The sequence below is a fragment of the Pseudomonas sp. 14P5.3.2 genome (genome assembly GCF_057799175.1).
In genome coordinates this window covers 1-57,671 of record NZ_JBYOKU010000021.1, presented here as the reverse complement: position 1 = coordinate 57,671, position 57,671 = coordinate 1, and the positions used below count along the sequence as shown (strand labels likewise).

At 60.4% G+C, this 57,671-nt stretch carries 51 protein-coding genes (1 of these 51 running past the window's edge); 8 read left to right on the top strand and 43 right to left on the bottom strand.

Translation table 11 applies throughout. From position 1 onward, the window contains the following. From fliH to AC27VU_RS17665, 39 genes are all read right to left on the bottom strand, one after another. Positions 1-688 carry the 5' portion of a flagellar assembly protein FliH gene (fliH, locus tag AC27VU_RS17855; RefSeq protein WP_473019097.1) on the bottom strand. 116 nt of this gene lie to the left of the window's left edge, so 688 of the gene's 804 nt are visible here — the first part of the coding sequence; its start codon is at positions 686-688; its stop codon lies beyond the left edge, outside the window. 4 nt (positions 689-692) lie between these two features. Further along, on the bottom strand, positions 693-1,712 hold the full coding sequence (gene fliG / locus AC27VU_RS17850; RefSeq protein ID WP_007920042.1) for a flagellar motor switch protein FliG: 1,020 nt from the start codon (positions 1,710-1,712) through the stop codon (positions 693-695). Continuing rightward, the gene (gene fliF, locus AC27VU_RS17845; protein WP_003222871.1) at positions 1,705-3,492 is read right to left on the bottom strand and encodes a flagellar basal-body MS-ring/collar protein FliF; all 1,788 of its coding nucleotides are present in this window, start codon (positions 3,490-3,492) and stop codon (positions 1,705-1,707) included. Before fliF ends, fliG begins: the two co-directional genes overlap by 8 nt. Before the next feature lie 15 nt (positions 3,493-3,507). Further along, on the bottom strand, positions 3,508-3,837 hold the full coding sequence (fliE, locus tag AC27VU_RS17840; protein ID WP_003222869.1) for a flagellar hook-basal body complex protein FliE: 330 nt from the start codon (positions 3,835-3,837) through the stop codon (positions 3,508-3,510). A gap of 251 nt (positions 3,838-4,088) precedes the next feature. After that, positions 4,089-5,480, bottom strand: a complete 1,392-nt coding sequence (locus tag AC27VU_RS17835; RefSeq protein WP_201138396.1) for a sigma-54-dependent transcriptional regulator — start codon at positions 5,478-5,480, stop codon at positions 4,089-4,091. Between the two features lie 5 nt (positions 5,481-5,485). After that, positions 5,486-6,679 carry a sensor histidine kinase gene (locus AC27VU_RS17830; RefSeq protein ID WP_400498158.1) on the bottom strand — a complete coding sequence of 398 codons (1,194 nt, stop codon included), beginning with the start codon at positions 6,677-6,679 and terminating at the stop codon, positions 5,486-5,488. Positions 6,680-6,804: 125 nt separating this feature from the next. Beyond that, positions 6,805-8,280, bottom strand: a complete 1,476-nt coding sequence (locus AC27VU_RS17825) for a sigma-54 dependent transcriptional regulator (RefSeq protein ID WP_003222863.1) — start codon at positions 8,278-8,280, stop codon at positions 6,805-6,807. Between the two features lie 172 nt (positions 8,281-8,452). Continuing rightward, a complete protein-coding gene (gene fliT / locus AC27VU_RS17820; protein ID WP_003222861.1) occupies positions 8,453-8,749 on the bottom strand; it encodes a flagellar protein FliT in 297 nt (98 codons plus the stop codon). Positions 8,750-8,759: 10 nt separating this feature from the next. Beyond that, positions 8,760-9,155 (bottom strand): flagellar export chaperone FliS, encoded by a 396-nt coding sequence (fliS, locus tag AC27VU_RS17815; protein WP_103483921.1) that lies wholly within the window; start codon positions 9,153-9,155, stop codon positions 8,760-8,762. A gap of 129 nt (positions 9,156-9,284) precedes the next feature. Continuing rightward, on the bottom strand, positions 9,285-10,736 hold the full coding sequence (gene fliD / locus AC27VU_RS17810; protein WP_488724567.1) for a flagellar filament capping protein FliD: 1,452 nt from the start codon (positions 10,734-10,736) through the stop codon (positions 9,285-9,287). An 82-nt stretch (positions 10,737-10,818) separates the two neighbouring features. Continuing rightward, the gene (locus tag AC27VU_RS17805) at positions 10,819-11,178 is read right to left on the bottom strand and encodes a flagellar protein FlaG (RefSeq protein WP_103521341.1); all 360 of its coding nucleotides are present in this window, start codon (positions 11,176-11,178) and stop codon (positions 10,819-10,821) included. A gap of 73 nt (positions 11,179-11,251) precedes the next feature. Then, positions 11,252-12,112, bottom strand: coding sequence for a flagellin domain-containing protein (locus tag AC27VU_RS17800; RefSeq protein WP_338801146.1), 861 nt, complete (start codon positions 12,110-12,112; stop codon positions 11,252-11,254). 237 nt (positions 12,113-12,349) lie between these two features. After that, positions 12,350-12,622, bottom strand: coding sequence for a hypothetical protein (locus AC27VU_RS17795; RefSeq protein WP_103483918.1), 273 nt, complete (start codon positions 12,620-12,622; stop codon positions 12,350-12,352). After that, positions 12,619-13,908, bottom strand: coding sequence for a motility associated factor glycosyltransferase family protein (locus AC27VU_RS17790; protein WP_488724566.1), 1,290 nt, complete (start codon positions 13,906-13,908; stop codon positions 12,619-12,621). Before AC27VU_RS17790 ends, AC27VU_RS17795 begins: the two co-directional genes overlap by 4 nt. Before the next feature lie 86 nt (positions 13,909-13,994). Next, a complete protein-coding gene (locus AC27VU_RS17785) occupies positions 13,995-14,921 on the bottom strand; it encodes a ketoacyl-ACP synthase III (RefSeq protein WP_488724565.1) in 927 nt (308 codons plus the stop codon). Positions 14,922-15,147: 226 nt separating this feature from the next. After that, positions 15,148-16,200 carry a pseudaminic acid synthase gene (gene pseI, locus AC27VU_RS17780; RefSeq protein WP_488724564.1) on the bottom strand — a complete coding sequence of 351 codons (1,053 nt, stop codon included), beginning with the start codon at positions 16,198-16,200 and terminating at the stop codon, positions 15,148-15,150. Then, entirely contained in the window at positions 16,193-17,698 is a 1,506-nt protein-coding gene (gene pseG / locus AC27VU_RS17775; protein WP_488724563.1) for a UDP-2,4-diacetamido-2,4,6-trideoxy-beta-L-altropyranose hydrolase, read from the bottom strand. Before pseG ends, pseI begins: the two co-directional genes overlap by 8 nt. Continuing rightward, the gene (gene pseF / locus AC27VU_RS17770) at positions 17,695-18,390 is read right to left on the bottom strand and encodes a pseudaminic acid cytidylyltransferase (RefSeq protein ID WP_488724562.1); all 696 of its coding nucleotides are present in this window, start codon (positions 18,388-18,390) and stop codon (positions 17,695-17,697) included. Before pseF ends, pseG begins: the two co-directional genes overlap by 4 nt. Beyond that, positions 18,387-19,007, bottom strand: coding sequence for a pseudaminic acid biosynthesis-associated methylase (locus AC27VU_RS17765; protein WP_488724561.1), 621 nt, complete (start codon positions 19,005-19,007; stop codon positions 18,387-18,389). Before AC27VU_RS17765 ends, pseF begins: the two co-directional genes overlap by 4 nt. A 31-nt stretch (positions 19,008-19,038) precedes the next feature. After that, positions 19,039-20,196, bottom strand: a complete 1,158-nt coding sequence (gene pseC, locus AC27VU_RS17760) for a UDP-4-amino-4,6-dideoxy-N-acetyl-beta-L-altrosamine transaminase (RefSeq protein WP_488724560.1) — start codon at positions 20,194-20,196, stop codon at positions 19,039-19,041. Further along, positions 20,193-21,194 (bottom strand): UDP-N-acetylglucosamine 4,6-dehydratase (inverting), encoded by a 1,002-nt coding sequence (pseB, locus tag AC27VU_RS17755; protein WP_488724559.1) that lies wholly within the window; start codon positions 21,192-21,194, stop codon positions 20,193-20,195. Before pseB ends, pseC begins: the two co-directional genes overlap by 4 nt. A gap of 22 nt (positions 21,195-21,216) precedes the next feature. Beyond that, positions 21,217-24,132, bottom strand: coding sequence for a TIGR00180 family glycosyltransferase (locus tag AC27VU_RS17750; protein ID WP_488724558.1), 2,916 nt, complete (start codon positions 24,130-24,132; stop codon positions 21,217-21,219). A 55-nt stretch (positions 24,133-24,187) separates the two neighbouring features. After that, complete coding sequence (locus tag AC27VU_RS17745; protein ID WP_400508660.1) at positions 24,188-24,925, bottom strand: cephalosporin hydroxylase family protein; 738 nt, start codon at positions 24,923-24,925, stop codon at positions 24,188-24,190. Positions 24,926-24,942: 17 nt separating this feature from the next. Continuing rightward, entirely contained in the window at positions 24,943-26,013 is a 1,071-nt protein-coding gene (locus AC27VU_RS17740) for a class I SAM-dependent methyltransferase (protein WP_400508662.1), read from the bottom strand. Further along, complete coding sequence (locus AC27VU_RS17735) at positions 26,010-26,861, bottom strand: NAD-dependent epimerase/dehydratase family protein (protein WP_488724557.1); 852 nt, start codon at positions 26,859-26,861, stop codon at positions 26,010-26,012. The genes AC27VU_RS17740 and AC27VU_RS17735 overlap by 4 nt, the downstream gene beginning before the upstream one ends. Beyond that, entirely contained in the window at positions 26,858-28,084 is a 1,227-nt protein-coding gene (locus tag AC27VU_RS17730) for a methyltransferase domain-containing protein (RefSeq protein WP_488724556.1), read from the bottom strand. Before AC27VU_RS17730 ends, AC27VU_RS17735 begins: the two co-directional genes overlap by 4 nt. Next, positions 28,081-28,641 carry a dTDP-4-dehydrorhamnose 3,5-epimerase gene (gene rfbC / locus AC27VU_RS17725; protein ID WP_488724555.1) on the bottom strand — a complete coding sequence of 187 codons (561 nt, stop codon included), beginning with the start codon at positions 28,639-28,641 and terminating at the stop codon, positions 28,081-28,083. Before rfbC ends, AC27VU_RS17730 begins: the two co-directional genes overlap by 4 nt. Beyond that, on the bottom strand, positions 28,638-29,720 hold the full coding sequence (gene rfbG / locus AC27VU_RS17720) for a CDP-glucose 4,6-dehydratase (protein ID WP_003222822.1): 1,083 nt from the start codon (positions 29,718-29,720) through the stop codon (positions 28,638-28,640). The genes rfbC and rfbG overlap by 4 nt, the downstream gene beginning before the upstream one ends. Then, positions 29,702-30,475, bottom strand: coding sequence for a glucose-1-phosphate cytidylyltransferase (gene rfbF / locus AC27VU_RS17715; protein ID WP_103483904.1), 774 nt, complete (start codon positions 30,473-30,475; stop codon positions 29,702-29,704). The genes rfbG and rfbF overlap by 19 nt, the downstream gene beginning before the upstream one ends. A 255-nt stretch (positions 30,476-30,730) precedes the next feature. Further along, positions 30,731-32,719, bottom strand: a complete 1,989-nt coding sequence (locus AC27VU_RS17710) for a calcium-binding protein (protein WP_488724554.1) — start codon at positions 32,717-32,719, stop codon at positions 30,731-30,733. A 235-nt stretch (positions 32,720-32,954) separates the two neighbouring features. Then, positions 32,955-36,548, bottom strand: a complete 3,594-nt coding sequence (locus AC27VU_RS17705; RefSeq protein ID WP_488724553.1) for a glycosyltransferase — start codon at positions 36,546-36,548, stop codon at positions 32,955-32,957. Positions 36,549-36,658: 110 nt separating this feature from the next. Then, the gene (locus AC27VU_RS17700) at positions 36,659-38,227 is read right to left on the bottom strand and encodes a flagellar hook-associated protein 3 (protein ID WP_262142303.1); all 1,569 of its coding nucleotides are present in this window, start codon (positions 38,225-38,227) and stop codon (positions 36,659-36,661) included. 13 nt (positions 38,228-38,240) lie between these two features. Beyond that, on the bottom strand, positions 38,241-40,286 hold the full coding sequence (gene flgK / locus AC27VU_RS17695) for a flagellar hook-associated protein FlgK (protein ID WP_400508669.1): 2,046 nt from the start codon (positions 40,284-40,286) through the stop codon (positions 38,241-38,243). Between the two features lie 24 nt (positions 40,287-40,310). Then, positions 40,311-41,594 carry a flagellar assembly peptidoglycan hydrolase FlgJ gene (gene flgJ / locus AC27VU_RS17690; RefSeq protein WP_488724552.1) on the bottom strand — a complete coding sequence of 428 codons (1,284 nt, stop codon included), beginning with the start codon at positions 41,592-41,594 and terminating at the stop codon, positions 40,311-40,313. Positions 41,595-41,605: 11 nt separating this feature from the next. Further along, positions 41,606-42,694, bottom strand: coding sequence for a flagellar basal body P-ring protein FlgI (locus AC27VU_RS17685; protein WP_080593281.1), 1,089 nt, complete (start codon positions 42,692-42,694; stop codon positions 41,606-41,608). Positions 42,695-42,721: 27 nt separating this feature from the next. After that, a complete protein-coding gene (flgH, locus tag AC27VU_RS17680; RefSeq protein ID WP_103521185.1) occupies positions 42,722-43,417 on the bottom strand; it encodes a flagellar basal body L-ring protein FlgH in 696 nt (231 codons plus the stop codon). Between the two features lie 52 nt (positions 43,418-43,469). Further along, the gene (gene flgG, locus AC27VU_RS17675) at positions 43,470-44,255 is read right to left on the bottom strand and encodes a flagellar basal-body rod protein FlgG (RefSeq protein WP_003222804.1); all 786 of its coding nucleotides are present in this window, start codon (positions 44,253-44,255) and stop codon (positions 43,470-43,472) included. 45 nt (positions 44,256-44,300) lie between these two features. Further along, entirely contained in the window at positions 44,301-45,041 is a 741-nt protein-coding gene (locus AC27VU_RS17670) for a flagellar basal body rod protein FlgF (protein WP_007965507.1), read from the bottom strand. A gap of 362 nt (positions 45,042-45,403) precedes the next feature. Next, positions 45,404-46,966, bottom strand: coding sequence for a sigma-54-dependent phenylalanine hydroxylase transcriptional regulator PhhR (locus AC27VU_RS17665; RefSeq protein WP_027613959.1), 1,563 nt, complete (start codon positions 46,964-46,966; stop codon positions 45,404-45,406). 395 nt (positions 46,967-47,361) lie between these two features. Between AC27VU_RS17665 and phhA the strand changes: the two genes are divergently transcribed. From phhA to AC27VU_RS17635, 6 genes are all read left to right on the top strand, one after another. Continuing rightward, on the top strand, positions 47,362-48,153 hold the full coding sequence (gene phhA / locus AC27VU_RS17660) for a phenylalanine 4-monooxygenase (RefSeq protein ID WP_488724551.1): 792 nt from the start codon (positions 47,362-47,364) through the stop codon (positions 48,151-48,153). A gap of 118 nt (positions 48,154-48,271) precedes the next feature. Next, positions 48,272-48,628, top strand: coding sequence for a 4a-hydroxytetrahydrobiopterin dehydratase (locus AC27VU_RS17655; RefSeq protein WP_003222798.1), 357 nt, complete (start codon positions 48,272-48,274; stop codon positions 48,626-48,628). Then, on the top strand, positions 48,628-49,821 hold the full coding sequence (locus AC27VU_RS17650) for an amino acid aminotransferase (RefSeq protein ID WP_262142306.1): 1,194 nt from the start codon (positions 48,628-48,630) through the stop codon (positions 49,819-49,821). The genes AC27VU_RS17655 and AC27VU_RS17650 overlap by 1 nt, the downstream gene beginning before the upstream one ends. 253 nt (positions 49,822-50,074) lie before the next feature. Next, complete coding sequence (locus AC27VU_RS17645; protein WP_256214475.1) at positions 50,075-50,206, top strand: hypothetical protein; 132 nt, start codon at positions 50,075-50,077, stop codon at positions 50,204-50,206. Between the two features lie 69 nt (positions 50,207-50,275). Further along, positions 50,276-50,458: a hypothetical protein gene (locus AC27VU_RS17640; RefSeq protein ID WP_003222790.1), complete on the top strand. Its 183-nt coding sequence runs from the start codon at positions 50,276-50,278 to the stop codon at positions 50,456-50,458. 116 nt (positions 50,459-50,574) lie between these two features. Further along, positions 50,575-51,762 carry an MFS transporter gene (locus AC27VU_RS17635; protein ID WP_198286795.1) on the top strand — a complete coding sequence of 396 codons (1,188 nt, stop codon included), beginning with the start codon at positions 50,575-50,577 and terminating at the stop codon, positions 51,760-51,762. Here AC27VU_RS17635 and arfB read toward each other — a convergent pair. Then, complete coding sequence (gene arfB, locus AC27VU_RS17630) at positions 51,759-52,172, bottom strand: alternative ribosome rescue aminoacyl-tRNA hydrolase ArfB (RefSeq protein WP_003222786.1); 414 nt, start codon at positions 52,170-52,172, stop codon at positions 51,759-51,761. The genes AC27VU_RS17635 and arfB overlap by 4 nt on opposite strands. 182 nt (positions 52,173-52,354) lie before the next feature. After that, entirely contained in the window at positions 52,355-53,773 is a 1,419-nt protein-coding gene (locus tag AC27VU_RS17625; RefSeq protein WP_103483896.1) for an amino acid permease, read from the bottom strand. Between the two features lie 893 nt (positions 53,774-54,666). On the opposite strand from AC27VU_RS17625, the gene AC27VU_RS17620 reads away from it, so the two are divergent. Next, complete coding sequence (locus tag AC27VU_RS17620; protein WP_003222780.1) at positions 54,667-54,804, top strand: hypothetical protein; 138 nt, start codon at positions 54,667-54,669, stop codon at positions 54,802-54,804. Positions 54,805-54,874: 70 nt separating this feature from the next. Further along, positions 54,875-55,840: a M29 family metallopeptidase gene (locus tag AC27VU_RS17615; protein WP_488724550.1), complete on the top strand. Its 966-nt coding sequence runs from the start codon at positions 54,875-54,877 to the stop codon at positions 55,838-55,840. Positions 55,841-56,039: 199 nt separating this feature from the next. On the opposite strand, the gene rluB is transcribed toward AC27VU_RS17615, so the two are convergent. Then, positions 56,040-57,260 (bottom strand): 23S rRNA pseudouridine(2605) synthase RluB, encoded by a 1,221-nt coding sequence (gene rluB / locus AC27VU_RS17610; protein WP_095139335.1) that lies wholly within the window; start codon positions 57,258-57,260, stop codon positions 56,040-56,042. Between the two features lie 142 nt (positions 57,261-57,402). Continuing rightward, positions 57,403-57,594: a DUF1289 domain-containing protein gene (locus AC27VU_RS17605; RefSeq protein WP_003222773.1), complete on the bottom strand. Its 192-nt coding sequence runs from the start codon at positions 57,592-57,594 to the stop codon at positions 57,403-57,405. Positions 57,595-57,671 lie beyond the last annotated feature (77 nt).

Below are 57,671 nucleotides of genomic sequence, written 5' to 3'. Positions count from 1 at the left end.
ACTGGTCGAACAGTTTGGCCATGACCTGGGTCACGCGGGTCTCGATGCTGGCGTCGATACGGCTGTGCTCGGTTTCAACCCGGCAACCGCCCGGCAGCAACGAGTCATCTTCGACGATGCGCCAGGATTCCTCATGACGTTCGCGCAAGGCCTTGGCCTGCTCGAAGTCTTGCGGATTGACGTAAAGACGCACGTTTTCCACGCCCAACGGCAACAGCTTGAGCGCATCGCGCATGACCTGTTCGATCTGGCTGGAGTCGATGGCCAGCTCGCGCTTGATCACTTGCTTGGTGATGTGTTGCACGAGGTCGACCAGCGACTTTTCGATCTGCGTGTCCTGCTCGGCAATCGGCTCGAACAGGTGGGTCATCAGTTGCTCGAGGCTGGCGAGTTTCGCCGCCAGCGCCACTTCGGCTTCCTGACGCACCTTCAGCGTGGCGCTGTGAAAACCTTCCTTCTCGCCGATGCCAAAGCCCTCGTTGTAAGCCTCCTGACGGATGCTTTCGAGTTCTTCCAGGGTCAGTGGCTGGACTTCTTCCAGCGGCACTTCTTCCATTTCCGGCGGCTCGGGCTCCGGTTCCGGCTCGGGTTCCGGTTTCGGCGGATCGAAGCTGGGCATTTCCCAGGATTCGAAACCACGGACATCGCGGGCACGGATCAGATCCGTCACATCGTCATGCTTGTCCATGGGCTTAGATCATTTCCTCGCCGCCCTTGCCACCGAGCACGATTTCGCCGGCTTCGGCCATACGACGGGCAATGGTGAGGATTTCTTTCTGCGCGGTTTCCACGTCGCTGACGCGCACCGGGCCTTTGGCTTCGAGGTCGTCGCGCAACAGCTCGGCCGCACGCTTGGACATGTTCTTGAAGATCTTCTCTTTGACGCCTTCGTCCGAACCCTTGAGGGCCAGCACCAGCACGTCGGAAGAGACTTCGCGCAACAGCGCCTGAATGCCGCGGTCGTCGACATCGGCCAGGTTGTTGAACACGAACATGAGGTCTTCGATCTGACCGGACAGGTCTTCGTCGACTTCGCGGATCGAGTCCATGAGCTGGCCTTCGATCGAGCTGTCGAGGAAGTTCATGATGTCCGCCGCACGCTTGATGCCACCCAAAGTGGTGCGCGAGGCGTTCGAGTTGCCGGAGAACTGCTTCTCGAGAATCTGGTTCAACTCTTTCAGAGCAGCTGGCTGCACGGTGTTCAACGACGAGACGCGCAGGATGATGTCCAGACGCACCTTGTGGTCGAAGTTGCCCAGTACTTCACCGGCCTGATCCGGGTCGAGGTACGCCACCACGATGGCCTGGATCTGCGGGTGTTCGTAACGGATCACGTCGGCAACGGCGCGCGGCTCCATCCATTTCAGGCTGTCGAGGCCGCTGGTGTTGCCACCGAGCAGGATGCGGTCGATCAGGCCGTTGGCCTTGTCTTCGCCCAACGCCTGGGTAAGCATTTTGCGCACGTAGTCGTCGGAGCCGACGCCGAGGCTGGTCTGGTCGCCGACGATGTCGACGAACTCGCTCATGACCTGCTCGACCTGCTCGCGATGGACGTTACCCATCTGGGCCATGGCCACACCGACACGCTGAACCTCTTTCGGGCCCATGTGGCGCAGCACTTGCGCGGCATCGGTTGAACCCAGGGACAGCAGCAGAATCGCGGCTTTGTCGACCTTGTTCAGTTTGACGGTTGCGGCTCGGTTATCACTCATCTGCGTTAATCCACTCTTTCACGACCTGAGCCACGCGACCCGGATCCTCGGCCACCAAGCTCTTGATTGCATTCAGTTGTGCGTCGTAACCCTCGCTCGGGCTAGGCAACAGAATGCTCTGCGGACCACCGAGGCTCACGCGGTCGTTGGCCAGGTCGCCGTCCAGGCCGCCCATGCCACCGAGTTCCACGTCGCTGCCCAGACCGGCCAGCTCCTTGCCTTTGCCGCCACCGGTGATGTTGTTCAACACCGGACGCAGCACACCAAACACCAGCACCAGGATGAACAACACACCCAGCACTTGTTTGACGATGTCCCAGAACCATGGCTGGGAGTAGAACGGAATATCGGCAACCACTTCGCCGCGCTCGGCGGAGAACGGCATGTTGATCACGCTGACGCTGTCGCCACGACTGGCATCGAAGCCGACCGCGTCCTGCACCAGACGGGTGAAACGCGCCAGTTCATCGGCGCTCCACGGCGCGCGGGTGGTTTCCCCGTTGGCCGGGTTGATCTTGACCTGATCGTCGACTACCACCGACACCGACAGACGATTCAGGCGACCCTGCTGCTGTTTGGTGTGGCTGATGGAACGGTCGAGTTCGAAGTTCTTGGTGGATTGTTGACGCTTGTCCGCCGGGTACGGCGCGAGCATTGGCTGGCCGGTGGCCGGGTCCATGATCTGCTGACCGTTGGCATCAACCAGTGGCTGACCGGGCTGAATCATGCCGGTAGAGGCTTGCGCGCCACCGGTGGTCTGCGGTGCCGAGGCCGGCGCTGGCGGCTGGTTGCTCAGGGCACCCGGTACACCTTGCGGGCCATTGCTGGCGGTGCGTTGTTCGTTGACCGACTGCTCGCTGCGCAACGCCGGTTGATCCGGGTTGAACTGCTCGGCAGTCGATTCGACGGCGTTGAAATCGATGTCGGCCGAGACTTCAGCCTTGTAGCGATCGTTGCCCAGCACCGGCTGCAGAATATTGTGCACGCGCTGGGTCAGCATGCTTTCCATGCGGCGGCTGTAATCGAACTGCTTGCCGGCCATGGTCATTTCGGAGTTTTCCGCCTGATCGGAGAGCAGGTTGCCCTTCTGATCGACGACGGTGATCTGCGATTTGCTCAGTTCAGGAACGGAGGTTGCCACCAGGTTGATGATCGCCACCACCTGACCCGGCTCCAGCGAACGCCCGGAGTACAGCTCGACCAGTACCGAAGCGCTTGGCTTGCGCTCATCACGCACGAACACCGAGCTCTTCGGAATCGCCAGGTGCACACGGGCACCCTTGACGTTGTTCAGGCTGGAGATGGTGCGTGCCAGTTCGCCTTCGAGGCCGCGACGGTAACGGGTCGCTTCCATGAACTGGCTGGTGCCCAGCCCCTGTTCCTTGTCGAGGATTTCGAAACCGATGTTGCCGTCGCTGGGAGTGACACCAGCGGCCGCGAGTTTCATCCGCGCACGGGACAGATCGTCAGCCTTGACCAGCAAGGCGCCGGAGTTCGGCTCGACGGTGTAGGGAATGTCGGCGGAGGCCAGGGTGTCCATGACCTGCTTGGCGTCCATGCCGGCAAGGCTGCCGTACAACGGACGGTAATCCGGCTGCTGCGACCACAGCACCACGGCAAAGCCAATCGCCACGCTCGCAGCCAGGCCGACCAACAGGCCCACCTGACGCAGCATGGTCATCTCGGAGAGGTTTTCCAGGAAGGACAGGCCGAACAGCGGCGGTTTGCCGTCTATCGGGGTGGCCTTGGCCGGAACGTTATCGGCGACTGCTTCTGCCATGACTCAATCTCGTCCTTAAACCGGCATCTGCATGATGTCTTGATAAGCCTGAACCAGCTTGTTGCGCACCTGGGTCAGAGCCTGGAACGACACGCTGGCTTTCTGCGAGGCGATCATCACGTCCGTCAGATCGACGCCGCTCTTGCCGATTTCAAATGCGTTGGCCAACTGAGTCGACGCCTGCTGGGTATCGCTGACTTTGTTGATGGCCTGACCGAGCATGTCGGAAAAGCTGCTGCCTGCCAGTTCAGGGACGGCGGCAGTCGATTTCGGCGTGGCCATGGCGTCCATTTTCATGGCCTTCATGTCCATCATCAACCGATTAAATTCAATACCTTGGCTCATGGTCTACTCTCTTGGGCGGCCCGCAATTTTTTGACACTCACTCGGCGGGTACACAGGTATTAGCAACAAGGGTGCCAGCTCGGCGGACTTACTCTATAAAAGCCCATCAAGGCACCGCGTCAGGTGTAGGCACCGCGAAATCACTGTGGGAGCGAGCTTGCTCGCGAAGAGGGAGGGTCAGTCGACATTTTCGCCACTGACCCTGCGCTTTCGCGAGCAAGCCCGCTCCCACAATTGACCTGCGACAATTTTCAGGTGGCGAACAGATAGCCTTCGACGTCCATCCCGGCATCCCGCATTTGCGCCAGTTTGTAGCGCAGGGTACGCGGGCTGATACCGAGTTTTTCCGCGGCTTCCTTGCGCCGACCACGCTCGGTGCGCAGGGTGTCGATGATCATCTGGAACTCCCGGCGACGCAGGTCATCGCCCAGCGCACCGGCGGACTCGGCCTCGACTTCGATCTCGCGCACCAACGGCTGCACCGGCACGACGGCCGGCGCTGCGCTAAACGTCACTGCGCCGGTCAGACAGAAATCCTGCGGCTGGATCAAACCGCCCTGCTGCAGAATCAGCGCCCGTTGAATCGCGTTATCCAGCTCACGCACGTTGCCCGGCCACGGGTAGTGGGTCAGGCAAGCCTGGGCCTCTGGCGAAAGTTTCGCCGCCGCATGCTTCATTTTATTGACGTGTTTGTTCAGCAACCGCTCCGCCAGCGGCAAGATATCGGCAGTGCGCTCGCGAAGTGGACGCCACGCCAGGGGAAAAACCGACAGACGGTAAAAAAGGTCTTCACGGAAACGCCCCGCCGCCACTTCGCCGGCCAGATCACGGTTGGTGGTGGCGACCACGCGAATATCTAGGGTGATCGGTTTGCGCGCACCGACGCGCTCGACTTCGCGCTCCTGCAACACCCGCAGCAACTTGGCTTGCAGGCCCAAGGGCATTTCGGAAATCTCGTCGAGCAGAATGGTGCCGCCATCGGCCTGCTCGAACTTGCCGGCCTGCGCCGCGATGGCGCCGGTGAACGAGCCCTTCTCGTGACCGAACAGCGTCGCTTCAAGCATGTTGTCGGGAATCGCCGCGCAGTTGATCGCAATAAACGGCTGGCTGGCACGGTGGGATTGCTGGTGGATGTAGCGCGCCAGCACTTCTTTGCCTGTACCGGATTCGCCGGAGATCAGCACCGTGGAATCACTGCGCGCCACCCGCGCGGCCAGTTCGAGCAACTGCGCACTGGCCGGCTCGACCGCCACCGGACCTTCACCGTCAGCAACGCTGACGCTACCCAGGGCATGCCGCGACACCAGGTCCAGCAGGGCCTTGGGTTCAAATGGCTTGACCAGATAATCCGCCGCGCCCTGACGCATCGCATCCACGGCGCGTTCGACCGCGCCATGCGCAGTCATCAGCAACACCGGCAATTGCGGCTGCCGGGCACGCAACAGTGCAAGCAGTTGATGGCCGTCCATGCCAGGCATGTTGACGTCGCTGACCACCAGACTGAACGCCTCGCGCTCGACCGCCTGCAACGCCTCTTCGGCACTGCCGACCGCCTGGTAGTCGTGCCCCGCCAGCAGCAGCGTATCGGCCAGCGCTTCGCGCAACGAGCGGTCATCCTCGACCAGCAAAACCTTGATGCCCATGACGTTTACTCAGCTCCGTGTACAGCGGAAAACAGCGGCAGGATCACCTGCGCGCACGTGCCGCGCCCGACTCGCGAACGCAGCTGCAATTCTCCCTGATGTGCCCGCGCCACAGCCTTGACCACGGTCAGGCCAAGCCCGGTACCGGTAACTTTGGTGGTGAAAAATGGCTCACCGAGACGCTCCAGCACCGCCGGATCAATGCCGCTGCCGCTGTCGCTGACACACAGGCGCAGGCTGTTGTCGCGGCTGTAGCAATGCACTTTCAGGCGCACGTTGCCATCGCTGGCCTGAATCGCGTTTTCGATCAGATTGAGAATCGCCCCGACCAACGTGTCGCGGTTGCACAGCAATTCGCCGGCATGGCTGTCGCACTGCCAACGAACGGGCAAATCCTGCACATGGGTCAGCGCCGCCGCTTGCAGCGACTGCATCAAGGCATTCGGGGTGATCCGGTCGGTCAGCGGCAGCTCGCCACGGGCGAACACCAGCATGTCGCGCACCTGATGTTCCAGCTCATGCAGGCGCTCTTTGAGGCGGCCGGCAAAGCGCTGTTGAGTGGCGACCGGAAGTTCCTGCTCAGTCAAATGACTGGCATAGAGCAAAGCGGCTGACAGCGGCGTGCGGATCTGATGAGCCAGCGAGGCGACCATCCGCCCCAGCGACGACAGGCGCTCGTGGCGCGCCAGTTGATCCTGCAGATGACGGGTTTCTGTCAGGTCGTTGAGCAACACCAACTGCCCCGGCTCGGCATCCAGCGAACGCGTGGCAATCGACAGGCGCCGCCCGTTTTTCAGAGAGATTTCATGACCGTCGTCTTCACGCGGGGCAAAGCAACGGGCGATGACGTGACGCCACAATTCGCCTTCCAGTGGTAGCCCGAGCAAGTCGATCGCCGCCGGATTGGCTTCGCGAACCATGCCGTGGCCGTCAATCACGATGACGCCACCGGGCAACAGATCAAGGAGGTTTTGCAGACGGTTGGCCAGGCGTTCTTTTTCTGCCAGCTCCTGCATGCGCTGGGCGCTGACCACGGCCAGTTCACCCTTGAGCTCGGTGACCCGGGCTTCAAGCATGCTGTAGGAATCGGTCAACTGGCTGGACATCTGATTGAACAGCGCGAACGCCTGCTCAAGACCCAGGCGGCTCGTCTGCTCTAAGGACGACGGTTGCCCCTCGGCATTGGAGGCAGAAGACATCTGGGCGTGGGGCATTGTGTTCTCTCGCTTGGCTGACCGTCAGTTAAACGGAACGTTGCGAGGGATGTAGCAATACCCGTGCCTAAAAAAAACTGCTTATAAATGAAGGCATTGAAAAACAGGCGTCAATCATCCGCCTGCTCGTCTCCTTCGCGCCGGCTCATGCCGTACTTGCGCATCTTCTCCACCAGCGTGGTGCGACGAATGCGCAGGCGTTCGGCGGCACGCGCCACGATGCCATTGGCGTCGTCCAGCGCCTGCTGGATCAGGCCCTGCTCCAGACCACCGAGGTAGTCCTTGAGGTCCAGACCTTCCGGCGGCAGCATCGCGTTGGCGGTGAAGTCCGGGGTGTGGCCGTTGATAGCCACGCGCTCTTCGAGATCGCTGCGCAGACTGTCGACCATCTGCTCGTCTTCGTCGTCGACGTAGCGGAATTTCTTCGGCAACTCGACCACGCCGATCACCCCGTACGGATGCATGATCGCCATGCGCTCGACCAGGTTCGCCAGCTCACGGACGTTGCCCGGCCAGCCGTGACGGCACAGCGACATGATCGCCGCCGAGTTGAAACGGATCGAGCCGCGCTTTTCGTGTTCCATGCGCGAGATCAGTTCGTTCATCAGCAGCGGAATGTCTTCGACGCGCTCACGCAGCGGCGCCATCTCGATCGGGAACACGTTCAGGCGATAGTAGAGGTCTTCGCGGAAGGTGCCGATCTCGATCATGCTTTCGAGATTCTTGTGGGTCGCGGCAATGATGCGCACGTCGACGCTCTGGGTCTTGTTGCTGCCCACGCGCTCGAAGGTGCGCTCCTGCAGGACGCGCAGCAGCTTGACCTGCATCGGCAGCGGCATGTCGCCGATTTCGTCGAGGAACAGCGTACCGCCATTGGCCAGTTCGAAACGCCCGGCACGGCTGGTGATCGCACCGGTGAAGGCGCCCTTCTCGTGGCCGAACAGTTCACTTTCCAGCAGCTCTGCCGGGATCGCCCCGCAGTTGACTGGCACGAATGGCGCATCGCGACGCTTGGAGTGGTAATGCAGATTGCGCGCAACAACTTCCTTGCCGGTGCCGGACTCGCCGAGGATCAGCACGCTGGCGTCGGTATCGGCCACTTGCTGCATCATCTGCCGGACGTGCTGGATCGCCCGGCTGGTGCCGACGAGGCTGCGGAACAGGTTGGGTTCGCGATGACGGCCGCGCTCGCGGGCCTGGTCGTACATCTCGCGATAGACCTGGGCACGGTGCAGGGAGTCGAGCAGTTTGCTGTAGCTGGGCGGCATTTCCAGGGTCGAAAGCACCCGGCGGCGCTGGTCTTCCGGCAGGTCGACGGAAGAATTATCGCCCATCAGCAAAACCGGAAGGAACTCATCCCATGTCGAGAGTGTCTTTAACAAGCCCAAAAGTGCACCCGGAGCATTGACCGTCCCGATCAGTACACAGATGACTTCACGACTTGATGACAAAGAGCCGACGGCCTGCTGCCAGTCATGGCTGCCGCAGGGTAAATTTTCTTCGCCGAGAAAATTTAAAATCACCGCCAGGTCGCGGCGGCGGACGCTATCGTCATCGATCAGCAGAATTTTGGTTTCACGCCACATGCAATAGCAACTTCCCTAGTCAACTCAATGCCCGAAAAATGGGGCAAGCGAGACGCTTGCAGGACACCTTGTGCCTGTAGACGCCTGAAATCTGAAAACAGCCACTAGTTAAGTCAAAAAACCGTGCACAGTCAAATTTATGGCGCACATGTCTGGATTAACTGGAGGTTAATTAACCAAACAGATGGTAAACCTTTGCCGCCTTCTGCGCTTGGGTGATCTGCGACATCTCGTTGGCTATCGCCTGCCGCTCACCCATCGCCGCCTCCAGAAGCTCCTTGTACACGTGGAGCAGCTCCTCAAGGTTATTGCGCAAGGCCTCCTCATCCAGCGAGGCCTCGGCCATGACGTCTTCCATGCAGGAACGGCAGGCCAGATCCAGCTCGCCAATGGCCTCCCAGTTACGTTCGGCCAGCGCGCTGACCAACGCTTCACGGGTATCTGCGATTCGCTGCAATACAAGACTCATGGTGCTCTCCTTAAAACTGGGGGCCTGGCGGAGCGATGCCGTCCCAGCCTTCCTTTACGGTGCGCAGCAGGCCCGCGACCTCATCGAGAATTCGCGGGTCGCTGTCAATATTGGCCTGCGCCAGCCGCTTCATCATGTAGATGTAGAGCTGATTGAGATCAGCGACCGAATCGGCGCTGTTTTCCAGATCCAGACCCTCGCACAAACCGCCAATGATACCGATGGCCTTGCTGATAGCCGTACCCTTGGCAGGGATGTCTTTGCGCTCGATGGCACCCTTGGCCTGAGCGATGCGCTCCAGACCACCTTCCATCAACATTTGCACCAAGCGGTGCGGGCTCGCTTCGGATGTCTGGGCGTGTGCACCGACTTTTTGATATTGCCGAAGGGCTAACATTGGGTTCATGTTCTACCTCATTGCCACAATGACTCGTATAACCAGTGTATCGCCAACGAATCACAGAACTTTAGATCAAAAGACAAAAACCCGGCGCACGCCGATGAAGCGTAGCCGGGTTTTTGTCGTTCTTACGGGTTACTTCGCGGATTGCTGAGCGTTCAGCGAGCTGAAGAACGACGTAATGTTACTTGCCGTCGCCTTCATTTGCCCGACCAACAGGTCCATGGCGTTGTATTTGGCGGTCAGCGTCGCCGTCAGGCTCGTCACGTGCAAGTCCAACGCTGTCTGCTGCTTTTTCAGATTCGCCGCAGCGTTGGTCAAACTGGTGCTGCGCTGATCGAGCAGCCCGGTACCCGACTTGATGTACGGATCAACCGCACTGCTCATGCGCGCCAACAGACCATTGGTGGCATTGGTGCCGGAGAACATCTGCTGAACCTGACCAGACATGCCCGGAATACTCATACGATCGTTGAACACCTTGGTATCGAGGGTCAACTCACCGGTTTCCTTGTCGGTCAGCACACCCATCTGCGCCAGGACGGCCAACTGCCCGGTCCCCGCAGAGCTCTGGGTCAGCTGCGAACGGATATCCGCCATCAGCGAACGCGGCAGCGAGTCACCGGTAAACGCAGCAGAAACCGTCAGGTTGCCATCAGCGTCCGCGGTCGCATTGGACAGGGTATCGATGGTTCGCTTGAGCGTGTTGTAGGAATCCATGAACGTCTGCAGCGACGTCTGGATGCCTGCGGTGTTGGTTGCGACGGTCACGGTTGCGGGCGTCGGAGTCCCACTGGCGTCTTTAGGGCTTACGGCAGCGAGGCTCAACGTCATTCCGCTGATTGCACCTGTTACCGTGTTGCTCTTGCTGGTAACGGTCAGACCGTCGATGGTGAGCGATGCGTCCTGAGCCAAGTCGCCAACGGCGCCCGAGGCACCTGCCGCAGGACTGGCCCCCATTTTCTGAGTACCGTCGATCTCGAGACCCGCGATGCCACTCACCTGCAAGTCCATGCCTGCGCCGGTCTTGCTCGAGTTGATCACCAAACGCGAAGCGCCGCTGGCGTCGGTCACGATGTTGGCGGAGATACCATTGCTCGCCTGCGCGGTGTTGATCGCATCCCGAGTGCTCTGCAAGGTGGCATTGGCCGGAATCGCAACATTGTAATCAATGCCATTCTGACTGATTTTCAGAGTACCACTCGGAATGGCACTGGTGGCGCCGCCAGCAAAAGCAGCACTGGCTACTTTCGAGCCGGTTGCCAGTTTGTTCACGATAACGCTATAGCTGCCAGGTACTGCAGTACTGTCGGACGTTGCACCGAGTACCGTCGGCGTATCCGAAGTCGCGGTATAACCGGCAAACGCAGGACTGGTCGCCTTGCCCAGATCAGTCATCGACTTCTGGAATGCCGCCAGCGCACTTTTCAGCGAGCCGACACCGGAAATCTTCAGCGAGTTGGTTTTTGTCTGAGTATCGATCTGCGTCTGCTTGGCAGACTTGTCGGCGTTGACCAGCGCGGTCACGATCGCGCCGATGTCCAGGCCGGAACCCAGTCCGGAACCCGGTAGAATTGGACTTGCCATGTGCATCTCCCTTCAGATTGTTGCCATTCTTTTGACCGTTAACAGCGTCCTGAGAACGTACAAACATTATTCATGCCAGCTATCAGACTTTGGCGTCGAACAACACGTGACTCGCGTTGGCGAGGCTGTCTGCCAGCTTCAGGGCTTCTGCGGAGGGAATCTGTCGAACGACTTCACCCGTCTCGCTTGCGATCACCTTGACGATGACCTTTCCGGAGTGTTCGTCGATAGAGAACTCCAGATTGCGCTTGATCGACTGTACAAACTTTTCGATCTCCTGCACCGCCAGTTTCAACTTGGCATCATCCGAATCCTGACTCTTTTTATCAGCGACCGGAGCATCCACCTTGGCAACGACTGGCGTCTCTGACGGTTTGTCAGCAACCGGTGCTGCTGGCTTGGGAGCCGGATAAGACACGTTAAGCTTTACGCTCATGTCCATGCTCATCACCCTCTAACGTAAAAAGGCGAGAGAGCGCGACCAGCGCACTCCCCCGCCCGAACTCAATCCGAAATTACTGAAGCAGCTTCAGTACAGCGGATGGCAGTTGGTTGGCTTGAGCCAGAACAGAGGTCGAAGCCTGCTGCAGAGTTTGCTGCTTGGTCAGGTTAGCAGTTTCTGCGGCGAAGTCGGTATCTTGTACACGACCCTGTGCAGCAGTGGTGTTTTCCACGATGTTCTGCAGGTTGGAGATGGTGCTGGTCAGACGGTTTTGCGAAGCACCCAGGCTGGCGCGCTGTGCACCGATGGCAGCGATAGCGGCGTCGATTGCAGTGATCGCGTTGTCGATGTTCTGCGAAGCAGAACCAGTACCAGTACCGGTAGCACCGGTCAGAACTACAGTACCGCTACCTACGGACAGGCTGACGGCGTCGAACTTGGAGCTCAGTACCAGGTCGATGTGGTTAGCCGAACCAGTGTTTGCGCCAACTTGCAGGGTTACAGTACCAGCCGAACCGTCCAGCAGGTTTTTGCCGTTCAGGTTGGTCGAAGCCGAGATACGGGTGATCTCGTCGGACATCTGAGCGAATTCAGCGTTGGTTGCGGTCTGGTCAGCAGTGCCGTTGGTGCCGTTACGTGCTTTAACAGCCAGTTCACGCATACGTTGCAGGATGTCGGTGGTCGCTTGCAGGCCGCCTTCAGCTGCCTGAGCAACGGAGATACCGTCGTTGGCGTTCTGGATAGCCTGGTTGCCACCACGGATTTGCGAAGCCATACGGTTGGAGATCTGCAGGCCAGCGGCGTCGTCTTTAGCGCTGTTGATTTTCAGGCCGGAAGACAGGCGCTGCATCGAAGTCGACAGGGCGTTGGAAGCGTTGTTCAGGTTTTTCTGAACGTTCAGCGACGTGGTGTTGGTGTTTACTGTTAAAGCCATGACGAATTCCTCGTTGGTTGGGTACTGCGGCTTCCGGCCCTGGCAACCGCCTGGTGTGGCCTAGAGAACCTTCGTAATAGTTATCGTCGGGTTGGCAGGTTGCTTGAGGGCTTTTTGAAAAAAATTTGCCATCACCCTGCCACCCCCGAGAAAACAAGGGCTTAGCGCCCTCCCACCTGCGAAAAAATGACGCCATAAAACCGACCCGCGCGTAAAGCCGCGGGCCAGTGCGCTCGGTCAGTGTGCCGATCGTGCTTTTTGCAACAGTTCGATCAACTCATACTCCATCCAGTCCGCCAGCCCCAACCAGTCCTGACGTTCCTGACAAGCGAGCATGTGCGTGAGTACAAAGGCCCAGTCCTGTTGAATCGGCGCAGGTTTGGCTATCAGCAACTGCTGCGCGCCCTCGAATACATCGACCATATCCAGCGCCGCCTCGACATCACGTCCCAGGCGAAACAACCCGGCGCACTGACGGCATTCGCCAACGCACTGCTCAATCGTCGTCATTGCACAAACTCCTGATTGAACTGCGTCCCGGCGATCAGTGCGCCCGCCCGACTGCTGTTGAAAAACTGTACCTGCGGATGTGCGGCGATATAACGCTCCAGTACGCACAGATAGCCGCGAAAATTCAGCTGGGTGCTGACCCGCTGGCCATGGCCGTCCTGCACCCAATGCCGCGCCTGATCAACACCGGGGCCCAGATCACCGTCATTCCAACCGGCATGGGTCTTGTTCATCGGGAACGCGAAGTCGGCGCCAAACAGGGTAATACGCGAGGCGCCCATCTTCACCGCCAGGTCCACCGCCGGATGAATCACGCTGCCACCGACATGCAGTTGTCCGCGCGGGTATTGCTCACGCAACGCGGCGTACACCGGGCTGGCCGAGTAACCGCCATAGCGCTTGCCCTTCCAGGCGGTCAGCACTGCAGGATCGCTCATGGGCAGATACACCAGCGGGATGCCAGCGGAGTCCTCGAACGGCAAATGCCGGAAGCTGATGCGCTGATCAATGGTGACCACCAGATCCGGGACGATGCCGTGCTCGCGCAGCGGCCGGTAAGCGGTATCGACGCACATCAACAATGGACGTTCGGCCTGCGCGTGCACCGCCGCCAGACGCTGGAAATGCCCTTCCAGGGTCGGCCCGGTGCCGATCACATAGATTTCCCGGCCATTGGCGGTCCCGAACAATTGCGCCACATCGTCATCGCCCAGCAACACCGGCAGGCAGTCCTGCAAGCGCTGTTGAATGAACGGCAAGTTTGGATCGAACTCGCGATTGTTGAAGCTCAGGTGCACTTCGCTGACCAGCCGATCGCGGATCTTCGCGTTGAAGTCATCAGCCAGCAGCATCTCGGCCGGCAGGGCGAAAAACGGTGTGCAGATGTCTGACAGATCACCGGCATAGAACAGCTGCACACGCGGATCTTCCAGCCATTGACGCTGATCGAGCAGTTGCAGCACCAGCGCGAACAGGGCGCCGTTAAGCACATGCACGTACAACCGCTCAAGCCCGTCACGCTCCAGCAACACGACCGGCAAGTCTCCAAGACCGGTGCCGTAAACGTGCAACTGAGGTTTTTCCGGCAGACTGGCCGCCTGAACGCGCGCCTCGTGGACCCGGTCGTGACGACTGGTGAGTTGAATCCCGTTAACGCTCAGTGTCGAACCCAGGCCCTGCACCAGTTCGGCGTCGATGACCGCACTGTCTTCAGCCACCAATCGTGCGAACAGTGCCGGCCAGCGCTGCTGGATAACCTCGGCGTTGGCTTGGAAAAACTCGCTCATGCCGGCTCGCGCTCCCTTCAGGCAAAAAAATAGCGTTCAAGGGTAACCCTGAACGCTATTTTTGTATCCGCCGTTTTTGACCGGACTCAAGGACGATAGATGATCGCCGAGCCCCACGACAGACCGACACCGAAACCGCTCAGGGCAACGCGCTGCCAGTCGGAATCGAGTACATGCTTTTCCAGCAGCAACGGAATGCTCGACGATACGGTGTTACCGGTCTCGACCATGTCCTTGATGAACTTCTCCGGCTCACCTTCGAAACGCCGCGCCACCGCATCGACAATCGCCGCACTGCCCTGGTGAATGCAGAAGGCGTCGATGTCGTCAGCCTTGAGGCCGGAGTCGTCGAGCAATTCGTGCAAGTGCGCCGGGACTTTGAGCAGCGCGAAGTTGAACACCTGACGACCGTTCATGAAGAACACGCCATCGGTGACTTTCAGGTGCGGTGCGCCGGAACCGTCGGTGCCGAACTTGGCCTTGCCCAGCGCCCAGGAAGGGTCTTCGCCCATCCAGGTGGCGGTGGCGGCATCGCCGAAGAGCATGGTGGTGTTGCGGTCTTCCGGGTCGACGATTTTCGAATACGGGTCAGCGGTGATCAGCAGGCCGTTCTTCAGACCGGCGGCTTCCATGAAGCCCTTGATCGCGTAGATGCCGTAGACGTAGCCGGAGCAGCCCAGGGAAATATCGAACGCCGCAACATTGGTCGGCAGACCGAGTTTGTCCTGGACGATTGCAGCAGTGTGCGGCAGGCCTTCTTCATCACCGTTCTGAGTGACGACGATCAGTGCGTCGATCGATTCACGTTTCAGTTCAGGGTTGCTGGCAAACAGCGCATTGGCCGCTTCCACGCACAGATCGGAGGTTTCCTGTTCAGCGTCTTTGCGCGGCAGGAAGGCCGAACCGATTTTGCCGAGGATGAATTCTTCATCCTTCTCGAATTTTGCACCTTGTGCGTAATTGTCCACGCCGGCTACAGGAACGTAGCTCGCAATGCTTTTTATGCCAATCATTACGGCTTCCCAATAAAAAACAGCCCAAAACCACCGCTCGCAAGGATTCGAGGGGCGCCGACAAACAGAAAACGGCCGCCACAAAGGGCAGCCACGGGGAGCGCAAAGGGCTATCACTGGAACCGATACACGGCCAGGCGCCATCTCCCCGGTCAATACAATACAGTGAAGATGCGCGTTATGACTCGCAGGTCACGCTATTTTGCCGAATCGGTTGCAGATCGGGTTATTCGACCAACGACCAGTCCAGCGGCGTGCCGCGTTTGATCGCCTGACGAGCGCGACGACCGAGGACGGCGTCGGTGTGCTTGGGCGGCAGACCGAGACCGGGGCGAATGGCGCGCAGATTGGCGGCGGTGAAGGGCTCACCGGCGGCCATGTCGGCGGTGACGTACAGCGAACGGCGATAAACCAGCGACTTGCGCTCGGCCTCGGTAACGCCGTAATGCACCTGGCCCATGGCCTGCCAGGCGCGCTCGGTTTCGACCACCAGACTGGCCAGCTCCGCAGGTTCCAGCGAGAAACTCGCGTCGACCCCACCTGCCGAACGGTCGAGGGTGAAATGCTTTTCCACCACGGTCGCCCCGAGCGCGACAGCAGCCACGGACACGCCAACGCCCATGGAGTGATCGGAAAGACCCACCTCGCAACCGAACAGCTCACGCAGGTGCGGGATCGTGCGCAGGTTGCTGTTGAGCGGCGTTGCCGGGTAAGTGCTGGTGCATTTGAGCAGCACCAGATCCTTGCACCCCGCCTCGCGGGCGGCACGCACGGTTTCGTCGAGTTCGGCGATGCTGGCCATGCCGGTGGAGATGATCAGCGGTTTGCCGGTCGCCGCCACGCGACGAATCAACGGCAGATCGGTGTTTTCGAAACTGGCGATCTTGTACGCCGGCACGTCGAGGCTTTCGAGAAAGTCCACCGCCGTGTCATCGAACGGCGTCGAGAACGCGAGCATCCCCAGCTCTTTGGCCCGGGCGAAAATCGGTGCGTGCCACTCCCACGGGGTATGGGCTTTCTCATACAGGTCGTACAGCGAAGTACCGGCCCACAGGCTGTTCGGATCCTTGATGAAAAACTCGCCCTCGGTCAGATCCAGAGTCATGGTCTGCGCGGTGTACGTCTGCAACTTCAAGGCATTCGCGCCAGCCTTGGCGGCGGCCTCGACAATCTGCAGAGCCACCTCCAGCGACTGGTTATGGTTGCCGCTCATCTCGGCAATGATGAACGGCGGCGCATCGGCGCCGATCAGACGCTCGCCAATCTTGAAACTACTCATAGCGGTGATCCTTCAAAACCTGGGTGAACGCGCAGGCACTCTGGGTGAATCCGGCGTCACGAAATACATTCAAAGAGGGGCGATTGCGCGGCAAGACCTGCGCGGTAATCGCGCTCAACTGCGGCCAGTGCTCGCGGACGAACACCTCGCCTCGCGCCAGCAGCGCCCTGCCCCAGCCGAGACCGAAACGCCCATCAAGCAGATACAGCGACACTTCGGCCTCAAAGCCGCGCAGGTCATAGCGCAAGACGCCAACCGGTCCGTCATCGGCCTCGGCGATCAACAGCAGGCGCTGCGGGTTGCGCAGACTCGCATTGAGCCAGTTCAGGTGCTGCGGCCATTCGATTGCAGCCGTGTCCAGTGACCAGCGCCGCACAGCCTCGGCATTGCGCCCGTCGAACAGCAACTGCGCATCATCGAGGGTCGCCGGGCGCAGCTTGAGCACCGCACCGGCCAACGCCGCCGCCACGCGCAACGCACCGCGCCCATCCACCAGTTGCCGCGAACGCTCGGCCAGGCTCTGGCGCAGATAAAAATTGTCGACGACAAAACCGACGGCATCGCGCAGTTGCTCGACACTCACCTGCTCGCGGGCGCCCATGAACACATGCGCCCCCGCCGCTGCCATGACTTCGCCGTTGGCCTGCTGATTGTTCGATACCGCGATGCAGATCGTCGGCAGGCCCAGCGCCGCGCGTTCCCAACTGGTGCCGCCGCCGGCGCCGATAAACAGATCGGCTTCGGTCATGCGTTGCTGGAAATCGCTGACGAAACTGTGCAGGCGCCAGTGCGGGCGTGTTTCGGCGAGCGCCTGCATTTGTGTCCATGCCGGATTGTCTGCGCCAGCGACGAAATCCACTTCCAGCGCTGTGAAATCCTTCAGGGCCAACATCGCGTGACGGGTCTGCATCGCCGCGTCGAAACCACCGAAATTCACCAGCACACGGCGGGCCTTGGGTTTGATCTCGATGGCCGGGCAGACGAATTCTTCGCGCAGCATGGCGTAGCGCGGGCCGAGCAAGGTGCGACAGTCGGCGGGCAGCAGTGGCGCGTAGTCGGCGCTCAGGCCGGACAGGTTTTGATTGAGCAACAGATCAACGCTGTAATGCCGCGTGGCGAGGTCATCCACTGCAGCAATTCGTGGCGACCACTGACGGGCCGCGGTTTGCCAGTGATGATCGAGGCCGTAGTGGTCGGCGATGATCCAGTCGAATGCGGCGTGACCTGCCAGCAAGGCGTCCAGAGCGTCGATATCAGCCTGCCACGGCAGCATCGACTCGATGGCCTGCTGCGGATCTTCACCGGGATAGCTGTCGGGCAGCGCGAACGTCTCGAACCCCTCGGCCTGCAGTGCATCCAGTCGATGGCCCGGCAATTGCCGACAGGCAAACGCGACATGACTGCCCTGTTTGCGCAGCACTCGCGCCAGCGTCAGGCAACGGGCAATGTGGCCACTGCCGATAGTCGGCGAAGCGTCAGCGCGGATCAGCACTCTCATTGCAGTTCTCCGCCGGCCTTGAGCGCGGCGTAGAGGTATTCGGCGCGCTTCCAGTCTTCCAGCGTGTCGATGTCCTGCACCAGATGCCGCGGCAGAATCACCGGCAGGCTGGCGCTTGAATACAACACGTCACCGCGCAACCACGCTTCGCTACGGCCCCAGTAAAACTGGCCGGCGTCCTGAAAAGCTTCAGGCAGATCCTGCGAGCGGGTATTGCGAAATTCCGGGTACAACGCGGTCAATGCGCCCTGCCCGTCCAGCGTCAGCGCCCGCTGCACGGGGAAACCAAAGCTGCACACGGAGAACGCAAACGACTTCTGCGGATGCAACTGCAGCAACTCCAACCCCTGACGCAGAAAGCGCGCCTGTAACAACGGCGCCGTGGCGTACACGCAGCAGGCGTAATCGAACGCCGGCAGTTGCTGCAACGCATGCTTGATCACCGCAGCAGTGCCGGTGAAATCATCCGCCAGTTCAGCCGGGCGCAGGAAAGGCACTTGCGCACCGTGGGCCAGCGCCAACTCGGCAATGTCGGCGTCATCGGTGCTGACCACGACCTGTTCGAACAGGCCACTGTCGAGCGCCGTACGGATCGAGCGGACAATCATCGGCACGCCATCGAACGGCAACAGATTCTTGCGCGGGATGCGCTTGCTGCCGCCACGGGCCGGGATGATTGCGACGCTGTTCAAGGACGTTTTTCCAGCAGAAACCAGGTGATGTCGTCCACCGGAAATTGCGGGTCACGGTGATAACCAAAGCCGTAATCGAGCAAGTGCAGATCGGCATAACGATCAAGCATTTCCCCAGCGAAATCGCGCTTGAACAGCTTGCCGCTGTTGCCGCGATAGGACACCTCCACCGGCACCGGGTTGTAGTACTCGGCGATCAGGATGTAGCGCTGGCTCAACGCATACAACTGCGCATAGGCGGTCGGCAGCAGCTCCGGCGCCAGATGGATCAGCACGCCTTTGCTCAGGGTCAGGTCGTAGCTGCGCTCGCGGGGAAAATCGAACAGCGAGCCGTGCCAGATCTGCGCGATGCCCAGTGCCCGCGCCTGAGCACAGGCGCTTTCATTGATCTCGACCCCGAACAACTCACTTTGCGGCAGCAACTGATGCAGCGCCTGCAGGTTGTTGCCGGCATTGGTGCCCAGCTCAACCACACTGTCGATGCGCCCGGCGCGGCTCAGGGCCTTGGCGAACAGCGCCAGATTGGCCGCCACCAGCGGTTGTCCGACGTTGCGATCGACATACTGGTTGCCAAAGTCGCCCTGCCAGAATTTTTCCTGCTCACTCAGATCACGCATTGCACAGTCTCATTCGCCGCCGCAGCGGGATTTATTCGGTCAGCCGGCGCAATTGCTCGACCACATGATCCTGTTGCTCATCGCTGAGCAACGGAAACAGCGGCAGGCTGATCGCCTCGGCGTAATAACGCTCGCCCTCGGGGAAGTCACCTTCGGCAAAACCCATGTCGCGATAGTACGGCTGCAAATGCACCGGAATATAGTGCAGGTTCACGCCGATGCCGGCGGCACGCAAGCCTTCGAACACCTGACGATGGGTCAAGCCGATGCGCTCGGTCTGCAGGCGCACCACGTACAGATGCCACGCCGATTCGGCCTCCGGCTGCGCGCTGGGCAAGGTCAGTGGCAGGTAGGCCAACAAACGGTCGTAACGCGCCGCCAGTTCACGGCGACGGGCAATGAAGCCGTCCAGTTTGGCCAGTTGCGACAGACCCAACGCCGCCTGCAAATCGGTGATCCGGTAATTGAAACCCAGCTCGATCTGCTGGTAATACCACGGGCCGTGGCTGGGTTCGTTCATCTGCTGCGGATCGCGGGTCATGCCATGGCTGCGCAGGCGTTGCAGACGCTCGGCCAGTTGCGGGCGATTGGTCAGGACCATGCCGCCTTCGGCGCTGGTGATGATCTTCACCGGATGGAAACTGAACACGGTCATTGCCGCAAATTCCCCGCAACCCACCGGGCGCCCGGCGTAGCTGGCGCCCACGGCGTGCGAGGCGTCTTCGATCACGGTGAAGTTGTAGCGCTCGGCCAGTTCGGCAATCTTGCGCAGGTCGCAGCTCTGCCCGGAGAACGCCACCGCCACCAACACTTTCGGCAACGTGCCATCCTGCTCGGCCTGATCGAGTTTCGCCGCGAGGGCGAAGGCATCGAGGTTCCAGGTCAGCGGATCGATATCGACGAAATCCACATCGGCGCCGCAATAGCGCCCGCAGTTGGCCGAAGCCAGAAAAGTGTTCGGCGTGGTCCACAAGCGATCGCCCGGGCCAAGGCCCGCCGCGAGGCAGGCAATGTGCAGCGCCGCCGTGGCGTTGCACACCGCTACCGCGAAATCCGCCTGGCACCGTTCGGCCATCGCCTGCTCGAAGCGCTCGATGGTCGGGCCTTGGGTCAGCCAGTCCGATTGCAGCACCTCGACCACAGCATCGATGTCCGCCTGATCAACGCTCTGCCGACCGTAGGGAATCATGCCGACAACTTCGCGTGCAGCTCGGCGATCTGCCCGACCGAGAGGTAGTGCGGATTGGTATCGGAGCGGTATTCGAAATCTTCACTCACCGGCCGGCCATGTTCGCCGAGCTTGTCGATGGAGAAATCGACATCGACGCTGGTAAAGCGGATGGAAGGCTGGATGGTGTAATGGTCTGCGAATTCCAGGGTCATCCGCGCATCGTCCAGAGGCACCATCAGTTCATGCAGTTTTTCCCCGGGACGAATACCGACGTACTTGTGCGGCAGATGCTCGGCCATACCCCGCGCCAGATCGACGATGCGAATCGACGGGATCTTCGGCACGAACACTTCGCCGCCATGCATCCGCGCAAAGCTGTCGAGGACAAATTGCACGCCGTGGTCGAGGGTGATCCAGAATCGGGTCATGCGCTCGTCGGTGATCGGCAACTCCTGCGCACCGTCGGCAATCAACTTGCTGAAAAACGGTACGACCGAGCCACGGGATCCGGCCACGTTGCCGTAGCGCACCACGGCAAAACGCGTTTGTTGTTCGCCGGCAATGTTGTTGGCGGCGACGAACAGTTTGTCCGAGAGCAGCTTGGTTGCGCCATACAGGTTGATCGGGCTGGCAGCCTTGTCGGTGGACAGGGCCACGACTTTCTTCACGCCGTTGTCGATGGCAGCGGCGATGATGTTCTCCGCGCCATTGACGTTGGTGCGAATGCATTCGGTCGGGTTGTACTCCGCCGCCGGCACCTGCTTGAGCGCCGCCGCGTGCACCACGTAGTCGATGCCGCGCATGGCCTGCCGCAGACGGTCGGCATCGCGCACGTCACCGAGAAAGTAACGCATGCATGGCGCGTTGAACGTCTGCTGCATTTCGTACTGCTTGAGCTCATCGCGGGAGAACACCACCACGCGCTTGGGCTGGTATTGCTCAAGCAGACGGGCGATGAATTTGCGCCCGAACGAGCCGGTGCCGCCGGAGATGAAGATCGATTTACCGTTGAACATGTTCGGATTCCTGTCGGCCGGCTCAGGCGAGCAACTGCGCCCAATTGATCGGGGCACTGTCGCCCAGGGTGAAGCCTTTGCCGGTCAGGGCCAGGTTGGCGTTGTAGGCCGGATCCCGGGCGAAGGTCGCGCTCCATTTCTCCCGCAATGCCGCCAATGCTTCGGGAGCCTGCGGCAGCTCGCCGGTGTGCAGCACCTGCACCAGCGGCGTCCACACCGTGAGGTAACCGGCCTGACCGGCCTTGAGGCACAAATCGACGTCGCTGAAACCGTCGGCAAAGGTCACTTCGTCCAGACCGCCGAGCGCGTCGAACAACTCTTTGCGCACCATCAGGCACACCTTCGACACGGCCGAGTAGTTCTGCTCGACGACGAGGCGTTGCATGTAGCCCTCGGTGGTGTGTGTTTCGCCGATGAAGGCCGATCCGACGCCACCGTTCAGACCAAGAATCAAACCGGCCTGAGAAATCTTGCCGTCGCGATCAATCATTTTGGCCCCCACGATGCCGACTTCCGGACGCTGAGCGTGGTTGAGCAAAGACTCGAGCCAGTTCGGATTGACCACTTCGCTGTCCGCTGCCAGCAGTACCAGATACTCGCCCTGTGCCTCCTGACTCGCTGCATTGCACAGTGCCACCTCAGTCAGTGGTCGATCGGCGTACAGCACGCGCACCCTGGCATTCTGCAGAGAACCCAGCCAGTCATTGATCGCAGCCGACAAATGCGGATTGGCCGCAATCAGCACCTCATAACGGGTGTAGCGCGTTCGCAACAACACGCCGTTCAGGCAGCGTTGCAGTTCCGCAAGATCGCCGCCCGCAGGCAGGATGATCGAAACCTTCGGCTGTTCGCAATGGCGGTAATCAATCTGGTAAGTCCCCGGCACTGTCGAGCTGATCCGCGCCTTGTAGCCACGATGACCCAGGTGACGCAGCAAGGCCTGACGCTCGTGGGCGTTTTCTTCCAGCACCGCTGCCTGGGTAATCAACAACGGTTCGTCAAGGTGGGCCAGGCCACCGAGCCCTTCTTGCTCAATGATGCGTAGCAGCAAGTCGAATTCCAGCGCCTTGTGGAAATCCGACTGATAACCGCCAACCTCAAGCAGTACCTCTCGGCGAATCAACCAGTGGCGCGCCATCAACGAAGGAATACTCTGCAGCAGATCCAGATTGAAGCCGGGGCGGAACACGTCAATCAGCGCCCCGCCTTCCTTGCGCTGGACTTCATCGGTGGCAACCGCGTGAACGCCCTCGACGGACATCAACTCCAGGCTGGCACGCAGCAATCCGCTCGACGTGAACTCATCCCCCGCCTGCGCCAGCAACATCCAATCGCAGGGAGACTGCCGAATGCTCTGGTTGAGCCTGTCAACAAAATTGCCTGGAGTGACCCGGACAAAATGCAGAATGTTTTGCGCCGTGGTTGCCGCTGGTGGTTCGCCGGTGGTGAGCACGACAATCTTGAACGCCTTGCAGTGCCCCTCGAGCAGGCTGTCGAGAGAGACCTGCAGTTTGTCGATGTCGTTATCCAGATCAAGCAGGAAAATCCCGAACTGCGGACCACCGCCGTTAGTTGCCAAGTGCTGACGGATTGACTCGAACTGTTGTTCGGAAGGCGCTCGCGCGGCCAGCCAGTTGAGCAGGCGACCCGACGTCATATTGTCAAAGACTGCGCGATGATCGTCGACGCTCAGCGACTCGAGACGGGCAATCCATTCATGAATCGCCGGTGCCGCTTCGGCGTCGCCCAACAGGTCCAATTGCCCCGCCAGACGCTTGAGCACATTTCGATTGAAGGCATTGAGGTCATGCGCCTGCCACAAACGGTCCAGCACACTCTCTGGATTATCGTTATTGCGTGCCTGCAACAGGTGCGTCTGGCGCGCCCAGATACCTTCTAGCCCTTCCAGCTGCATGCGCCCGGCCGGCATGGCGTGCAGCATGAATTCGAACTGTTCCAGACGGTCGAAGAACGCCTGGTTGTAGAACGGCATCTCGACATATTGCAGTGGTCCGAAACGACGATCCGGTACTTTCGAGTGCTGATTCCAGGTGGATTCAAAAATCAACTCGGCAGCCAGAGCCCGGCCGGTCCGCAGACTCTCGGCCATCGCTTCGTAACTCTGTTCGACGAAGGCCTTGGCCTGTTCGGTGTCCAGGCCATTGATCTCGGTCGGCAGCGTTATCAGGAAGTCGGTGAAAGCCTCGCGTTCGGCAACCGACTTACTGTCGACGTAAGTAAGCGAGTGATACACGTCCGTGCTGTGCTCGGAGGCACCATAGTTGATCTCGCGAACCACGTAAGGCATCGGCAGAATCCGCGCCTTGGCACTGGCCAGCAGAAAATACACGTGACCGATTTCCTGCCATTGGAAACTGGTACCCGGCGGCAGCGCCGAATGCCAAGTCTTCATCAGATCGGTACGGGTCACCGCGTAGAACGGCGGGATGTACTGACTCATGTAATCGATGACCCGATCCTGAGCCCGCTCCGACGCATAATCTTCCTGGACCTTCTTGTCGCGGCGGTAGTAACTCACCCCGTGTGCCAGAGACAGGTACATCAGGCAGTAGCCGTGGCACATGCCGTAGTCCTGATTCGCCTGCAGAAAACCGACGGACTCGGCCAGCGAATCGTGCAGGATAAAATCGTCGTCAGCCGCCAGCACCATGTACGGCGTGGTCAGTCGCTCTACACCATAAGCCAGTTTGGACTGCATGCCCCAGTAAGCGAACTGCGGCACATGGTGATAATCGACGGCGGAAAAATCCCCTTCCGGCCGCTCGGGAGTGGAGTCGAGCACCATGATCCGGCAGGGCAAGCTGCTGTAATACTTCACCGCCCGACGCAGGAACGCCGGCCGATTGTGAGTAATCAGCACCACGGTCAACAGCTCGTTGAGCGGTAGCGCCAGTTCAGAACTGTACTTGCCTTGCATAACTTCTCTCCACAACCGGCGACTCGCCGAGATAACGCTTTGGTGATGTTGCGAATTAACGAACGCGACGCAGATAGCCGTCCGGCGCCACGGTGATCAGCAGTTTGTTCTGCAATTGCTGGTCGATCTCGAAATCCTGATTCTCTTCCAGGTACTTCCACACTGCGGTTTTCGGGTTGTCACCCGGGCCCCATGGACGATCCGGGAAGAAATCGGCCGGCATGTCTTCGACCACGGTGTCCATCACCACGCAGTAGCTGTCGACCGAGACCAGCGGCGCGTACAGGCGCAGCTCTTCGAGTACGTGGTCGTGGGTATGGTTGGAGTCGAGCACCAGGATGACCTTCTTGCCTTTGGCCGCAGCCTGCACCTGAGCGGCGATGGCCGGGTCGATGCTCGAGCCTTCGATCATCTTGATGCGCTTGGCCATCGGGTGGCTTTCGATCGCTTCACGGTTGTGCGGGCGGATGTCGAGGTCGATGCCCAGCACTTCGCCGTGACCTTGCAGTTCCAGCAGGGAGGCGTAGTAGATGATCGAACCGCCGTGGGCGATGCCGCACTCGATGACCAGATCCGGCTTGACCTGCCAGATGATCTCCTGCATCGCCATCATGTCTTGTGGCAACTGGATGATCGGGCGGCCCATCCACGAGAAGTGGTAGCTGTACTTGTGTTTGGCCGATTCGTTGAAGAAATCACGGGCCAGGCCAGTGAGTTTCTGGTCGTCACCCTGCTGGGCGATCTGCTCGCGGCATTCGGCTTCGAAGGCTTGGTTGATGCTGTGGTCGGTCATGTTCAAAGTCTCAATGGTCACTGGAACGAAGCGCTATCGACGGCGTGATAGACGTAGCGTCCACCGGTCATCCGCTTGATTTCTTCGAGGTAATTGGAGTTCATCACAAACAGGTTGGCGCCTTCGGGCAGCGCATCCATCGCCTCTTGTGGCGAGGACACCCGCGCGCCGCTCAGCGGCAGATAACGCCCCTGTTTGGCCGGGTTGATATCCACCACACGATCCACCGCGACACCCGCGCGTTGCAGGAACAGCGAATAGATCACGCCTTTGGACGATGCGCCCCAGATCGCCGAACCCTGCTCGGGTGCGGATTGAATGATCTGCACCGCGCGCTCAAGGCTCGCCGTGAAACCGTCCGGCAGCGTCAGGCGTGGCACCGGTTGCTGCGGGGTCAGGCGCAACGTCGACAGGTCGGCGACGATGTACAGGTACTGGCCACCGAACAGGTGACCGGCCTCGTGCACGGTGCCGAACATCCGGCGCAGGTCATCGAGGCGGAAATAATTGACGTGCTCGTAGAACAGGTCGAACCAGGCCTTGTGCTCGAGGATCCAGTCGAAGCACGGCACTTCGATGTAGATCTGCCCGCCCTGATTGGCTTCGGCGATCACCGCCAGAAAGCTCACCGGGTCTTCGATGTGTTCCAGCACATGGCGCAGGACGATGGCGTCCGCCGCCAGGCCGAGACCACGGGTGAACGGCGCCTTGATCACGTCGGCGTTCTCGCCTTCGTAGGCCGGGTCGATCCCGGTGATCGAATAACCGAGGCCCTTGAGCAGTTCGAGGAAGTAGCCCTTGCCGCAGCCGACTTCGATCAGCTCCTGACCCTTGAAGTGCCTGGCGATAATGCCTTCGACGTCGCTCAGGTGCTTCTGGAACTGGCCCGAATGGGCCTGCTCGTTCTGATAGTCAGCGTCATAGCTGAGCTTGTCGGCATTGAACGCGGCGTTGAAGATCAGGCCGCTGCGCTCGTCCTGCACCAGCAGCATGTCGGCGCTGGCCGAAGCCTTGGCCGACTCCGGGTCGGCAAAGGTGCGGTTCTGCAACACCGGCAGGTCGGTAACCCGATACAACTCGTGCCTCATTGCGGCTCTCCCAGTAGCTGTTGCAAACGCTCGGTCACGGCCCAGAACGCCATCGGTTCATGGCTCGGATACGGGTAATGGCCGAGGTTCAGATTCAGTGCTGCACCGCGCTCGCGCAGACGTTGTTCAACCAGTGCGCGCACCGATACCGGTTGGCCACTGGCGCAATTGATCACGCCGTTGAAATCGCGCTGATGCACGATCGTGGCGAGGTAAGCGGCGGCGCTGGCGATCGGCAAAAAGTCCCGCAACTGCTCGCCGCCAGACATGTTGAACGACGCCTCCCCGGCATCGATCGCCCGGTCCAGCGCCGCCAGCAGACTGTTGGGGTTCTGCCCTTCGCCATGCAGATAGAACAGGCGCGCCCACTGCAAGGTGAACGGTTTTTCCTGTTGCAGATTTTGCAAAAACAGATGCAGCGTGTGTTTGGCCAGACCGTAAGGATTGCTCGGCTGCGGCTCGACATTTTCGCTGAGCGGGCCGCTTTGCATGCCGTACTCGAAGCAGGTGCCAGTCACCAGCACTTGCTTCACACCCGCCTCGACCGCGCCTTTGATAAAGCGGTAGTCGGCCATCAGGTTGTGCTCGAAATGGAACAGCGCCCGATAGTTCGGCAAACCCGGCCAAGCCAGGTGCGCGAGGACGTCGATACCGTCGGTGAGCGCCGCAATGTCCAGATCCGCCGCGTGAATATCCGCCGCGACAAATTCGACGTGGTTGATCCACGGCATGGTCGCAGCCGTATCTGAATTGCGCGCCACCGCGCGAACGTCGCAGCCACGCGCCAGCAACGCCGCGACCAGATGCCGGCCGACGAAGCCCGTGGCCCCGGTGACCAGAACTTTCACAGGATTTTCATCTCAGGCACGGCGATCACGAAGCGCCCGTCCCACTGACGCACCTGCGCCAGTTGCTGACTGACTTCGTGCAGCAGGTTCCACGGCAGCACCAGCACGTAGTCCGGTTTTTCGCTATCGATCTGCGCCGGCGCGACAATCGGGATACGGCTGCCCGGCAGAAACTTGCCCTGCTTGTGCGGGTTGGCATCGGCCACCCAGGCCAGCAGGTCGGGTTTGACCCCGGCGTAGTTGAGCAAGGTGTTGCCCTTGGCCGCCGCGCCGTAACCGACCACACGCTTGCCATCGGCCTTGGCCTGCAACAGGAAGCGCAGCAGTTCATGCTTGATGCGTTCGGCAGCCGGCGCGAGGGTCGCGTAGTACTCAGGGGTTTTCACCCCGGCATCCAGCTCGGCCTGCAACTGTTGCTGCACCGCCGACTGCACCGAGCGGCGTTCGCCATCCTTGCGTTGCACGAACACCCGCAGCGAACCGCCATGAGTGCTCAACTGACTGACATCGAACACTTCCAGACCATTGCGCTCGCACAGTGTCTGCACGGCGGTCAGCGACAGATAGGAATAGTGCTCGTGGTACAGCGTGTCGAACTGCGCGCCGGCCATCAGCGTCAGCAGTTGCGGGAATTCAAAAGTGGCGACGCCGGTTGGCTTGAGCAGCGTGGCGAAACCACCGAGGAAATCATTGATGTCCGGCACATGCGCGAGCACGTTGTTGGCGGCCATCAGGTCGGCGCCCCAGCCTTCGCTTTTCAGCTGTGCTGCGCTGTCGCGACCGAAGAACACTTCTCGAATCTGCAGGCCTTTTTCCCGCGCCGCTTGCGCGGTGCTGCGGGTCGGCTCGACACCCAGACACGGGATGCCGCGAGCAGCGACGTACTGCAGCAGATAGCCGTCATTGGCGGCGATTTCGACTACACGGCTGTCGGCGTTCAGCGCAAAGCGCTCGACCATCTCGGCGACATAGCGCTCGGCATGGGCCAGCCAGGTACTGGAGAACGAACTGAAGTAAGCGTACTCGGCGTCGAACAGGCTGTCGGCGCGGGTGTAATCCTCGGTCTGCACCAGCCAGCATTGCTGGCAAACGGCAACCTTCAGCGGCACCCATTGCTCGGCCTGTTCCAGGCGCTCGGCGTGCACGTAGGCATTGGAAGGTGGCGAGGTGCCGAGGTCGATCAGCGGCAGGCTCAGCGGTGCGGCGCACCCACGGCAGTTCATAGACGCACTCCAGCAAAGTATTGATCGAGCGCGGGATGGCTGGAATCACGCGCTGACAAATTATTGACAGGCAACGGCCAGGCAATCGCCAGCCGTGGATCGTTCACCGACAGCCCGCTCTCGTGCTCCGGCGCGTAATCAGCGCTGTGCAGGTAAAGCAGTTCGGCGTCGTCGGTCAGGGTCTGAAAGCCATGAGCGAAGCCGGCCGGAATCAGCAGGCTGCGACCGTCGCCAGCCTTGAGGTGCTCGGCGTGCCAGTGCAGAAAGGTCTCGGAGTCCGGGCGCAGATCCACCGCCACGTCCCACACTTCACCGCGCAGGCAAGTGATCAGCTTGGCTTCCGGGGCGTTGGCATTCTGGTAATGCAGACCGCGCACACTGCCCTTCTCGCGGGTGCAGGAATGGTTGATCTGGCGGATATGAAATTCGCTGCCGAACGCACTCAGGCTGCCTTCGCAGAACAACCGGGCGAAGTGCCCGCGCTGATCTTCGAAGCGTTTGTGCTGGACGCTGAACAACCCGGCCAGCGGCAACTGTTTCAAGGAAAACTCGCTCACAGCGCGCCTCGGTACAGGTTCAGTTGACCGAGAGTGACGTTGCGCATGTCATCGCCGTTCTGCCACGCCAAGTGCCAGTCGAGAGTCTGGGTCAGGCATTGCTGCAAGGTCCAGCGTGGCTGCCAGCCGAGTACCTGACGGGCGCGGCTACTGTCGAGGCGCAACAGACCAGCCTCGTGCAGTTCGCTTTTTTCGATGCGCAAACCGCGTGCCTGCGGCCAGCGACTGGCGAGCAGTTCGACCACTTCGCCGACGCTGCACATGTCCGCCTCGCCGGGTCCGAAGTTCCACGCCCCGGCGTACTCCGGGCCTTGTTCGTAGAGGCCGGCGGCCAGTTGCAGGTAACCGGCCAGCGGTTCCAGCGCGTGCTGCCACGGGCGCACCGCTTGCGGGTAACGCAGGGTCACCGGCTCGTCGGCAGTCCAGGCTTTGAGCACGTCGGGAATCAGGCGCTCCGGGGCAAAGTCGCCGCCGCCCAGCACGTTGCCGGCGCGCGCGGTGGCCAGGGCCAGACCGTGCTCGGCGTACTTGTCAGCCGGGAAGAACGACGCCGCATAAGACTGTGCCAACAATTCGCAGCAAGCCTTGCTGCTGCTGTAAGGATCGTGCCCGCCGAGGGCTTCGTCTTCGCGGTACGGCCACAGCCATTCCTTGTTGGCGTAAACCTTGTCGGTGGTCACCAGCACGCAGGCGCGTACGCAACCGACCTGACGGATCGCTTCGAGCAGGTTCAGCGTGCCCATGACGTTGCTGGAGTAAGTGCCCAGCGGGTCGCGATAGCCTTCACGCACCAGTGGCTGAGCGGCCAGGTGCAGGACGATCTCCGGCTCGGTGTCGGCGATGATTTCCAGCAACGCGCCGAGATCGCGCAGATCACCGCGCTGATCGTTGATCCCTTCGTGAACCCGCGCCAGTTCATACAGGCTCGGTTCGGTCGACGGATCCAGCGAGAAACCGCTGACTTGCGCGCCGAGGCTTTGCAGCCACAGGGTCAGCCAACTGCCCTTGAAACCGGTGTGACCGGTGACCAGCACACGTTTGCCGCGCCAGAAATCCGCGCTCAGGCCCATTGCTTCCATGGGGCCTCCCCGCTCTGCCACAGCGCTTCGAGATGGTTCTTGTCGCGCAGGGTGTCCATCGGATGCCAGAAGCCTTCGTGTTCGAAGGCGTTCAACTGTTCTTCCTGAGCCAGACGCGCCAGCGGCTCGGCTTCCCAGGTGGTTTCATCGCCAGCGATATAGGACAGGACTTTGGGTGACAGCACGAAAAAGCCACCGTTGATCCAGCCACCGTCGCCGCGCGGTTTTTCGGTGAAACCCAGCACCTGATCGCCCTGGCGCTCGAGGGCACCGTAACGTCCCGGCGGCTGCACCGCGGTGACGGTGGCCAGGCGACCGTGCGCTTTGTGGTAATCGACGAGCTGAGCAATGTTGATGTCGGAAACGCCGTCGCCGTAGGTGAAGCAGAACGCCTCTTCATCCTTGAGGTAACGACCGGCACGCAGCAGACGGCCTCCGGTCATGGTTTCCTCGCCGGTGTCGATCAGGGTGACGCTCCACGGCTCGCTGTAATTCTGATGCACGTCCATGCGGTTCTCGCGCATGTTGAAAGTGACGTCGGAGGTGTGCAGGAAGTAGTTGGCGAAGAAGTCCTTGATCGCATAGCCCTTGTAGCCCAGGCAGATCACGAAGTCGTGGATTCCGTGAGCGGAATACTGCTTCATGATGTGCCAGAGAATTGGCTTGCCGCCGATCTCGATCATCGGCTTGGGCTTGAGGTGCGACTCTTCACTGATGCGTGTGCCGAGGCCACCCGCCAAAATAACTGCCTTCATCGTCTCCCCTCTCGTTCGTCACCGGGCTGCGCATGGCTTTTTTGAGCGATGCGCGCCGTCTGGCTAACCCTTTTGCCGCCTGCGGCGTCGCTGCGATGACCGCGAACGCTCGTTTTATGGCGATTTGAGGGGGACTTGCAGGAAACGCGCCAGCTCCGCGAGCGCTGCGTCAGGTGCGCCGCGAGGCATGAAAAAAGGGATGAATCCAGCAGCGGATTCATCCCTTTCCTTGCGTTGCATCAACAGATTGAGCGATCAGCCGAACATGGCGAAGCCATCGACAGTCGCCGGCAGGTCGTAGACCTGGCCGTCGGCAGTCTGCAGGTGCTCGATGGTGTTGAACCCGGCATACCAACCCGCCAGTTTCACGCCGTTGTCCGGCACACCAGTGCTGCCATCGTTGGCGCTGTGCAGGTAGGCGTCGTCGCCGATACGGGTGACGCTCAACTGGCTGGCGTTGGTGATGGTGTTGAGGATCAGCGTGTCGTTGATGTCCAGCCCGTAATCCTGAATCGTTACCAGGCCGCTGGTGTTGACCACGTAAGTGTCGTCACCCTGGCCGCCATAGGCGCTGCCGCCGGAAGACGACTGGCCGGCAAGATTGAGAATCAGCAGATCATTCCCGCCATCACCGTTCAGCACGTAGTTGCTGCCCGTAGCGGTCAGCACATCGTTGCCTTCACCGCCAAAGGCCATTCCACGGCCCAGCGTGATCGTGTCGTTGCCGTCATCGCCACTGGCCCAGGTGAACAGATCATTGCTGGCACCGACGATGACATCATCCCCCGCGCCGCCCGACAGGGAGTCGGACTGCCCGGCCTGATCCAGACCGGATGCCAGGCCGCCATAGATGTGGTCATTGCCATCGCCACCGGTAATCTGGTCGTCGCCGGCCCCGCCCTCGAGGATGTTGTCGTCCGAATTGCCTTGCAGCGAATCGTTGTACTGACTGCCGCGCAGACCTTCGATATCGATGTAGATATCGTAGAGCGCAATTCCGCTCTGCGGCCCCCAGTTCAGAGAGGCGCTCAGGCCTTCAGTGCTGTCGTCGTAACTGACGATGTCGATACCGGCTCCGCCTTCAAAACGGTCGCCACCTGCACCGCCCAGCAACACGTCATTGCCGGCACCGGAAACGATGGTGTTGGCTTCGTCGTTACCGTAGCCAGTGAAGTCGGCAGTGCCGGTATAGGTCAGGTTTTCCACGAACGCACTCAGCTTCAGTTCCGAAAGGCTGGTGAACACGTGATCGGTTCCGCCCATGAAACTGTCGTCTTCCTCGACCGTCACGCCGGCGCTGTTGATCACATAAACGTCATCACCGTGACCGCCTGCGACCGTCACACCGCTGGCGTTCACGGTGAAGCGGTCAGCACCGGTGGAGCCGATGACTTCTTCCACGCTAAGCAACGTATCGCCCGCAGCATTGGTGCCACCGCCGATCACAACGTTGGCCACATCGAACGCGTAACGATAATTCACGGTGTCATGACCGTCGGCACCATCGATGACCATCGAGCCTTGATGGCGATAAATCACATCATCGAACCCCGAGCCCTGAATCGCCTCGATACCGGTAAAGGTATCGCCGTAGGCAATGGTCAGTCCGTCGTAGTTGGTAAAGTCTTCGACGCGCACGCCCTCGAGACTGTCGCTGTAGCTGACCGTATCGTAACCATCGCCACCGACAAAGTGGTCGGCACCAGCGCCGCCCCACAGCCAGTCATTGCCCGCTCCGGCGATGATCTCGTTGTCACTGGCGTTGCCGTAAACCTTGAGATCCCCCGTACCCGTGAAGGTCAGCTTCTCGATAAACGGGTCCATCTTGACCGTGTTGAGGCTGGTGCGCAGCTCGTCGTAGCCACCGTAGTTTTCTTCAATCAGGGTCACGCCTTCGGCGTCGACGATGTACAGATCATCACCGCCGCTGCCGTCCAGCGTCACCCCGCCCACCGAAACGGTAAACGTGTCGTTGTGGTAACTGCCGGCCACCTTCTCCACCGACACCAGCGTATCGACCTTGCCGTCAGGCCCTGCGACCGTTGCCGCACCAGTGCCAAACTCGACGCTGACTCCCGAACCCATTGCGTAATAGTTCGCCGTGTCAAAACCTTCACCACCGTCGAGCAGGTCGGATCCCGCACTGGCCAGCAGTTGATCGTCGGACTCCATTCCATGGAGTTCGTCATTGCCATCGGTGCCCGACAGGACATCCGCTTCACTCGTTCCATTTACTACTGCCATTTGCTTCTTCCTTGCGTTGTTGTCGAATCCGGAAATCGGTCACCTCAGACACGGGCCGGACGGTCTTCGCTGACCGTGCCAATTGAGCGTATGGAAAGGTATCGACAGAAAAATCCCGATGCTTGAGCCCGCGGCCAAAAAAAGTATCGGGCTTGATACAAAAACTTTTCGCCACGCAAAAAAACAGGCGACTCGAAAGTCGCCTGTTTTTGCAGTGGGGCCGTGCGCGAATCGATCAATCCGCCAGCCAGCCATACTCCCAATACCGCAGGTTATCGCCACGCAACACGTAGTCACGCAACACGACCTCACGCAAATCATCACCCATGCGGTAACTGGCATCCGGATCGGCCAGGTGCATGCGGATCGCTTGCAGCCACTCATCGGCGGTGTTGGTCTTGATCCGCGTGCACGGCAGGTAGCCGCGATAGGCCTCGGTGTCGGTGCAGATCACAGGGTAACCGCAGGCACCATATTCCAGCAGACGCAGGTTGCTCTTGCAGTCGTTAAAGATGTGAAACTCCAGCGGCGCCAACGCAAGATCCAGGTTGAGACTGGCCAGTTTTGCCGGATACACCTCGAGGGGGATTACGCCGTGGAACTCGTGCATGTACGGCAGCAGGTCATCCGGACACATGCCGAAGAACACCCATTCGACTTCATTCGCCAGCTCACGAACCACGTCGGCGATGACCGCCAGATCGCCATGGTGACTGGTGCCTCCGCCCCAGCCCACTCGAGGTTTTTTCGAGGTACGGCGCTGGCTGCGAAGGTTGCTCCACATGTCTTTGGCCAACATGTTCGGCACAACACGAATATCGTGATGCATGTCCGACAGGACGTTGGCGAGCGGCTGAGTGGAGACCACCACACGATCACACAGGCCGATAGCACGTCGTACCATACGCTCCATGTCCTGCTTGCTCGGCATGTTGCGGATGTGCGCGTTGCGATGTGGAACGTCAATCACATAGTCGTCCAGCTCGAAGATTCGCCGCGCATTGAAATACTTCTTCAGTGGTGGAATTTCATCGATGGCGTGTTCCGAGTAGCGTCCTTGCAGCACGATCACGTCAGGCGTCTGGCGCTCGATATCAATGATCGATGGCAAGCCGTAACAAATGCGCCCTTCTACCCTGTTGGCCGCCTTCAGCTCGATCAACGGCTGACTCATGCGGTAATGCCCAATCGCCGAGGCATTGATCGGCACCGCAAGCACATTGGGCAACTGCACTCTGGAGAATGCGCTCCAGCCAGTGCGCAGCCCTGGCTCAAGACTGAAGCAAGTCGCTCCGATACCCTGCAAGGCCAGGTTGACGTTATAAGCCGGGTCACGCGCAATGAGCGGCAGCCAACGTCGATAAAACACTTCCTGTTCCTGGACATGCAGTTGCTCTTCCTGCTCCGTCGCCACACTGGTTGGCCGTTCGCCAATGGCCAGAATGGCGTAAGGGTTCCACACCACCAGATAGCCTTCCTGACCGATCCGCAGGCAGAGATCCGCGACATTGAGCGCTTGTTTCAGATCATGCTCATCCAGCCCCCCAAGCGCCTCGAAGAGCGATTTGCGGATCATCAGACAATCGCCACCCACAGCGCTCAGGTCTTGCACCGCTTGCAGACGGAACATATAGCCGTCGGACTGTGCAGGCTGACCGTAAAACGGAAGACCGACAGGCCCTTGCAAGCCAAGAATCAGGCCGGCATGCAACACGCAACCGTCCGGGTTGAACAGTTTGGCTCCGACCACACCCACTTCCGGGCGCTGTGCATGGTTGACCAGTTCGTCCAGCCAGTCAGCCTGGGTAATCACCACAAAGGAGTTGAGCATCAACACATACTCACCGCGCGCCTGCGCCACCGAGAAATTGTGCAATGCAGCGAAATTACTCGTTTGTGAGCAGGTGATTACGCGAATCCGGTCGCTGCCCAGCTGCGCCATGCCTTCCAGCCATGCCAGTGCTTCAGCGCTTTTGCTGCCGTTGTCGACCAACAGCAATTCGTACTCGGTGTAAGCAGTTTTTTCCAGTAGCGTCTCGACACAGCGCTGCAAAGCGGCTGTCTGGTCCTGCGTCACAACGATGATCGACACCAACGGGCGTCGGGCATGTTGATAGTCGATACGATTGAGCAACTCGCGGCTGCCTCGGCGAATACCGTGTGCGACCTCCAAACGCTGCAAATGCGCTTCGAGCACCCGTGGGTTTTGCTCCACGACGCCTGGTTCGGCAAGCCATTTGGACAGGTCGTGCCTGGACTCCAGTAAAACTTCCGCGACATGGCCGATAGCCTGCGTCCCGTCGCTCTCGACCATGCGCCACAGCACGTCATGCGCTGCCAGCTCGGCAAAGTCCGGCTCAAACCCGCCCAGCTCAAGAAAACGTTCGCGCTTGAACGCCAGAGCACGCCCGACGTAAGGGTAGCTGCGCATGAGATCGATGTTGAAATCCGGTTTGAAAGCCGGCTCTACCGACTCACCACCGCGCAAACTGCCCTCATCGCTGTACAGGCAGGTGAAAGTGTTCGAGTGCGCGATCCGCTCTGCCATTATCAACAGCGCTGGCGCTACCAGACAATCACCGGCCTGCAACAGGTAGAACCAGTCGGCGCCTTCCAGCTGCGGCAGCAACGCATTGATCTGCTCCAGCCCGTCCCCTTGCAACGGCATGCGAAATACACGCCCGTCCAGCTCGGCTTCGGCACAGGACTCCGATAGCACCAGAATCAATTCTGGCGGGTAATCCTGAGCACCGAGCGCCTCCAACGTGCGTTCGAGACCGTTACGGTTGCCCCGACCATCAATGATGACCGGCACGATCCGGGGCTGATGCGGCCAGTTGGAAATCGTTTCCGGCAGATATTTTCGCTGCTCGTCGGTGAGCACCCGACACGCCAGCCACTGCGCATAGAGTTCGGTGAAACTGAAACTGTCGGCGCCGACACTCCACTCCTGACGGCTCTGTTTGGTACCGAGAGTACGGCTCAAAGGCAGCTCCTCCCAGACTCGCGGCGACTCATCGGCCTTGGTCAACTGGACGTAGCGAACCCATCCGGATGCAGGTGCCGCCTCGCCGCTGCGGGCCTTGAGCATTTGCGAAATCCATTCGCGCTCAACCTCTACCGCATCCTTCATGGGTTGTTGTGCGCTCAAGCGCTCTGCGTAAAGTCGCTCGACGCTGAGCACATTGTTGGACAGCGCCAGATTGCCGCGCCGCAGCAGGCAGACGTACAACGCGAAATCCAGGGTTGCGACAAAGCAGTAACCTTCCTGGGTCAGCGCCGGCAAGAGCTCCACAACATCCGCACGGCGGAACAAGGCGCTGCTGAACCCGCCCAGAACGTTGACCGGGAATTTTTCGAATATCCCCAGCAGATCATCGCCCTTGAGCAAGCCGCTGAAAGGTGTCAACGAAGTATTTTCCAGACGCGAAGGCAGGATGATTTCGCCCGCATCCCACAGAAGTCGCTGGGCCACTACCAGACTGACTTCGTCGCGCAACAGTTCATGGGCTTGTTGTTCGACACAGGTGGAATAGAGAAGATCGTCGTCACACAGAAACTTGATGAACTCACCCTGCGCCTGATCGAGGCAGACCTTCAGGTTGCCGACCATGCCCAACGTGCGTGGATTGCGCACGTAGCTCACGGCAAAACCCGTGCCCTCGACCACCTTGGCAACGATGTCTTCGATCTCGTTGCCGCGACTGTCATCACACACAATGATTTCGAGATTGCCGTAGCTCTGACCGACGGCACTGCGCAATGCCCGTTCGAAGAAACGTGGACTGAAGGCGGGAATGGCAATACTGACGAGAGGGAGTGAATTCACGGCGGGCTCACAGGCGGTACGAGCCCGCTCCTGAAAGCGAGCCCTGAAAACCGCAAAAAACATTAACTAAGGGGACACGGCAAAACGGGCGTTTGCACACCCGTTGACCATCAGATCTTGTTGAACAGACCCAACTGGCTGATTTTGCTGAAGGCCAGTTGCGCTGCCTGCAGCATGGTTTGCTGCAACGTCAGGCGGGTCATGACTTCGGCCGGATCCGAGTCGCGAATCGAACCCTGGGTCGTAGTGTTCGCGGTGCTCAGGCTCTGGTTGGTCACGGTTTGCATATCCAGCGACTGACCACGCGCACCGATTGCAGTAACCGCAGCACCAATCTGATTATTAGCGCTGTCGATGTTGCCAAGACCGGCCTCCATCGCGCCCTGGAATTTCTGCTTGGCCACGTCATCGCCATCGATTGGCGTGTTCATCGCAGTGATCATCTGGCCCAGGGTGTCGAGGATATTCTGGGTCTGATGATTGTTCGGCTGGATCGAGAACTGATCACCCGCTGCCGGTGCGCTGCCTAACGCGAAGGTCACACCTGCAGCGGTTGCGTTGCCCCCGGCCACCGTGCCGGACGACACAGGCTTGCTGTCAGCGGTAACAGGTGCAGCGTACAGATCGAACGCCGTGGCGCTGGTGAACTTGAGGACCGCGCCACCTTGCGGGAAGGCATTGTTATACGCCGCCTGGTCGGTGATGCTGGAACCGGTGATCACCGCGGTAGACGGGTTGCCCGGACTGCGCGTGGTGGTGAACGAGTCAGGCGTGGAAGCCAACTGGAAACTGTGCCCGGCAATGACCGCGTCAGGGTTAGTGTCACCCGCCTTCAGGTTAATGTTCAGCTTCATGTCGACACCACGGAAGCTGACCGTCTGGTTGGCGCCGCTGCTGTTGCTGACAACACCGTTCTTGCTGGCCTCGGCGGTAACGTCGTTGCCCAGGGCATCGGTGATTTTCAGCTGAGTACTGCTGACGAAGCTGACGGTGTAAGGCTGGCCAGCGGTGAACTTGGCGTCATAGGTGGCTGCGGTGCCAACCGTACCGTTGGACAGCACCACACGACCGTCATCCACCGCCGGAGCAGTCATGGTGGTGTTGGTGCGACCGGTATTGATGGTCTGCTGGAAAGCATCCCAACCCGTGGTGTTGGTGCCGACGGTCATGCCGTCGCCGATGCCCAGGTTGATGGTGGTCTGGTCACCGTTGTAAGAAAAGGTGCCGTCGGCATTCTGCGAGTACGGCGCGGTGTCGGTCTTCGAACCGGAGAACAGGTAGTTGCCGTTGGCATCCTTGGAGTTCATCAGGCCCAGCACTGTTTGCTGAATCTGTCCCAGCTCCTGAGCGTAGGCCTGGCGATCCTTGTCGGTGGCCGTGCCGTTGTTGGCGGCCAGAGACAATTCCTTGGCACGTTGCAGTGCCGTGGTGATGGAGTCCAGCGTGGTTTCCTGTACGGACAACCCGCTCTTGGTGCTGCTGATATTGGTGTTGTACTGATCCAGCATCGCCGCCTGCTGGCCCAGTTGCAGCAAACGACCGGCACCGATCGGATCATCAGCGGCGGTGTTGATGCGCTGCAGGCTGCTGGCCTCGCTCGCGGTGGCAACGGCCTTGTTGAAGTTACGCTGATAGTCAGCCGCTTGGGTGCCGTAATACTGGGCGGTGGAAAGGCGCATGAATTACGACTCCTTAAAGGCTGTTGATCAACGTAGAGAATGTTTCCTGCGCCGCCTTGATGATCTGCGACGAGGCGGTGTAGTACTGCTGGTATTTGACCAGGTTGCCGGTTTCTTCATCCAGGTTGACCCCGGACAGCGAATCGCGTGCGCCCTGGGCCTGATCCAGAATCTGCGAAGTGGCCGTGGCGTCGGATTTGCCTTGCGCCGCTTTGGTACCGACGTTGGTCACCAGCTTGTTGTAGGCGTCGGTGAGACTGATGCCCTTGCTCGCCGAACCGGTGTCGACGGTTTGCTTGGTTTGCAGAGCCACCAGCGCTTGCGCGTTGCGGTTGTCGGACGAGGCGGCACCGGTAAGGTTCATGGTGAAGGTTTCGCCGGACTTCGGCGTGCCACCGACCGTGGTCTGTACGGTGAAGGTTTTCTGCACGTTCGGCGTGACGGTGGTGTCCATCACCGGGTTGCCGCTGGCGTCGACGATGCCCACTTTCAGGTTGAGCGTGTTCGATTGGCCGGGAACGATGGTGCCAGTGCCGATGGTCGCGCCCTTGGCATCGACCAGGTTGTACGACTGGCTGCCGCCGCTCGCGTCACCGAACACCAGTTTGACCGGCGTCGAATTCTTCAGCGCCGCCTGCATGTCGGCCTGGGCAGTCGGGTTGTAGATATTGATCGTGTCGCTGAGCGTCGGCTGGGTGTAAGTGCCCAAGCCGTTGGCGCTGGCCGAGCCGGTCAATGGGCCGGCGGCGGCAATTTTCTTCGGATCGGTGAGCACCGTCTGGATGCTCGCCGCCGCGTTACGGGTCGGGGTGACCTTGAAGGTGTCACCGGCGCTCAGCGCACCGCCATTGAGCGACAGGCTGAAGCCGTCGATCACCGGAGGCGGGTTGGTGGTCGTACTGAACGAACCGAGGTCGGTACCGTCGGAGCGCTTGACCGAGTAGTCGGTGGCGCTGGTGAAGGTGACCTGATAATCGCTGGTGGTCAGCTTGCCGGTGTCCTTGATAGTCACATCGAGGTTGCCCGAACCTGCGCTGTTGCCCGACTGCGCGATGCTGCGCTGACTGACCAGCGCGGCACTGTTGATGTTGTTGAACAGTGCTGCGCCGAAGTCACCGTTCTTATCGATGCCCTGGGCTTGCTGGCTGTTGATCTGATCGGCGACGACCAGCGCTACACGCCCCAGCTCATTGAGCGAAGGGTCGAGGACGTCGCTGCGATAGGTCAGCAGGCCACCGATTTCGCCACCGGTCATCGCCGAAGTGACGTCAATGGTGCTCGAACCGCGGTCCATCTGGATCGCCATGCGCGACGGATCGTCTTTGCTTGGCACGGTGCTCAGGGTGTTGGTGGTGTTGCCGATCACCAGTGGCTGACCACTGCCGATGTACACGTCGAAGCTGGTACCGCGCTCGACGACCTGCGCACCGGTCAGCTCGGACAGCTGACGCACGGCTTCGTTACGGCTGTCGAGCAGATCGTTCGGGGCACCGCCACTGGTGGAAATCTCACCGATCTTCTGGTTCAGATTGGCAATCGAGGTCGCCAGTTTGTTCACCTGGGCCGTCATGTCGCCCAGGCTGCCGTTGATGCTGGTGTTCTGGTCGTTCAGCTGTTTGGCGATGGTGTTGAAGCGACTGGTCAGCGCCTGTGCGCCGGTCAGCACCGACTGACGGGAGGTGTCATCGGTCGCCGACGTCGCGACGCCCTGCATCGAGGTGAAGAACTTCTGCAACACGCCGGTCAGGCCGGTGTTGGTGTCGGACAACGTGGCGTCCAGGGGCGTGGCCTGGGCCAAGTACGACGCCGCTTCGCTGTTGAGCGAAGTCGCGGTGTGCAATTGCGATTCCAGGTAGGAGTTGTAGACCCGGCGCACGTCAGCCAGGGTTGTGCCCGTGCCGATGAAAACGGTGCCGTACTGCTGCGAGGCCTTGGTGCCCTGCACGGTTTGCTGGCGTGAATAACCGGCGGTGTCGACGTTGGCAATGTTGTTGCCTGTCGTAGCCAAAGAGGCCTGGCTCGACGCCAGACCCGACATCCCGATATTGAGCAAACTCATGGTTCAGACCTTATACCTTGTGCCTTAAAAAGGCTGGGTGGAAACGCCCGCCGCAGCGTAGTTTTCAAAACTGTTCATCTGCTTGGCTATCTGCGAAATCTTCGTCGCGTAGTTCGGGTCGGTCGCGTAACCGGCCTTTTGCAACTCGCGTACAAACTGTTCTGGGTTATCGGCCGACTTCACCACATCTTGATAGCGATTGTTGGTCTGCAGCAAAGTCACCAGATCGTGGAAACTGTCCTTGTACGAGGCATAGGAACGGAACTGCGCCGTCTCCTTGACCATCTGCCCGTTGCGGAACTCGCTGGTGATTGCCCGGGCCGAATCGCCGGTCCAGTTGCTGCTGGCCTTGATCCCGAACAGGTTGTGACTGCTGCTGCCATCCTGGGCGCGCATCACCGATTTGCCCCAGCCGGTTTCCAGCGCGGCCTGCGCCACCAGGTAGCGCGGATCGACGCCAATACGCGCGGCGGCTTCTTTGGCCATCGGCAGCATGGTGTTGACGAATTCGTCGGCGGAGCTGAAGGCGCGCTTGGCCGGTGCCAGCGGAATCTGCGCCATTGCCCGGCCGTAAATCTGCATCTGCCCGCCGGACGCCTTGGCGTCTTCGGCACGGCTCAGCCAGTCGCCGTTGTACAGTGGGCCGGCGCCGGTGGCGGCCGTGCTCGCGGTGCGTTGCGGCAACGCATTGGCGGCAGTCGGCGTAGCGGAAGGCACCAGACCGGCGAGCAAACGATCAGCCAGTTTCGGCGGCAGAGCCAGACGACGCTTGTTGATCATTTCCATGTCGTTGGCGTGGGCCAATTGAGTGTTCGGCGCATGCAACGAACGCGAGGCCCACAACGGGCGCTCGCCATTGAGCCGTGACAGCGGGCCGGTGCCGGTGGTGCCGGCAGCAATCGGCGTCTGCACCGCAGCGGCTTTCGCCGCTTCCTGCTTGGCAGCGGACGCGGCCGCAGCCTCACCCGGCGCCATTGGCTTGTTCTTCGACATCTGCTTCATCAGCACGTCGGCCAGACCGATACCACCGCCCTCACGGGACAGCGACACCGCCAGTTGCTGGTCGTACATTTCCTGATATTGCTTGGCCGCCGGGGTGTTCATCGGGTTGTCTTTACCCAACGCCTCAGTGGCCGAACGCATCGACTTGAGCATTTCGCCGAGGAACAGCGATTCGAATTCCTGCGCCACTTTGCGCATGTTCGCATCGCTGTTCTTGTCGCCGACCTTGAGCTGGTTCAGACGATTGAGGTCGGAGTACGAACCCGAATCGCCAGTGCCCGCCAGACTGCCTTTGCGCATATCCATGGTCGCCGTCCTCAGATCACGATCAGGTCGGCTTGCAACGCACCGGCCTGCTTCAGTGCTTCAAGGATTGCCATCAGGTCACCCGGTGCCGCGCCAACCTGGTTTACCGCACGCACGATTTCGTCGAGGGTGGTACCCGGGCCGAATTTGAACATCGGCTTGGCTTCTTGCTGGGCGTTGACCCGCGAGCGCGGCACAACGGCCGTCTGCCCATTGGACAATGGGCCCGGCTGGCTGACGATCGGGTCTTCGGTGATGGTCACGGTCAGGCTGCCGTGGGTCACGGCGGCCGGCGAGACTTTCACGTTCTGGCCGATGACGATGGTGCCGGTACGCGAGTTGATGATGACTTTCGCCACCGCCTGACCCGGGTCGACTTCGAGGTTTTCGAGGATCGACAGGTAGTCGACGCGCTGGCTCGGATCGAGCGGCGCCGTCACACGAATCGAACCGCCGTCGATGGCTTGCGCCACGCCAGGGCCGAGCATGTCGTTGATCTTGTCGACGATGCGCTTGGCGGTGGTGAAGTCGGAACGGTTGAGGTTCAGCGTCAGGCTGTTGCCCTGGTTGAAACCGCTCGGCACCGAACGCTCCACCGACGCACCGCCCGGGATGCGACCGGCCGACGGAACGTTGACGGTGATCTTCGAACCGTCGCGACCTTCAGCATCGAAACCGCCGACCACCAGGTTGCCCTGAGCGATGGCGTAGACGTTACCGTCGATACCCTTGAGCGGGGTCAGCAACAGGGTGCCGCCGCGCAGGCTCTTGGAGTTACCGATGGAAGACACGGTGATGTCGACCTGCTGCCCCGGTTTGGCGAACGCCGGCAGATCGGCACTCACCGACACCGCCGCGACGTTTTTCAACTGCACGTTGCCCGATCCCGGCGGCACCTTGATGCCGAACTGCGAGAGCATGTTGTTGAAGGTCTGCAGGGTGAACGGGGTTTGCGTCGTCTGGTCGCCGGTGCCGTTAAGCCCGACCACCAGGCCGTAACCGATCAATTGGTTGGAGCGCACGCCGGAAATGCTGGCGATATCTTTCAGCCGCTCGGCGTGGGCACCAAAGGCTGCGGACATCAATGCCGCAGCCAGCATCAGGTGTTTGAAGTTCAAAGTCGCCACCTAGAAAGGGAACAGCGGGCTGAGGAAGAAACGGTCGAACCAGCCTGGCTGACTCGCATCGGCAAACGAACCGGTGCCCGAGTAGGTGATGCGCGCATCGGCGACACGGGTCGACGACACGGTGTTGTCGGTGGCGATGTCATCGGCACGCACAAGACCGGCGATCCGCACCAGCTCGTCGCCGGTGTTGAGGGTCATCCACTTCTCGCCGCGCACGGCGATGATGCCGTTGGGCAGCACGTCGGCCACGGTCACGGTGATCGAACCGGTCAGGGTGTTGCCCTGCGCCGCCTTGCTGTCACCCTTGGTTGCACGGTCGCCGCTGTAGCCGACATCCAGACTCAGGTCATTGCCACCCAACGGGTTGTTGGTGGTGCCACTGCCGCCGAACAGCGAGGTCAGGCCGATGCCGGTCTTGCTGTTCTTGGCCACTTGGGAGTTGGCGTTCTTGCTGGCCTGAGTCTTCTCGTTCAGGGTGATGGTGATGATGTCACCGACCCGGAACGCCTTGCGGTCGCTGTACAGGTTCTGCTCGAAGCCGGCCTGATAGATCGAGCCGTTGTTGGCTGCAGCCGGCAACGGCGTACGCGGCAATACCGGGGCGTAGTAAGGGTCATTGGGCTTTGGCGGCGGAGCGACGCAGCCCGCGAGCGAGACGACCCCACCCAATGCCAGAACAGATACGAAGCGTTTCATGACCCTTACCTCACGGTGTTGCAGGCGGCCTCATGGCCGCCTCATAGACTGATTACAGATTCTGCGTTACGAACGAGAGCATCTGGTCGGCGGTGGAGATCACTTTGGAGTTCATCTCGTAAGCGCGCTGAGTGGTGATCATGTTGACCATCTCTTCAACGGTGCTGACGTTGGAACCTTCCAGGGTGTTCTGCAGCGTGGTACCGAAACCGTTCAGGCCCGGGGTGCCGATTTGCGGCGCGCCGGAAGCAGCGGTTTCGAGGAACAGGTTGTTGCCCACTGCTTGCAGACCGGCCGGGTTGATGAAGTCGGCGGTTTGCAGGTTGCCGATCACCTGAGCGGCCGGGTTGCCTGGCACTGTGATCGACACGGTGCCGTCGGTGCCGACGGTGAAGCTCTGCGCGTTGTTCGGGATGACGATGGCCGGCTCCAGGGCGAAACCGCTGGCGTTGACGATCTGGCCGTTGGAGTCGAGGTGGAAAGTACCGTCACGGGTGTAGGACGTGGTGCCGTCCGGCTGCAGGATCTGGAAGAAACCGCGACCGTCGATGGCCATGTCCAGCGGCTGCTCGGTGGTTTGCAGGCTGCCGGCGGTGAAGTTTTTCTGCGTGCCGACGATGCGCACACCGGTACCCAGTTGCAGACCCGACGGCAGTTCGCTGTCCTGGGTCGACTGGGCGCCTGGCTGACGCTTGATCTGATACAGCAGGTCCTGGAATTCGGCGCGGTCACGTTTGAAACCCGTGGTCGAGACGTTCGCCAGGTTGTTGGAAATGGTGGTCAGGTTGGTGTCCTGGGCGGACAGACCGGTTTTGGCAACCCATAGAGCCGGAAGCATTCGATTCTCCTCGTGCGCCTGTTTTACGGCGCGACGTTCTGATAATTAGCTGATCTGCAAGACCCGAGCCATGGCCTGGTCGTCGTCTTTGGCGGTGTTCATCATCTTGACGTGCAACTCGAACTGCTTGGCCAGGGCCAGCACCGAGGTCATTTCTTCCACGGCATTGACGTTGCTCGACTCAAGGAAACCCGACACCAGTTTGACGTTGGCATCGGCCGGCGCAGGCTGGCCGTCTTTGGTGTAGATCGAACCGTCGAGGCCCTTGTTGAGGTTCTTGATGTCCGGGTTGACCAGTTTGATCCGATCGACTTCCGCCATGACGCGCGGGCCTTCGCCCATCGCACGAATACTGATGGTGCCGTCTTCACCGACTTCGACCTGCTGCTCCGGCGGCACGGCGATCGGACCGCCGTTGCCCAATACCGGCATGCCGTTGCCGGCGCGCAATACGCCGAGGGCGTCGATGTTGAGGCTGCCGGTGCGCACGTAGCTTTCGCCGCCGTTGGGGTTCTGCACGGCAATAAAACCGTTGCCGGTCACGGCGACGTCAAGGTCACGCCCGGTCTGCACCAGCGAACCGGCGGTGAAGTCGGTGGCGGGCCGCTCGCTCATGGCAAACGCACGCGCCGGAAAGCTGTCACCGAACACCGGCATCGAACGCGCCTGCTCCAGGTCGCGCTGAAAACCATTGGTGGAGATGTTCGCCAGGTTGTTGGCATGCGCCTTTTGCGCCAGTGCATTCTGACTGGCGCCGGTCATTGCCACATAAAGGTACTTGTCCACACTCTTTCCTCTGCATGCCGGACGTTTGCCGCCCACCGCTGTACTGCTGAGCCATAAGCAATTTGCAGACCAACTTTTTTCTGGCGGCTTGCGGCCCGGTAAACAAAGGACTTGAGGGGGTTTGCGGGGAAATCGGAAATGTATCGAAGTCGAAAAACCGGCGGTGTTATGCCGCTAGGCGGCAATCCCGATTGTTGCAGATGGAAATAAAACCTGTGGCGAGGGGATTTATCCCCGATGGGGGGCGAAGCCGCCCCGCTTTTCTTTCAGGACGACCTCATTTACAGGTTTTGCGACTGCTGCGCAGCCGATCGAGGATAAATCCCCTCACCACAAAAGCTCTTCTCACCACAGTGTTGCTGTCAACTCTCGGGGTCTTTACCGACTTCGTACTCACGCAGCTTGTTGGCAATGGTCGTATGCGAAACCCCCAACCGCTTGCCCAGTTGCCGACTGCTCGGGTGTTCGGAATACAGGCGTTCCAGCACCGCTTTCTCGAAGCGTCCGACGATCTCGTCCAGCCCGCCCTCCAGCGAGAAATCGCCAAGCGGCTGACGCACGCCGTAATCCGGCAGGCGAATGTGTTCGACCTTGACCGTGCCGCCCTCGCACAGCGAAACCGCCTGAAACAGCACGTTTTCCAGCTGCCGCACGTTGCCCGGCCAGTGGTAATGACTGAGCCGATCCATCGCCGCCGGCGCCAGTTTCGGCAGCGAACAGCCGATCTGCCGACTGGCCTGATCGAGGAAGTGCTCGACCAACGGGGTCAGACCGTCGAGGCATTCGCGCAGCGGCGGGATGTGCAGCGAAAGCACGTTCAAGCGGTGATACAGATCCTGACGAAACTCGCCGCGCGCGCACAGCTCGGACAAGTCGACCTGGGTCGCGCAGATCACTCGCACGTCCAGATACACCTCTTCGTCGCTGCCGACCCGGCGGAAGCAGCCGTCCTGCAGAAAGCGCAGCAGCTTCACCTGCAAGCGCGGGCTCATTTCCCCGACGCCATCGAGGAACAGCGTACCGCCCGCCGTCAGCTCCAACAGGCCGAGCTTGCCTTCGGCGCGCGCACCTTCGAACGCGCCGGGGCCATAGCCGAACAGCTCGGTCTCGGCCATCGACTCCGGCAGCCCGGCGCAATTGAGCGCCATCAGCGGCGACTGCCCGCGCGGGCTGGCGAGGTGACAGGCACGGGCCAGCAACTCTTTACCGGTGCCGGTTTCGCCTTCTATCAATAGCGGCGCATCCAGCGGCGCCATGCGCCGCGCCTCACGCACGACAGCGGCCATCACTTTCGAGCTCTGGAAGATACTGTCGAAGCCGCGCAGTTCCTGCTTGCGCACGTTATAGATACGCTCACCAACGCGGTCGGCGCGGTGCAAGGTCAGCACCGCACCGGCCATGGCTTCACTGTCGTCGTGCTCCGATTGCAGCGGCGCGATGTCGGCGAGAAAGATGTCGCCCTTGACCTTGACACGCATGCCGTTGATTCGCGACTTGTTGGCACGCACCAGTTCCGGCAAATCGAAATCCTCGGCATAGCGCGACAGCGGAATCCCCGGCACCTCGTCCACCCGCACCCCGAGCAACTGCGCCGCCGCGCGGTTGGCGGCGACGATCGAGCCGCCCATGTCGATCGATAGCACCGGGAATTCCAGCGCGCCGAGCAACGCGTTCAACTCCATGTGCCGACGCTCGCTGGGCATCAGCCCGACGCGCTTGACCCCAAACACCCCGGCAATCGCCTCGAACTTCGGCCGCAGCGCCTGGAACTGGATGTTGATCAGGTTCGGACAATGCAGATAGATCGCGTTCCCATGCTCGCCGCCGACCTCGCCGCGTGCAACGTTGATCCCGTACTCCACCAGCAGGTTGAGGATGTCGCGCAGGATGCCGATGCGGTTCTGGCAGTGGACTTTGATACGCATAAAAAGAGGCCCGACAAGGATGAGGGGTTGAACACAATCCCTGTGGGAGCGGCCTTGCTCGCGAAGACGGTGTGTCAGTCGCCATTCATTCAGCTGACACACCGCTTTCGCGAGCAAGCCCGCTCCCACAAGAGATTTGCGCTGCGGTTTGGCCTGACTTTTCTGTCGAGGCGCGCAGATAGTTGTCAAGATTATGTGACAGCCACGACCCTTTTCAAACCTGCAAATCACCGCAAATGCGAGATACCGGCCAAAGCGTAACGATTTTTTTACGAAATACGGCGAATTTTCCTACATAGAGACCGCTCAACCTGCTGCATCCAACCCCGCACTCGGGTAATCCTGAGCCCATCGCTGGACATAACAAGAACGAATTCCCCTAGCAGGAGAGCAGTATGAAGCAGACGCAGTACGTGGCCCGCGAGCCCGATGCGCAAGGTTTTATCGACTACCCCGCCGAAGAACACGCGGTGTGGAACACGCTGATCACTCGCCAGCTGAAAGTGATCGAGGGTCGGGCGTGCCAGGAGTACCTGGACGGTATCGAAAAACTCGGTCTGCCCCACGACCGCATTCCGCAGCTGGGCGAGATCAACAAGGTGCTCGGTGAGACCACCGGTTGGCAGGTTGCCCGCGTCCCGGCACTGATCCCCTTCCAGACCTTCTTCGAATTGCTCGCCAGCAAACAGTTTCCGGTGGCCACGTTCATTCGCACCCGCGAAGAACTGGACTACCTGCAAGAGCCGGACATTTTTCACGAGATCTTCGGTCACTGCCCGCTGCTGACCAACCCATGGTTCGCCGAATTCACCCACACCTACGGCAAGCTCGGCCTGCAGGCCACCAAGGAAGAGCGCGTATATCTGGCGCGTCTGTACTGGATGACCATCGAGTTCGGCCTGGTCGACACCCCGCAAGGCAAACGCATCTACGGCGGCGGCATCCTGTCCTCGCCAAAAGAAACCGTTTACTCGCTGTCGGACGAACCCGAACATCAAGCCTTCGATCCGCTGGAAGCGATGCGCACGCCGTATCGCATCGATATTTTGCAGCCGCTGTACTTTGTCTTGCCGAACCTCAAGCGCCTGTTCGACGTCGCCCATGAAGACATCATGGCCATGGTCAAGCAAGGCATGCAGCAGGGGTTGCATGCTCCGAAGTTTCCGCCAAAACCGAAAGCCGCGTGATCCGCGTCTTTTGCTGACAATTGAGTCTGTCAGTCGCCGTCACTTTGGTTTAGCGTGACGGCATTGACGGGCCGATAGCTTCTATAAAAAAAACACACTCGATTTCAGGAATCACACCATGTCCACTTTGAACCAAGCCCACTGCGAAGCGTGCCGTGCCGATGCGCCACAAGTCAGCGACGAAGAACTGCCGATCCTGATCAAGCAGATCCCGGACTGGAACATCGAAGTTCGCGACAGCATCATGCAGCTGGAGAAGGTCTTCCTGTTCAAGAACTTCAAGCATGCGCTGGCGTTCACCAACGCCGTCGGCGAGATCTCCGAGGCCGAAGGTCACCACCCGGGCCTGCTGACCGAGTGGGGCAAAGTCACCGTGACCTGGTGGAGCCACTCGATCAAGGGGCTGCACCGCAACGACTTCATCATGGCCGCACGCACTGACGAAGTGGCCAAGACCGCAGAAGGACGCAAGTAATGCACTTTGACGCCATCGGCCGGGTACCCGGCGACCCGATCCTCGGTTTGATGGAGGCCTATGCGCAGGACACTAACCCGCGCAAGTTCGACTTAGGCGTTGGCGTCTACAAGGATGCCCAGGGCCTGACGCCGATCCCCGAAGCGGTGAAAATCGCCGAGGCGCGACTGGTCGAAAGCCAGGACACCAAGACCTACATCGGTGGTCACGGCAACCCGCTGTTCGGCAAAGTCATCAATGAGCTGGTGCTCGGCGCCGACTCGAAGCTGATCGCCGAACAGCGCGCCGGCGCCACCCAGACCCCGGGCGGCACCGGCGCGCTGCGTCTGGCGGCCGACTTCATCGCCCAGTGCCTGCCGGGCAAGGGCGTATGGCTGAGCAACCCGACCTGGCCGATCCACGAAACGATCTTCGCGGCGGCCGGGGTCAAGGTCAGTCACTACCCGTACGTGGGCAGCGACAACCGCCTCGACGTCGATGCGATGCTCGCCGTGCTCAACGAAGTGCCGTACGGCGACGTGGTGCTGCTGCATGCGTGCTGCCACAACCCGACCGGTTTCGACCTGAATCATGACGACTGGCAGCGCGTGCTCGACGTGGTGCGCCGCCGTGACCTGCTGCCGCTGATCGACTTTGCCTACCAGGGCTTTGGCGATGGTCTGGAGCAGGACGCGTGGTCGACCCGGTTGTTCGCCGCCGAGGTTCCCGAGCTGCTGATCACCAGTTCCTGCTCGAAGAACTTCGGCCTGTACCGCGACCGCACTGGTGCATTGATTGTCTGTGCAAAAACCGCCGACAAACTGATCGACATCCGCAGCCAACTGGCCAACATCGCCCGCAACCTGTGGTCGACCCCACCGGATCACGGTGCGGCAGTGGTCGCGACCATCCTCGCCGACCCGGAGCTGAAAAGCCGCTGGGCCGATGAAGTGGAAGCCATGCGCTTGCGCATCGCTCAGTTGCGCAGCGGTCTGGTCGAAGCACTGGAACCGCACGGCCTGCGAGAGCGCTTTGCGCACATTGGCGTGCAGCGCGGAATGTTCTCCTACACCGGCCTGTCGCCGGAGCAGGTCAAACAACTGCGTGAGCATCACAGCGTGTACATGGTCAGCTCGGGCCGGGCCAACGTCGCCGGGATCGATGCCACGCGCCTGGCGCTGCTGGCACAAGCCATCGCCGACGTCAGCAAGTAGATCCAGCTACACAAACCCCTGTGGGAGCGAGCTTGCTCGCGAATACGGAGTGTCATTCGACAGATATGTTGACTGATACACCGATTTCGCGAGCAAGCTCGCTCCCACAGTTGTTTTTGCGCGCCCTGCGGCCATCTGTCGCATTATTTTGAATTAAAAGTCTGATTGTCATTTTTCCTGCTGTATCCTGCGCAGGCTTTCAAGAAGCGCGGATCTACCAGATCTATCAACAGACTTAGCGAGGAGCGCAACCATGCACGAGATTCCTAATCTCCCCTTCCCAAGCCTGCACGTACCTGAGCAGACGACCACGCAACAAGCCGGCGCCCAACAGCCCGAGCCGAAAGAAGCCGTTGAGAGCCGCCAGGCCGACAGCGAAGAGTAAAACCCGCCGTACAGACCGTGTGGAAAGCGCTAAGATGCGCTTTCCACACTGCCTGAAACCGAGCCCGCCATGACCGACGAATTCTCTGAAAGCCAAGCTGCCGTCCTGATCGGCGCCACCGAGAAAATGATCGAGATCTGGAACCGCCTCTCCCCGGAAAAACAGGCCGCCCTGCTCGCCCGTTTCGGCAGCGAAGAAAACGCCCTCGCTGCACTGGTCACTACACAACTGGTCGCCCCGGCCAAACCCTGAAGCCACCCTCCCGGCAAATAGTTTTACTTTTCCCCGCCCCTGACTCGTTCGCGCCGGTATCATAAGCAGCCTATCTAATCCTGCTTTGCCGTGGATCGTTACTCATGTCGTCCTCTATGTCAGAACCCCAGCGTCCCCTGGCGGTCACGCTGCAAGTCGTTTCCATCGTTCTCTTCACCTTCATCGGCTACCTGAACATCGGCATTCCGCTCGCAGTGTTGCCGGGTTACGTCCACAGCGACCTGGGCTTCGGCGCGGTGATCGCGGGGCTGGTGATCAGCGTGCAATACCTCGCCACCCTGCTCAGCCGTCCATACGCCGGCAAGATCATCGACAACCAGGGCAGCAAACGTGCGGTGATGTATGGCCTCGCCGGCTGCGGCTTGAGCGGTGTGTTCATGCTGATTTCGGCGTGGACACCCCACCTGCCGATGCTCAGTCTGATCAGCCTGTTGATCGGCCGACTGGTGTTGGGCAGCGCGGAAAGTCTGGTCGGCTCCGGTTCGATCGGCTGGGGCATCGGTCGCGTCGGTGCGGCGAACACCGCCAAAGTGATCTCGTGGAATGGCATCGCCAGTTACGGCGCACTGGCGGTCGGCGCGCCGTTCGGCGTGTGGCTGGTCGGCCAGTTGGGGCTGTGGAGCATGGGTGTCAGCATCATCCTGCTGGCGGCACTGGGCCTGCTGTTGGCGTGGCCGAAAACCGCTGCGCCGATTGTCGCCGGTGAGCGTCTGCCGTTCATGCATGTGCTCGGTCGCGTGTTCCCGCACGGCTGCGGTCTGGCGCTGGGCTCGATCGGGTTCGGCACCATCGCCACCTTCATTACCCTGTATTACGCCACCCGGCACTGGGACAACGCGGTGTTGTGCCTGAGCCTGTTCGGCGCCAGCTTCATCGGTGCGCGACTGCTGTTCGGCAACCTGATCAACCGTCTCGGCGGCTTCCGTGTGGCGATTGCCTGCCTGTCGGTGGAAACCCTCGGCCTGTTGCTGCTGTGGCTGGCACCGGATGCACATTGGGCGCTGGCCGGGGCGGCGTTGAGCGGCTTCGGTTTCTCACTGGTGTTCCCGGCGCTGGGCGTGGAAGCGGTGAATCTGGTGCCAGCCTCCAGCCGTGGTGCGGCGGTCGGGGCCTATTCGCTGTTTATCGACTTGTCACTGGGGATCACCGGGCCACTGGCCGGGGCGATTGCCGCGGGCTTCGGTTTTGCTTCGATCTTTCTGTTTGCCGCCATTGCCGCGCTGAGCGGTCTGGCGCTGAGCGTGTACCTGTACAAGCACACGGCGAAGTACCGCGAAGACTAGAAATCCACCTTGCCACGCCCGGCCTTGATGCTGCCGCGCTTGGTCTTGGATTCGAGCCGGCGCTTCTTCGAGCCAAGGGTCGGCTTGGTCGGGCGGCGCTTCTTTTCGACCTTGGTGGCGCTGAGGATCAGTTCGGTCAGACGCTCCAGCGCATCGGCACGGTTGGCTTCCTGCGTACGGTATTGCTGAGCCTTAATGATCAGCACGCCATCACTGGTGATGCGACTGTCACGCAGCGCCAGCAGCCGCTCCTTGTAGAACTCGGGCAAGGACGAGGCTGGAATGTCGAAACGCAGGTGCACGGCACTGGAGACCTTGTTGACGTTCTGCCCACCGGCGCCTTGCGCGCGGATGGCCGTCAGTTCGATCTCGGCATCCGGCAGATGCACGTTGTTGGAAATCACCAGCATGGAAAAGCGTCCGTAATCAGAGGGTGCAGGATACGCCATCAACCCTGTAGGAGCTGCCGAAGGCTGTGATCTTTTGATCTTGATCTTTAAAACAGATCAAAAGATCGCAGCCTTCGGCAGCTCCTACAGGGGCAACAAAAAACCCGGCACATTGGCCGGGTTTGTCGTTTTTGCGTCAGCGCTTACTTCGAAGCACTGGCCGCGTGCAGCGCCTGCTGCGCACCGCGCTTGTTCTTGATCACGTAGCAGACCCACATGAACACGACCCACACCGGAATCGCGTACACCGAGATCTGGATGCCCGGGATCAGCAGCATCACGCCAAGGATGAACGCGACGAACGCCAGGCAGACATAGTTGCCGTATGGATACCACAGCGCCTTGAACAGTGGCGTCTGCTGCGTCTTGTTCATGTGCTGGCGGAACTTGAAGTGCGAGAAACTGATCATCGCCCAGTTGATCACCAGGGTTGCAACCACCAGCGACATCAGCAGTTCCAGCGCCTGTTGCGGGATCAGGTAGTTGAGCAACACCGCCACCAGAGTGACCGCAGCTGAAGCCAGGATCGAACGCACCGGCACGCCGCGCTTGTCGATCTTCGCCAGGCCTTTCGGCGCATCGCCCTGCTCGGCCATGCCCAGGAGCATGCGGCTGTTGCAGTAGGTGCCGCTGTTGTACACCGACAGCGCCGCGGTCAGCACCACAAAGTTAAGGATGTGCGCGGCGGTGTTGCTGCCGAGCATCGAGAACACCTGCACGAACGGGCTGCCGCTGTAGGAGTCGCCAGACGCATTGAGGGTCGCCAGCAGGCTGTCCCATGGAGTCAGCGAGAGCAGGATCACCAGTGCACCGATGTAGAAAATCAGGATGCGGTAGATCACCTGATTGATCGCTTTCGGGATCACGGTTTTCGGCTTGTCCGCTTCAGCGGCGGTGAAACCGAGCATTTCCAGACCGCCGAAGGAGAACATGATGATCGCCATCGCCATCACCAGACCACTGACGCCATTGGGGAAGAACCCGCCGTGCGACCACAGGTTGCTGACCGAGGCCTGCGGGCCGCCATGGCCACTGACCAGCAGGTAGCTGCCCAGCGCGATCATGCCGACGATCGCCACGACCTTGATGATCGCGAACCAGAATTCAGCTTCACCGAAGACCTTGACGTTGGCCAGGTTGATCGCATTGATCAGCACGAAGAATGCAGCGGCGGTGACCCAGGTCGGGATGTCCGGCGCCCAGTAGTGGATGTACTTGCCAACTGCCGTCAGCTCCGACATGCCCACCAGAATGTACAGAATCCAGCAGTTCCAGCCCGACAGGAAACCGGCGAAGCCGCCCCAGTACTTGTGCGCAAAATGACTGAAGGAACCGGCCACCGGCTCTTCGACGATCATCTCGCCGAGCTGGCGCATGATCATGAAGGCGATGAAGCCGCAGATGGCGTAGCCGAGGATCATCGACGGGCCGGCGGATTTCAGGACCCCGGCCGAGCCGAGGAACAATCCGGTACCGATCGCGCCACCGAGGGCGATCAGTTGAATGTGGCGATTTTTCAGGCCGCGTTTCAGCTCGCCTGATTGCGAGGGTTGTCCACTCATGAAAAAGGTCTCACGCAAGGTTTGATGATGTTCAGTAGACGTTGCTGCAAGGTTGCGATTTCAGGCAGCCTCGATCAAACCCCAGCGCAGGCACCAGGAGTTCAGCTTATTTACAACGGTCATGCGTCACCTGTTTGTTTTTATCTGTGACGAAATCGAACCCGACACGCTTGTGGCGCGGCGGAGTGAACAAGGCGGATGGCCTTGAGGTTTGCGCGATTACGCAGAGGGTCACAGTTAAAACGCGGCGCATTGTACACCGCTAACCCCCTGCTGCCAGACCCCGCTGGATCAGCGTGGCGCTTGCCGGGATTGCGTGGGTCCGCCTCGAGAGACTCGGGCGGCTGCAAAAATTGAGTCAGGCCTTTGCAGGCCATCGACGGGGACGAGCGAAAAACCGCCCCACGGAGAGAAGTGAAGATCAATCACGGCGTTCATTGCGCCTCCTTCTTGTTATGCACCTGCACGACAGGCATGAGGCGCATCTCACCCTGCAAACGATGCTGAAACAAGCGCGCCAGAGCCTTGCGCGATGCCTTTGTGGCCGGGCTTCGGCAGGTTTTCCTTACAGCGTCGGCAAGGGGGTAAATCCACTGGGCTTTACCGGAGTTTTCGTAAACTTTTCTTTACGATGCGTAACGCAGATTTTCCATTTCGGAAAATTCTGTAGGACGTCTGCAAATTGACGGTAGCAAGCTTGCTAATGAAAGTTGCCGCTTAGTTTTTTGTTTTCAAATAAGAAAACCGTCGTTTAAAAACAGAATAAAAAGTTTATTTAAATTTTAAATAAATAATTTTTTGCATTACAAAACACCCTGAACTAGGTTCTTCACGTCTTGCCGGCCAACTCGACCGGCCAGTCACAACCGTGAAAGTCATCTAGGAGATCGACCATGCAAGCACTGGAAAAAGACTTGGATACCGAACTGCAACTGGACGAATGGTTTGAAGCACCGACCCATGAGGCGGCCGTGGAAATGATGCAAGCCGACGCGGTGGTTCCGTTCGGCACGGCGATGTGGCCTCTGTAAGACATCCCGGGCAGGCACGATCCGGCCGGTCGTGCCTGCCGCTTTCTTCACGGTCAGTCAGGGAGGACTCATGGATAAGCCCCGCGCGATCTCGCATTTCCTTTACTACCTCGAACATCACCCTGCCCTTGCCGGTCTCGACTCGGCGAAGGTACTGCTCGGCCACACCGCCGATTACGAAGCCCTGACCGGCGCCATCGCCGAACAGGCCGGCGACCACCCGAAATTCAACTTCAGCGCGCGCCGCCTGGATCTGGAATCCACCGCCACGCTGACTGCAGCTATCGCCGACAGCGATCTGTACATTTTCTTCTACGACTCTTCCACCCTGCCCAACCCGCGCCCCGACGGCCCGGAGTTCGTGCGCGCCCTGCAAGGCGTGATGGCGGAAAACTGGAAGAAATCGCTGCTGTTCAAGGATTACGGCGACTATTTCTACGACACCTTCAGCGTCACCCCGCAGCGTATCGCCGGGCTCAACAGCCACTTGATCCAGCGCATGTCCCAGGCCACCACGCTGAGCTTCACCGATGAGCATGGCTCGCGGTTCGAAACGCCGCTGAGCAGCATCAAGAAGTGGACCGACATCAACGGCGTCGGCAACTTCGACCTGGCCCCCGGCGAAATCGCCACCCACAGCGAAGCCATCAATGGTCATGTGAAATTCAAGGGCACGTTCCTCAGCACCATCCCGTTTGCGCGCAAGTACGGCGTGCTGGAGTCGCCGCTGGAACTGTGGATCGAGAACTCGACCATCAGCCGCATCGCCAGCGATGTGCCGGGGTTGGAGCATGATTTCAACAAGTACCTGGATGCCAACCCGTCGAACCGGCGCATCGAGGAGTTGGGCATCGGTACCAATGAAGGGGTGAAAGATCTGTATGCGCGCAATGCCGGTTTCGAGGAACGCCATTGCGGCCTGCACCTGGGCCTCGGCGGTGGGGCCAAGGGCAGTCATCATCTGGACCTGATTTTCTCGGGCGGGGTGTTGGCGCTGGATGACAAGCCGGTGTTTGATGGGCGGTTTGTGTTCTAGCCTGATTTTTCTTTATTGAAGCCACTGGCCTCTTCGCGAGCAAGCCCGCTCCCACAGTAGGATTTGTGTACGACGCAGATCCACTGTGGGAGCGGGCTTGCCCGCGAAGAGGCCCGCTCAGACGCTACATACCTTCCGCCAGACGAAAAAAAACGCCAACCCTGCGGTTGGCGTTTTTCATTCAGACGCTAAAGCCCGATCACTCCGGCTTCTTGCGACCGAAACCCGGACGCTGACCGGAACCGGCCGGAGCACCACGACGCTTGCCCGACGGCTTGTCGCCGTCGACCAGCTTGATCCCCGGACGCTTCGGCGCAGGCTTGGCCGGACGCTTGTTGGTGGTGTCGGCAGGACGATCAGCGACCGGCGTACCACGGCCGGCCGGCGCACGACCTTCGCCACGCTCGGTGCGACCGTTAGCCGGACGCGGTGCGCGCTCGCCATCACGGGCCACTGGCTTGCGCCCCGGACGCTCGCCTTCGATCTGCGGCTCGCGGCTCGGACGCGGACCGGTCGGCGCGCCAGCGGCTGGGCGCAGGGTACGCACGCGCTCGGTCTTGGCCATCGGCCGCGACGATTTGCGCTGCATACGCTCCAGCTTGTCCTTGCTCTTGGCGTTGAGTTGCGGCATCGCCACCGGAGTCAGACCGACTTCAGCGCTGAGCACATCGACTTCGTACTGGCTCATTTCGCGCCAGCGGCCCATCGGCAGGTCGGAGTTGAGGAACACCGGACCGAAACGCACGCGCTTCAGGCGGCTGACCACCAGGCCCTGGGATTCCCACAGACGACGAACCTCACGGTTACGGCCTTCCATCACCACGCAGTGATACCAGTGGTTGAAGCCTTCGCCGCCCGGTGCCTGTTGAATATCGGTAAACCGCGCCGGGCCGTCTTCCAGCACCACGCCCGCCTTCAGGCGCTCGATCATTTCGTCGTCGACTTCACCGCGTACGCGCACGGCGTACTCACGGTCCATCTCGTAGGACGGGTGCATCAGACGGTTGGCCAGCTCACCATCGGTGGTGAACATCAGCAGACCGGTGGTGTTGATGTCGAGACGACCGATGTTGATCCAGCGGCCTTCTTTCGGACGCGGCAGCTTGTCGAACACGGTCGGACGGCCTTCCGGGTCGTCACGGGTGCAGATCTCGCCATCGGGCTTGTTGTACATGATCACGCGGCGCACCGACTCGGCAGCCTCTTCGCGCTTGATCACCTTGCCATCGATGGTGATGGCGTCGTGCATGTCGACGCGCAGGCCGAGGGTGGCGTCTTTGCCATTGACCTTGATCCGGCCCTGGCTGATCCAGGCTTCGACGTCACGGCGCGAGCCGACGCCGATACGGGCGAGGACTTTCTGCAGTTTTTCGCCTGCTGGGCCGATTTCCTGGTCGTCTTGCTGATTGATGTCACTCATCTGGGCACCTCCCGGTGTGGTCTGTTCAGGCGGCGCCTGAAGCATTGAAATCTGGTTTTCGGGCGAAGGGATCGCCGAAGGGTCGCGAATCATACGCGGATGTGCGCCATCGCGCATCAGAGACTAGCTGATGGTTTGCTACTTATTTCTTTTTCCGCCGACCGGCGCCACCGAGTTTGATCAGGCGCAGCGCGGCTTCGGCCAGTACCGTGCGTTTGTCGTCCTTGTCGAGTTTCTTCCAGGCACGAATCTCGCGCTTGCTGCGGCCACAGCCGAGGCAGATGTCGTCGGTGAATTTGCAGAGGCTGATGCAGGGGTCTTTGGTGGAACTCATCGAATACTCCAGAACGACACTTGACCCTGTGGGAGCGGGGTTGGGGGGGGGGGGGGAGGGGGGGGGGAGGAGGGGGA

Excerpts from the sequence above, each read along its gene's own strand:
- AC27VU_RS17655 (WP_003222798.1), top strand. The coding sequence starts at position 48,272 with ATGTCCACTTTGAACCAAGCCCACTGCGAAGCGTGCCGTGCCGATGCG.
- AC27VU_RS17635 (WP_198286795.1), top strand. The coding sequence starts at position 50,575 with ATGTCAGAACCCCAGCGTCCCCTGGCGGTCACGCTGCAAGTCGTTTCC.
- AC27VU_RS17615 (WP_488724550.1), top strand. The coding sequence starts at position 54,875 with ATGGATAAGCCCCGCGCGATCTCGCATTTCCTTTACTACCTCGAACAT.
- AC27VU_RS17640 (WP_003222790.1), top strand. The coding sequence starts at position 50,276 with ATGACCGACGAATTCTCTGAAAGCCAAGCTGCCGTCCTGATCGGCGCC.
- AC27VU_RS17830 (WP_400498158.1), bottom strand. The coding sequence starts at position 6,679 with ATGTCTTCTGCCTCCAATGCCGAGGGGCAACCGTCGTCCTTAGAGCAG.
- AC27VU_RS17795 (WP_103483918.1), bottom strand. The coding sequence starts at position 12,622 with ATGACGACGATTGAGCAGTGCGTTGGCGAATGCCGTCAGTGCGCCGGG.
- AC27VU_RS17825 (WP_003222863.1), bottom strand. The coding sequence starts at position 8,280 with ATGTGGCGTGAAACCAAAATTCTGCTGATCGATGACGATAGCGTCCGC.
- flgH (WP_103521185.1), bottom strand. The coding sequence starts at position 43,417 with ATGAAACGCTTCGTATCTGTTCTGGCATTGGGTGGGGTCGTCTCGCTC.
- AC27VU_RS17790 (WP_488724566.1), bottom strand. The coding sequence starts at position 13,908 with ATGAGCGAGTTTTTCCAAGCCAACGCCGAGGTTATCCAGCAGCGCTGG.
- AC27VU_RS17685 (WP_080593281.1), bottom strand. The coding sequence starts at position 42,694 with ATGCTGGCTGCGGCATTGATGTCCGCAGCCTTTGGTGCCCACGCCGAG.
- AC27VU_RS17800 (WP_338801146.1), bottom strand. The coding sequence starts at position 12,112 with ATGGCTTTAACAGTAAACACCAACACCACGTCGCTGAACGTTCAGAAA.
- pseG (WP_488724563.1), bottom strand. The coding sequence starts at position 17,698 with ATGAGAGTGCTGATCCGCGCTGACGCTTCGCCGACTATCGGCAGTGGC.
- AC27VU_RS17665 (WP_027613959.1), bottom strand. The coding sequence starts at position 46,966 with ATGCGTATCAAAGTCCACTGCCAGAACCGCATCGGCATCCTGCGCGAC.
- AC27VU_RS17700 (WP_262142303.1), bottom strand. The coding sequence starts at position 38,227 with ATGCGCCTTTCCACCGCCCAGTATTACGGCACCCAAGCGGCTGACTAT.
- AC27VU_RS17625 (WP_103483896.1), bottom strand. The coding sequence starts at position 53,773 with ATGAGTGGACAACCCTCGCAATCAGGCGAGCTGAAACGCGGCCTGAAA.
- AC27VU_RS17710 (WP_488724554.1), bottom strand. The coding sequence starts at position 32,719 with ATGGCAGTAGTAAATGGAACGAGTGAAGCGGATGTCCTGTCGGGCACC.
- AC27VU_RS17745 (WP_400508660.1), bottom strand. The coding sequence starts at position 24,925 with ATGACCGACCACAGCATCAACCAAGCCTTCGAAGCCGAATGCCGCGAG.
- AC27VU_RS17785 (WP_488724565.1), bottom strand. The coding sequence starts at position 14,921 with ATGATTGGCATAAAAAGCATTGCGAGCTACGTTCCTGTAGCCGGCGTG.
- AC27VU_RS17740 (WP_400508662.1), bottom strand. The coding sequence starts at position 26,013 with ATGAGGCACGAGTTGTATCGGGTTACCGACCTGCCGGTGTTGCAGAAC.
- flgK (WP_400508669.1), bottom strand. The coding sequence starts at position 40,286 with ATGAGTTTGCTCAATATCGGGATGTCGGGTCTGGCGTCGAGCCAGGCC.
- AC27VU_RS17645 (WP_256214475.1), top strand. The coding sequence starts at position 50,075 with ATGCACGAGATTCCTAATCTCCCCTTCCCAAGCCTGCACGTACCTGAG.
- arfB (WP_003222786.1), bottom strand. The coding sequence starts at position 52,172 with ATGCTGGTGATTTCCAACAACGTGCATCTGCCGGATGCCGAGATCGAA.
- AC27VU_RS17835 (WP_201138396.1), bottom strand. The coding sequence starts at position 5,480 with ATGGGCATCAAGGTTTTGCTGGTCGAGGATGACCGCTCGTTGCGCGAA.
- fliS (WP_103483921.1), bottom strand. The coding sequence starts at position 9,155 with ATGAACCCAATGTTAGCCCTTCGGCAATATCAAAAAGTCGGTGCACAC.
- rluB (WP_095139335.1), bottom strand. The coding sequence starts at position 57,260 with ATGAGTGACATCAATCAGCAAGACGACCAGGAAATCGGCCCAGCAGGC.
- AC27VU_RS17765 (WP_488724561.1), bottom strand. The coding sequence starts at position 19,007 with ATGCGTGATCTGAGTGAGCAGGAAAAATTCTGGCAGGGCGACTTTGGC.
- AC27VU_RS17605 (WP_003222773.1), bottom strand. The coding sequence starts at position 57,594 with ATGAGTTCCACCAAAGACCCCTGCATCAGCCTCTGCAAATTCACCGAC.
- flgJ (WP_488724552.1), bottom strand. The coding sequence starts at position 41,594 with ATGGATATGCGCAAAGGCAGTCTGGCGGGCACTGGCGATTCGGGTTCG.
- phhA (WP_488724551.1), top strand. The coding sequence starts at position 47,362 with ATGAAGCAGACGCAGTACGTGGCCCGCGAGCCCGATGCGCAAGGTTTT.
- pseI (WP_488724564.1), bottom strand. The coding sequence starts at position 16,200 with ATGAGTAGTTTCAAGATTGGCGAGCGTCTGATCGGCGCCGATGCGCCG.
- AC27VU_RS17620 (WP_003222780.1), top strand. The coding sequence starts at position 54,667 with ATGCAAGCACTGGAAAAAGACTTGGATACCGAACTGCAACTGGACGAA.
- AC27VU_RS17750 (WP_488724558.1), bottom strand. The coding sequence starts at position 24,132 with ATGCAAGGCAAGTACAGTTCTGAACTGGCGCTACCGCTCAACGAGCTG.
- fliF (WP_003222871.1), bottom strand. The coding sequence starts at position 3,492 with ATGGCAGAAGCAGTCGCCGATAACGTTCCGGCCAAGGCCACCCCGATA.
- rfbF (WP_103483904.1), bottom strand. The coding sequence starts at position 30,475 with ATGAAGGCAGTTATTTTGGCGGGTGGCCTCGGCACACGCATCAGTGAA.
- AC27VU_RS17730 (WP_488724556.1), bottom strand. The coding sequence starts at position 28,084 with ATGAACTGCCGTGGGTGCGCCGCACCGCTGAGCCTGCCGCTGATCGAC.
- fliT (WP_003222861.1), bottom strand. The coding sequence starts at position 8,749 with ATGAGTCTTGTATTGCAGCGAATCGCAGATACCCGTGAAGCGTTGGTC.
- rfbG (WP_003222822.1), bottom strand. The coding sequence starts at position 29,720 with ATGGAAGCAATGGGCCTGAGCGCGGATTTCTGGCGCGGCAAACGTGTG.
- pseC (WP_488724560.1), bottom strand. The coding sequence starts at position 20,196 with ATGATTCCCTACGGTCGGCAGAGCGTTGATCAGGCGGACATCGATGCT.
- fliG (WP_007920042.1), bottom strand. The coding sequence starts at position 1,712 with ATGAGTGATAACCGAGCCGCAACCGTCAAACTGAACAAGGTCGACAAA.
- fliE (WP_003222869.1), bottom strand. The coding sequence starts at position 3,837 with ATGAGCCAAGGTATTGAATTTAATCGGTTGATGATGGACATGAAGGCC.
- flgG (WP_003222804.1), bottom strand. The coding sequence starts at position 44,255 with ATGCTTCCGGCTCTATGGGTTGCCAAAACCGGTCTGTCCGCCCAGGAC.
- AC27VU_RS17805 (WP_103521341.1), bottom strand. The coding sequence starts at position 11,178 with ATGGACATGAGCGTAAAGCTTAACGTGTCTTATCCGGCTCCCAAGCCA.
- AC27VU_RS17650 (WP_262142306.1), top strand. The coding sequence starts at position 48,628 with ATGCACTTTGACGCCATCGGCCGGGTACCCGGCGACCCGATCCTCGGT.
- pseB (WP_488724559.1), bottom strand. The coding sequence starts at position 21,194 with ATGTTCAACGGTAAATCGATCTTCATCTCCGGCGGCACCGGCTCGTTC.
- fliD (WP_488724567.1), bottom strand. The coding sequence starts at position 10,736 with ATGGCAAGTCCAATTCTACCGGGTTCCGGACTGGGTTCCGGCCTGGAC.